At 42.9% G+C, this 57,671-nt stretch carries 26 protein-coding genes (2 of these 26 only partly in view); 16 read left to right on the top strand and 10 right to left on the bottom strand.

Annotated elements, in window-relative coordinates; translation table 11 throughout:
- The 4 genes from HG263_RS10460 to HG263_RS10475 form a co-directional block, all read left to right on the top strand.
- On the top strand, positions 1 to 1,009 hold the 3' portion of the coding sequence (locus HG263_RS10460; protein WP_171626019.1) for an efflux RND transporter periplasmic adaptor subunit. It extends 179 nt beyond the left edge of the window; 1,009 of the gene's 1,188 nt are visible here — the last part of the coding sequence; its start codon lies off the left edge, out of view; it ends in the stop codon at positions 1,007 to 1,009.
- A 3-nt stretch (positions 1,010 to 1,012) separates the two neighbouring features.
- Complete coding sequence (locus HG263_RS10465) at positions 1,013 to 4,177, top strand: efflux RND transporter permease subunit (RefSeq protein WP_171626020.1); 3,165 nt, start codon at positions 1,013 to 1,015, stop codon at positions 4,175 to 4,177.
- A gap of 242 nt (positions 4,178 to 4,419) precedes the next feature.
- Complete coding sequence (locus HG263_RS10470) at positions 4,420 to 5,424, top strand: zinc-binding dehydrogenase (protein ID WP_171626021.1); 1,005 nt, start codon at positions 4,420 to 4,422, stop codon at positions 5,422 to 5,424.
- A 302-nt stretch (positions 5,425 to 5,726) separates the two neighbouring features.
- Positions 5,727 to 6,311 carry an MlaC/ttg2D family ABC transporter substrate-binding protein gene (locus HG263_RS10475; protein WP_171626022.1) on the top strand — a complete coding sequence of 195 codons (585 nt, stop codon included), beginning with the start codon at positions 5,727 to 5,729 and terminating at the stop codon, positions 6,309 to 6,311.
- Between the two features lie 61 nt (positions 6,312 to 6,372).
- Here HG263_RS10475 and HG263_RS10480 read toward each other — a convergent pair whose 3' ends face one another.
- Positions 6,373 to 7,173, bottom strand: a complete 801-nt coding sequence (locus HG263_RS10480) for a DUF2989 domain-containing protein (protein ID WP_171626023.1) — start codon at positions 7,171 to 7,173, stop codon at positions 6,373 to 6,375.
- Positions 7,174 to 7,317: 144 nt separating this feature from the next.
- On the opposite strand from HG263_RS10480, the gene HG263_RS10485 reads away from it, so the two are divergent.
- The 6 genes from HG263_RS10485 (at position 7,318) to HG263_RS10510 (ending at position 15,209) form a co-directional block, all read left to right on the top strand.
- Positions 7,318 to 8,763: a glyceraldehyde-3-phosphate dehydrogenase gene (locus tag HG263_RS10485; protein WP_171626024.1), complete on the top strand. Its 1,446-nt coding sequence runs from the start codon at positions 7,318 to 7,320 to the stop codon at positions 8,761 to 8,763.
- A 159-nt stretch (positions 8,764 to 8,922) separates the two neighbouring features.
- On the top strand, positions 8,923 to 10,050 hold the full coding sequence (locus HG263_RS10490; protein WP_171626025.1) for a M14 family metallopeptidase: 1,128 nt from the start codon (positions 8,923 to 8,925) through the stop codon (positions 10,048 to 10,050).
- 66 nt (positions 10,051 to 10,116) lie between these two features.
- A complete protein-coding gene (locus HG263_RS10495; RefSeq protein ID WP_171626026.1) occupies positions 10,117 to 11,847 on the top strand; it encodes an amino acid carrier protein in 1,731 nt (576 codons plus the stop codon).
- A 77-nt stretch (positions 11,848 to 11,924) separates the two neighbouring features.
- Positions 11,925 to 12,251, top strand: a complete 327-nt coding sequence (locus tag HG263_RS10500; protein ID WP_171626027.1) for a hypothetical protein — start codon at positions 11,925 to 11,927, stop codon at positions 12,249 to 12,251.
- Positions 12,252 to 12,253: 2 nt separating this feature from the next.
- The gene (locus tag HG263_RS10505) at positions 12,254 to 12,535 is read left to right on the top strand and encodes a YeaC family protein (protein ID WP_171626028.1); all 282 of its coding nucleotides are present in this window, start codon (positions 12,254 to 12,256) and stop codon (positions 12,533 to 12,535) included.
- A complete protein-coding gene (locus tag HG263_RS10510; RefSeq protein WP_171626029.1) occupies positions 12,525 to 15,209 on the top strand; it encodes a DUF349 domain-containing protein in 2,685 nt (894 codons plus the stop codon). Before HG263_RS10505 ends, HG263_RS10510 begins: the two co-directional genes overlap by 11 nt.
- A gap of 81 nt (positions 15,210 to 15,290) precedes the next feature.
- On the opposite strand, the gene HG263_RS10515 is transcribed toward HG263_RS10510, so the two are convergent.
- Positions 15,291 to 17,654, bottom strand: a complete 2,364-nt coding sequence (locus HG263_RS10515) for a TonB-dependent receptor (RefSeq protein WP_171626030.1) — start codon at positions 17,652 to 17,654, stop codon at positions 15,291 to 15,293.
- Positions 17,655 to 17,931: 277 nt separating this feature from the next.
- The gene (locus HG263_RS10520; RefSeq protein WP_171626031.1) at positions 17,932 to 18,360 is read right to left on the bottom strand and encodes an organic hydroperoxide resistance protein; all 429 of its coding nucleotides are present in this window, start codon (positions 18,358 to 18,360) and stop codon (positions 17,932 to 17,934) included.
- Positions 18,361 to 18,463: 103 nt separating this feature from the next.
- Here HG263_RS10520 and HG263_RS10525 point away from each other — a divergent pair, with 103 nt between their 5' ends.
- The 4 genes from HG263_RS10525 (at position 18,464) to HG263_RS10540 (ending at position 22,516) form a co-directional block, all read left to right on the top strand.
- Complete coding sequence (locus HG263_RS10525) at positions 18,464 to 18,886, top strand: MarR family winged helix-turn-helix transcriptional regulator (RefSeq protein ID WP_171626032.1); 423 nt, start codon at positions 18,464 to 18,466, stop codon at positions 18,884 to 18,886.
- Positions 18,887 to 19,007: 121 nt separating this feature from the next.
- Positions 19,008 to 19,898: a hypothetical protein gene (locus HG263_RS10530; protein WP_171626033.1), complete on the top strand. Its 891-nt coding sequence runs from the start codon at positions 19,008 to 19,010 to the stop codon at positions 19,896 to 19,898.
- Positions 19,899 to 20,110: 212 nt separating this feature from the next.
- Positions 20,111 to 21,172 (top strand): hypothetical protein, encoded by a 1,062-nt coding sequence (locus HG263_RS10535; RefSeq protein WP_171626034.1) that lies wholly within the window; start codon positions 20,111 to 20,113, stop codon positions 21,170 to 21,172.
- A 282-nt stretch (positions 21,173 to 21,454) separates the two neighbouring features.
- Entirely contained in the window at positions 21,455 to 22,516 is a 1,062-nt protein-coding gene (locus tag HG263_RS10540) for a hypothetical protein (protein WP_171626107.1), read from the top strand.
- A gap of 69 nt (positions 22,517 to 22,585) precedes the next feature.
- On the opposite strand, the gene HG263_RS10545 is transcribed toward HG263_RS10540, so the two are convergent.
- The 7 genes from HG263_RS10545 to HG263_RS10575 are packed head-to-tail and all read right to left on the bottom strand — an operon-like array spanning position 22,586 to position 53,814.
- Positions 22,586 to 24,226 carry a cyclic peptide export ABC transporter gene (locus HG263_RS10545; RefSeq protein WP_171626035.1) on the bottom strand — a complete coding sequence of 547 codons (1,641 nt, stop codon included), beginning with the start codon at positions 24,224 to 24,226 and terminating at the stop codon, positions 22,586 to 22,588.
- Entirely contained in the window at positions 24,226 to 28,128 is a 3,903-nt protein-coding gene (locus HG263_RS10550) for a non-ribosomal peptide synthetase (RefSeq protein ID WP_171626036.1), read from the bottom strand. Before HG263_RS10550 ends, HG263_RS10545 begins: the two co-directional genes overlap by 1 nt.
- The gene (locus HG263_RS10555) at positions 28,128 to 37,427 is read right to left on the bottom strand and encodes a non-ribosomal peptide synthetase (RefSeq protein WP_171626037.1); all 9,300 of its coding nucleotides are present in this window, start codon (positions 37,425 to 37,427) and stop codon (positions 28,128 to 28,130) included. The genes HG263_RS10550 and HG263_RS10555 overlap by 1 nt, the downstream gene beginning before the upstream one ends.
- Positions 37,428 to 37,431: 4 nt before the next feature.
- Positions 37,432 to 45,810, bottom strand: coding sequence for a non-ribosomal peptide synthetase (locus tag HG263_RS10560; protein ID WP_171626038.1), 8,379 nt, complete (start codon positions 45,808 to 45,810; stop codon positions 37,432 to 37,434).
- A 12-nt stretch (positions 45,811 to 45,822) separates the two neighbouring features.
- Positions 45,823 to 50,742, bottom strand: coding sequence for a non-ribosomal peptide synthetase (locus HG263_RS10565; protein ID WP_171626039.1), 4,920 nt, complete (start codon positions 50,740 to 50,742; stop codon positions 45,823 to 45,825).
- Positions 50,743 to 52,770 (bottom strand): AMP-binding protein, encoded by a 2,028-nt coding sequence (locus HG263_RS10570; RefSeq protein WP_171626040.1) that lies wholly within the window; start codon positions 52,768 to 52,770, stop codon positions 50,743 to 50,745.
- Between the two features lie 57 nt (positions 52,771 to 52,827).
- The gene (locus HG263_RS10575) at positions 52,828 to 53,814 is read right to left on the bottom strand and encodes a TauD/TfdA family dioxygenase (protein WP_171626041.1); all 987 of its coding nucleotides are present in this window, start codon (positions 53,812 to 53,814) and stop codon (positions 52,828 to 52,830) included.
- Between the two features lie 713 nt (positions 53,815 to 54,527).
- Between HG263_RS10575 and HG263_RS10580 the strand changes: the two genes are divergently transcribed.
- Both HG263_RS10580 and HG263_RS10585 read left to right on the top strand, forming a co-directional pair.
- Positions 54,528 to 56,729 (top strand): TonB-dependent siderophore receptor, encoded by a 2,202-nt coding sequence (locus HG263_RS10580; protein WP_343043982.1) that lies wholly within the window; start codon positions 54,528 to 54,530, stop codon positions 56,727 to 56,729.
- A gap of 74 nt (positions 56,730 to 56,803) precedes the next feature.
- Positions 56,804 to 57,671 carry the 5' portion of a PepSY-associated TM helix domain-containing protein gene (locus HG263_RS10585; protein WP_171626042.1) on the top strand. It continues 335 nt past the right edge of the window, so the window shows 868 of its 1,203 coding nt (coding positions 1–868); it begins with the start codon at positions 56,804 to 56,806; the stop codon falls past the right edge of the window.

The following is a 57,671-nucleotide window of genomic DNA, read 5'->3' on the forward strand; positions in this document are numbered from 1 at the left end:
AGAGGCTGTAGAATTTGTACAACTTAGGCCTCGTGTTTCTGGCAATATTGCCAAAGTTAATTTTGAAGAAGGGCAGCAAGTTAATCAAGGTGATGTGCTTTTTACATTGGACCAACGTCCATTTATGGTGCGCGTGGCTGAGTTAGAAGCACTTCTAGCTAATTCACACGCACAGCTGTTACAAGCAAAAAACGACGTTAAAAGAGCAAGTCGCTTACTTGCCAGTAAGTCAATTTCTGAAGAAGAGGTTGAACACCGTCATTCACTTCTTGCTCAACAACAAGCGAATGTTCAGGCCACAAAAGCAAAATTGGAAGCTGCAAAACTTGACTTAGCTTACAGCGAAGTAAAGGCGCCAATCAGTGGCATCGTATCTCGTGCGGAACTTACTAAGGGAAATACGGTGCAAGCAGGTGTCAGTTTGCTAACACACCTTGTGTCTGACGATTATGTATATGCCTATTTTGATATTAATGAGCGCACTTGGCATCAACACTTTAGTCAATTGAAAGGTGATAAACAAACGAATGTAGTGATGCAGATGTTAGGTGAGCAAGGTTTTAATCATGCAGGTGTGGTGGACTTTGTTGATAATCGTATCGACACCGATACGGGAACTTTACGGGTAAGAGCATTGTTTAAAGCGGATGAACAGCTTAAACCAGGATCATTTGCGCGAATTCGCGTTGCCGCCAATGAAATTCAAAAACAAGTACTGGTACCTGAGAAAGCAATAGGTACGGACTTGAAAAATCGCTTCGTGTTAGTCACTGATGAGCATGATGTTTTGCAATATAGGCTGGTAAAACTTGGTGAACGTTATGGCAAGATGCGGGCTATCACCCATGGATTAGAACCTGGCGATAAGATTGCAGTTAACGGTCCTGCGAGAGTAGGTCCAGGTATGCCAGTGGCTCCTCAATTGGTTGAAATTGAACCTGATAATGCAGCACTAGTGATGTCTGAACAAGCCGCAAAAACGTTATTGCTTGCTAAACGGGGAGAGTAATAAATGTCGTTTTCTCACTTTTTTATTCATAGGCCCATCTTTGCGGCTATGTTGTCGTTGGTTATATTTATAGCGGGTGCGTTGAGTTTATTTCAATTACCTGTGAGTGAATATCCAGAAGTGGTGCCTCCCACGGTTGTGGTTTCGGCAAATTACCCTGGTGCAAACCCAAAAGTCATTGCCCAGACAGTAGCAACGCCTTTGGAGCAAGAGATCAATGGTACTGAAAACATGTTGTACATGTTTTCGCAGGCCACCAGTGATGGCCGCATGACGTTAACGGTAACATTTGCTTTGGGCACAGATTTAGATCGTGCCCAAGTACAAGTGCAAAATAGAGTTAATAGTGCGCTACCTCGGTTACCTCAAGAAGTCCAACGACTCGGTGTTGTTGCGGAAAAGGCCTCTCCTGATTTGACCATGGTGGTTCACCTATATTCGCCAGAAAATACGCATGATACCGCCTATTTATCAAATTATGCTGACTTGTATGTGAAAGATGAAATTGCTCGCCTAAGTGGGGTTGGTGATGTGCAACTGTTTGGTGGTGGTAAATATGCGATGCGCGTATGGCTTGACCCTGATGCGCTTGCATCCAACCAACTCACAGCTATGGATGTGGTAAGTGCACTACGTGAACAAAATCAGCAGGTTGCGGCCGGAAGTCTTGGTGCACAACCCGCAGCCAATGAGTCACAGTTTCAAGTATTACTGAATGTTAGAGGGCGTTTAAGCAGTATTGAAGAGTTCGAACAAGTGGTGATTAAGGTTGGTGGGCAAGGTGCTATCACGCGCCTTAAAGATGTTGCTAGAGTCGAGCTTGGGCAAAATCAATATGCATTAAGGGCACTGCTTAATGGTCAACCCGCTTTGGCAATGCCAATCTTTCAGCGTCCTGGTTCGAATGCCATTGAACTGTCAGACCAAGTACGAGCAACGATGGCACGTTTGAGCGAATCGTTCCCGCAAGGTGTTGAGTACGATATTGTTTATGACCCCACGGTATTTGTACGAGGCTCGATTGATGCGGTAATAAAGACATTGTTAGAGGCCATAGTGCTTGTTGTGCTGGTGGTGATTTTGTTCTTACAAACATGGCGCGCTTCAATTATTCCATTGATTGCTGTACCAGTATCTTTGGTTGGTACGTTTGCGGTGATGCAATGGTTAGGTGTGTCCATTAACACCTTATCTTTGTTTGGTTTGGTATTAGCCATTGGTATTGTGGTGGATGATGCGATTGTCGTAGTTGAGAATGTTGAGCGTAACATCGCCAGTGGTTTGACACCGGTTGAAGCGACTAAGCTTGCGATGAATGAAGTAACAGGGCCTATTATAGCCATTGCATTAGTATTGTGTGCGGTGTTCATTCCAACGGCTTTTATTACGGGTCTCTCGGGTCAATTTTATAAACAGTTTGCATTAACTATCACTATTTCTACGATTATTTCTGCCATTAACTCATTGACCTTGTCTCCTGCACTATCGGCTTTGCTACTAAAGCCACATAACAGCGTACCTGATAAATTTAGTCTTATTTTGGATAAATTGTTTGGCCGCTGGTTGTTTAGCCCATTTAATCGTTTCTTTGACAAAAGTGCTCAAGGGTATGAAAAGCTAGTTAAAAAGCTAATTAGATTATCTGCTGTCGTTGCTGTTTTATATTTAGCGCTTGTGGGGTCAACTGTTAAATTATTTGATGCAGTGCCAGGTGGATTTATTCCGGCTCAAGATAAGCAATATTTGGTAGCGATAGCGCAGCTTCCTGATGCCGCAAGTCTAGACAGAACGGAAGCGGTTACCCGAGAGATGGAAAAGATAGCATTACAAGTGCCGGGTGTTGCAAATACCGTATCCTTCCCTGGTTTGTCGGTGAATGGTTTTACCAATAGCCCCAATTCAGCCATTGTTTTTACACCGTTGGAAGACTTTGCGAATCGCGAAGACCCAAGTCTATCGGCGATGGCCATTGCGGGTGAGTTGAATAAGCGTTTTACCGCCATTGATGAAGCATTTGTAGCTGTATTTCCGCCACCGCCAATTCAAGGTCTTGGTACCACTGGAGGCTTTAAACTACAAATAGAAGACAGAGGAAACAAAGGATTTGAAGCATTATTTGCCGCTTTACAAACGGTAACCAATGAAGCGCGTAAAGATCCCGCTTTAACAGGCCTTTTTTCAAGCTTTAGGATACAAGTGCCGCAAATGGATATTGATATTGATAGGGAACAAGCTTTGCTGCAGGGGATTGCGTTGTCAGAAGTGTTCAACGCATTGCAAGTTTATATGGGCTCTTTGTATGTGAACGACTTTAACTTATTTGGCCGTACTTATCAGGTGACTGCTCAAGCTCAGGCACAAAGCCGTTTAGACCCGCAGCAAATTTTAGCTTTAAAAGTACGTAATTTACGTGGTGATATGGTTCCCTTAGGATCTGTATTAACGGCAACACCTACGACAGGGCCTGATAGAGTGATGCATTATAATGGCTATCCAAGTGCAGAACTCAATGGTAGTCCGGCTCCAGGATATAGCTCAGATCAAGCGCAGCAAGCAATAGAAGCGATTTTAGCAGAACATCTCCCCAATGGTATGGCATATGAGTGGACAGATGTGACCTATCAACAAATTCTAGCGGGTAACACCATGGTGTATATTTTCCCTCTGGTTGTGTTGTTGGTGTTTATGGTGCTAGCGGCGCAATATGAGAGCTTACGTTTACCTTTGGCTATTATTTTGATTGTACCGATGACCATATTCTCTGCGTTGCTAGGTGTTTGGTGGATAGGGGGAGACAATAATATGTTTACCCAGATTGCACTGATTGTTTTAGTCGCTTTAGCCTGTAAAAATGCCATTTTGATGGTGGAGTTTGCCAAAGAGCAAACTGATTCAGGGCTGACGCCTTTTGAGGCAATCATTAGAGCTTGTAGGTTACGTTTACGACCAATCTTAATGACGTCGATTGCTTTTACCGCAGGCGTAGTACCTCTTGTGCTGGCGACTGGTGCAGGTGCAGAAATGCGCCATGCGATGGGGGTTGCCGTATTTTTTGGTATGCTTGGAGTAACACTGTTTGGCTTATTGTTTACACCAGTGTTTTATATGTTTGTTAATGGTAAGCAAAAAAAGGTGCACGTCGAGGCACATAAGGTACCTAGTGTATAGGTTTTCAAAGGTGTACTCTGGTGTGTTTGCTAGCTTAAAGTGGTAACGTATCGGGCGAATACCTGTCAGGGCCTAATGTATTTGAAACCAGGGAAGGTTTTATAACCTTCGGCATAAAAAGCTTTGCAACTTTTTAACTTATAGTTGAGCTGCATGGTGATGGATGTTCTAATAATTAAATGAATTACAATAACATTTGATTTAGCTACGGCGTACTAACCTAATTTAGCAAAGAGAAAAGCGTGAAAATTACGATACCAAACACGATGCAAGCGATACAGTTAAGCCAAATAGGGCATGACTTTTGCCTAGCACCAGCTGAGCTGGCAGTACCTAAAATTACTGAACAACAAGTGCTTGTAAAAATAGAGTATGTTGGCTTAGGCGCTCTCGATGAAAAGTTTGCTCAAATAGGTACGCCTTGTTGGCAATACCCACGTGTTTTTGGCTTTGATGCCGTTGGTACGGTTGTGGATGCACCAAAAGGTGTACACCCAAAGGTTGGTACGAAAGTTATGTGGCACAACGATATTAGTACGCCTGGCGTAATGAGTGAATATGCAAGTGTTGCTAATTATGCACTAACTGTTTTGCCTGAAGGTATTGATTTAGCTATAGCTGCGTGTTTGCCCACCCCAGGAATGACGGCATTAATTGCATTGCTCAAGTTGCAACTTAATGAAGGTGATAGTGTGTTTATTGAATCAGGACACACATGTACTGGACAGCTTGCTATTCAGTTTGCAAAGCAGCAGGGCTTAGTTGTGTTTACAAATTGTATTGCAGGACAACAAGAATTACTAAAATCTCTTGGTGCAGATGCGGTATTTGAACAAGGTGTGTGTGATTTAGCGCAGCAGATACAGCGCAACTATGGTTATGATGGTGTTCAAGGGGTCATTGACTGTACAGGTGAGCACACAAATGAGCTGATCTCACTGTTGCAGTTTTGCGGGCGAGTGAGTTGCATAGCTGGGTTATCGCAATTGGACGATGCACTGTTATTTAAAAAGGCACCTAATATTGGCGTTGTTTCTTTACCTGGAGCATGGTTGGCAAAAAGTATTTGTGCCCAGCAGAGAATGTCTTTTTTAGGTAACATGCTGGTAGAGAGCTTAATGAATGATTCGCTTTGTATTCATAACCATGAGTTAATCAGTTTTGATGCTGACTCTATCACAGCAGCCTTGAAGGAGAGAATTCACACTCGTCACGGGGTTTTTCAAAGTATCAAATTAGCTCAGTGAGCTGCCTTTTATCTTAATGGCTATGGATTGCTCTTGACGCCTTTCATAGCTTCCTCTCAGTTTACAAACATTTTCTTGATATTCCTTACAAATGCTAACACTTCTTGGAAATAGTTATAGATATAATTGCGCCTAGGAATGAAGCTCTATAAGGCCATGTTTAAGCTTTAAGAGCAGTAATCATCACAAATAAGGTGTACATATTGGTGCTAAATCACCATCAAACAAGTGCTCTTTTGCACCTTTTTGTGCATTAAAAGTTTGCGTATCATACGCTCATATAAACACTTAGGACGTTTCTTATGAACAAGCTACTTATTGTATTTGCAATGTTTTTTTCGGCTTTTAGCTTTGCAGCTGACACACCGTATCAACTTATAAACAAAGTTGGTAGCGAACTATTTGCAGACATAAAAGCTGTTAATAAAGATGGTAAAGCAGACTCAGTTTTAATGAAGAACATTGTTCGTAGTCGCTTAATGCCTCATATAGATGTGAAGTTTGTGTCATTTAAGCTACTGGGAAAACATATAAAAGGTCTTCAGCGCACAGATGCGATAGAGTTTATCGATGCCGTTGATAGTTATTTAGTGACTACATACGCTAACGCTTTATTGCAGTACAAAGGGCAAGATGTGGTATTTGAGGAACTTCCTGTCAGTGGCGATAGTAACTTTGCTACTGTAAAAGTGGTGATAAAAGAAAATTCTGGTCCTGATATTGATATGCACTTTAAGTTTAGACAAAACAATGATGGCAGCTGGAAGGTGTATGACATGGTTGCCGAAGGTATTTCATTACTCAGTGCTAAGCAAAAAGAAATTACCACGCGCATTTCAGAAGTGGGTTTAGCAAAAGTAACCAGCGAATTGAAAAGTAAGGTTTAACAGTTTTAACTTTCCGACTTTTAAAGTTAAAAGTTTAAGAGCAGCTTACGCTGCTCTTTTTTTAAAACTCTCTTGGCGAGACAAACTTACCTTCTTGGATTTGTGTATATGTTTGCTGTGCTAACTCATCGTATGAATCTAGCGATTTTCCAAGGCTAGTAAGATGATGCTCGATTGGTAAAATATCGACATTTTTATAGCCAGATAATTTAGCGATTTTTGCAAAAGTATAAGCATGCTTGTATTTTTCTTGCTTATAAAAAATGCTTGTCAATGTTTCGTAAACTTCCGGCGCCGGTTGTTGCCCCGCTTTATTTAGCTCTAGCACTCGATATAGCAGATCCACGGTTTTATTGTCATCGATTTTTGCGTAAAACGTTGCTAAAAACAATTGGATCTCTGGATCGTCTTTCACACCTTCTTGCTCTTGCATGTTTAACAATTTATTCATTGCTAATTTATTATTGTTTCTTGACCAGTGGTAGTAGAGCAGACCAGGGTGTGACGTGCTTAAGGTTTCATTAAAAATACGGTTAATTTCTTTGAGGCTGGTTAAATGGCCTTCAACTCGAGAGGTGGTTTTTTCTTTTAATTTAATATGCTCAATTTTGGCGGCGCGTGCGACACACTTATCATAGCTTTCAAACAACTTGAGGAGCTGGTATTTGTTTTCGTCCGTCGGCTGTTTGTATTCAATATAGCGAGCAATGATTAAATCTGCTCGCTCTTCTCTACAGTGGCTGTCGGTATTTAAGTCGTTGCAAAAACCAGGGGTTTCGTCACAGACTTTACTCAATGTTAAAGGATTGTCGCACCCAGCTAACAGCAATACAGATAAGACAAAAGCTTGTCTTAATGCCATAAGATTTCCTCTTATCTTGGTCGGTTCTCACTATTCTAGCTCAATGAATTGATGAGTAACAGTGGAGAATCAAAGCAGTTTAAATTAGAATAGCGGTGCCCATAGGGGCTATCCGTTCAAAAAATTGTTTATTAGGCAGAAAAAATGACCTTATCTCACGAGCAAGAATATCAAAACAGCTGGCAAGAGCGCCAAGATTACGCAGAAAACATGCAGCCAATTATTGGCCGTTTATACCGTAACTCAGGAATTGAAATTGCAGTTTATGGTCGTCCATTAGTAAATACGAGCACGATTGATGTGATTAAAGCACACAAAACCGTTGCTCGCTTCGAAGAGCGTAAATTACGTTTGCGTGAAAGCTTCCCTTTTTTAGAAGCGATCAGCAAAATGGACCTAGCGCCAGCACGTATTGACCTTGGTAAGCTAGCCTATGGCTATATCTATAAAAACGCGGGCGAAGGTCGCTCTATTGAAGAATATTTAAACGCAGAGTTAAGCGAACTCCTTAACAAGAGTGGTGAGCAAAAACCGCGTGATGTAGTACTGTATGGTTTTGGCCGTATCGGTCGTTTATTAGCGCGCTTACTCATTGAACGTGGCGGCTCTCACGCTGATTTACGATTACGTGCCATTGTTGTACGTGGTGGTCGCGATGGTGACCTAGAAAAACGTGCAAGTTTGCTTCGTCGTGATTCAATTCACGGTCCTTTCAATGGTTCAATTACCGTTGATCACGAAAAGAGCGCTATCAAAGCAAATGGTAACTACATTCAGGTAATTTACTCTAATTCGCCTGATGAAGTTGATTACACAAAGTACGGTATTGAAAACGCATTGATTGTTGATAACACCGGTATCTGGAAAGATGAAGATGGTTTAGGTCTTCATCTTAAATCAACAGGTGCTGCAAAAGTGCTATTAACAGCGCCAGCGAAAGGCGATATTAAAAACGTTGTATATGGTGTAAACAACCAAGATATTAACAGCGAAGACAAAATTGTATCAGCGGCAAGCTGTACAACAAACGCTATCACACCTGTGCTAAAAGCAATTAACGATAAATTTGGTATTAAGAATGGTCACGTAGAGACTGTTCACTCTTACACTAATGACCAAAACTTAATTGATAACTACCACAAAGCTGAACGTCGTGGTCGTAGTGCTGCATTAAACATGGTTATTACCTCAACAGGTGCTGCAAAAGCGGTAGCGAAGGCACTACCAGAGCTTGCAGGTAAACTGACAGGTAATGCGATACGCGTTCCTACGCCGAACGTGTCAATGGCAATCATTAATCTGAACCTAGAAACAGCCACTGATCGTGAAGAACTGAATGAGTTTTTGCGTGACACGTCTCTTTACTCTGATTTACGTGACCAAATCGATTACACAGCATCAACAGAAATCGTATCAACTGACTTAGTTGGTAGCCGTTATGCGGGTGTTGTTGATTCTCAAGCAACAATAGTAGATGGCGACCGTGTAGTACTATACGTATGGTACGATAATGAGTTCGGTTACAGCTGCCAAGTTGTGCGTGTAATGCGTGATATGGCAGAGGTATCGTTCCCGAGCCTGCCTCGTTGATAATGATTTAGTCTCAAAAAGCCAGCATTTGCTGGCTTTTTTAGTTTTTGAACGTTTCAGGCTGTGATACTCTTTACCCCATTACGTTACAGCTAGCTAACAAGATTAACAGCTAAGTACTCCCAAGCGTTATGCAGGGATGAAACATTAAGGTACATAATGAAGATCTCCAGTAATTTTGACAGTGGTAATATCAATGTGGTTTCTCTCAATGAGCCTCTTGATATCCAGCTAGAAATTAATAAAGACAACGAGTCTGACTTTTTTCAGTGGTTTCACTTTCGCCTTGAAAGTACGCCCTTTTTATTGCACAAACTACACATCAATGGGTTAGATAAATCTGCATACCCAGAGGGGTGGGATGACTACCATGCCGTTGCCTCATATGACCGCCAAACTTGGTTTAGAGTACCGAGCAGGTTTGAAAATGGTAGTTTAATCATTGATTTTGAACCTGAGTATGCACATACCTACTTTGCTTACTTTACGCCATATAGCTATGAGCGCCATTTAGACTTGCTATATTGGGCGCAAAGTCACGATATATGCGAAATCGAAACACTCGGTGAAACCTTAGATGGGCGTGATATTAGTGTGTTAACGATTGGTGAGCCAAGTGATGATAAAAAACGCATTTGGATCACTGCACGTCAGCACCCGGGTGAAACCATGGCTGAATGGTTTGTGGAAGGCTTATTGCACAAATTACTTGATGATGAAGACCCTCATGCGGCGGCATTGTTGTCTAAAGCGGTGTTCCATATTGTGCCAAATATGAACCCAGATGGTAGTGTGAGAGGTCATTTACGTACTAATGCAGCGGGTGTTAACTTAAATCGTGAATGGCAAACACCGAGTCTTGAAAAGTCACCTGAGGTTTATCATGTATTGCATAAAATGCGTGAAACGGGCGTTGATATGTACTTAGATATTCACGGTGATGAAGCGCTGCCTTACAACTTTGTTGCAGGTTCTGAAGGTAACCCAAGCTATGATGAGCGTATAAAAGGGTTAGAAGATGACTTTAAGGCTGCTTTATTAACAATTACGCCTGAGTTTCAAGATGAGTTTGGCTATGATAAAGACGCACCGGGAGAAGCTAACCTGACTGTTGCCTCTAACGCAGTTGGCGAAGCGTTTAAAGCACTGGCGTATACCGTAGAAATGCCTTTTAAAGATAATGCGAATTTGCCTGATCCATATTATGGTTGGTCAGACAGACGCTCTTATCAGTTTGGACAAGACACACTTGCTGCAATTGCGTGTGTGGTTGATAAATTAAGATAATAAACTAAACAAAAAGCAACCTAATACAAGGTTGCTTTTTACGTATAACAACAATGAGGATGAGTCGTGGATGCATTCGGACAGTTTCTAGATTTTCTAGACAGCATTTTAGGGGGTTCCGCTTGGTTCCCGTATGTACTACTCGGGGTTGGGTTATTTTTCACAATTTACCTTAAGTTCCCTCAAGTAAGATACTTTAAGCATGCCTGTAAAGTCGTGAGCGGTAAGTTTGACAAAAAAGGTTATGAAGGGGATACCACTCATTTCCAAGCGCTAGCAACTGCGTTATCAGGAACCGTGGGTACAGGTAATATCGGTGGGGTAGCATTAGCTATTTCAATTGGTGGTCCTGCAGCTTTGTTTTGGATGTGGATGACAGCGTTTTTTGGTATGACGACTAAGTTTGTCGAAGTTACTCTATCGCACAAATACCGCGTTAAAACCGACGATGGCACGATGGCGGGTGGACCTATGTACTATATGGACCGTCGCTTAAATATGAAGTGGTTAGCAATTTTATTTGCCATCGCCACCGTTATTAGTTCTTTTGGTACAGGTAGTTTGCCGCAAATAAATAACATTGCGCAAGGTATGGAGGCGACATTTGGCTTCGAACCTTGGCACACAGGTGGCGTACTATCTGTGCTGTTGGCATTGGTCATTTTAGGTGGCATTAAACGTATTGCAGCCATCACATCGCGTATCGTGCCTCTCATGGCGGCTGTTTATATCATCGGTGCATTAGGCGTTATCTTATATAACTTCTCAAATATTGGGCCGTCGTTTGCAGCCGTGTTTACCAATGCAATGTCGGGCTCTGCAGCCGCAGGCGGCTTCCTTGGAGCATCGTTTGCCTATGCATTTAACCGAGGTGTAAACCGCGGTTTGTTTTCTAACGAGGCGGGTCAGGGTTCAGCACCTATTGCACACGCGTCGGCAAAAGCAGATGAGCCAGTGTCTGAGGGTATGGTTTCAATCCTTGAGCCGTTTATCGATACCATCATCATTTGTACGCTAACAGGTTTAGTTATTTTATCTTCAGGCGTATGGACTGAAAAGTTTGATACGCAGTTTGAGCGCTCATCAATGACCATCATTCAAGGTCAATACAGCGAAGAGAATGAGCAACAAAGACAAGCCTTATATCAATACCTTAATGGCGGGAAAGAGCATTCGGTTGAGGTATACAATGGCAACATTGAGGTAGAAAAAGGCAAAGCACTGGTAAATGACTTTACGATTATTCACTCACGCTCAATTGGTGAAGATATTCGTTTTGGTATTACAGAACGCCACGTTTACACTGGTACTGTTGAAGTTAAAGACGGTAAATTAGTGGACGACAGCATCAGCATCCGAGGTAAATCTTTGGTGCATTCAGCTGAGTTAACAACGAAGGCCTTTACACGTGGCTTCTTTGGCGACAGTGGTCAGTATATTGTTTCAATTGGTTTGCTGATGTTTGCATTTTCAACGGCAATCGCGTGGTCATACTATGGTGACCGAGCCATGATTTACCTACTGGGTAGTCGCTCTGTAATGCCTTATCGCGTTTTCTATGTTGCAGGTTTCTTCTGGGCCTCTTTCGCTGACACCACCTTGGTATGGAAACTCGCAGCAGTTGCAATCGTCGTTATGACGTTACCAAACTTGTTCGGTATTTTCTTATTACGCAAAGAAATGAAAGAATCAGTAGATGACTATTGGGAAAAGTTTAATCGTGAACACGGCACTCAGTCGCATAGTACCAAAAAAGATGACGATAAAAGCAGCATGCGAGTAAACGAATCGAATTGAACAAAGACATTCGATTAGAAAACAAGTAAAATAGCGCCCTCATTGGGCGCTTTTTTGTAGCATTTGGAGAGTTATTAATGGCAATTGTACAATGTCCCGGTTGTAGCAAATCTATTTCAAACAAAAGTACGGTATGCCCGCATTGCCAGCTGCAGTTAAAAGAAATGACTGCAGAGCAAATTGAACGCCTTGCAAATAAGCAGCGTATCAGTAAACAGCAAAAGTTTATGAACCACTCATTTTTAGCGTTGATCTTATTTTTAGGTGGTTTTTTGTATATGTATTGGCGTCAACCTGAAGCAGATTCTGTACAAATGATGGCAGCTCAAGGTGCTATCGCTGTCGGTTGTGTGTGGTACTTGGTTAACCGTGTAATTTTGATTTACTTGAAAAAGAAAAAGTAGCGATGAATATAGATAATTTGGTAAATAGCATTACCCCCGACGTGTTCGAGCGTTTGCAATATGGGGCGTCGACTGGCAAATGGCCTGATGGTACACCGCTTAGCGAAGCTCAAAAAGCGCAGACTGTGCAATTAGTTATGCTATATCAATCTAAAGTCGCCAAAAGTGACGAACAATTTACGATAAATGAGCGTGGCGAAATGGTTCAAAAATCAAAGCGTGAGTTACAACAAGAATTTAAATCTCAAAACGAAATAGCTAGGTTCAGCGAAAATGATCTTTAAACACCTTTTTACCCCGAAATGGAAGCACCCAAAGGCTGCAGTGCGCCTAGCCGCAGTAGATAAACTAGATACTACCGGAAAGGATGCACAGGTGCTGCACGCATTAGCACTTCAAGACAGCTCGCCAGAAATTCGTAAAAAAGCACTACACAAAGTGAACGACATTGTGTTGTGGTGGCAAGCATATAAGCAAGATCAAAGCTTAAAAGAATTAGCTGAGCAGCACATAAGCAGTGCGGTATTGAATAAGAATAAAGACTTATCAGACGATATTCGCAGCGAATATATCGACAAATACGCATCTACAAAATTGTTGGAAAAGCTTGCTTTTAGCGAAAAAGAAATTCAAACAAGAGTTAAGCTGTTAAAACGCCTAGCGAATGCAAAATTAATAGAGCGGGCATTCAAAGAAGGGGCTGAGTCACTGCAAGTCGCTTTATTACCGCTGCTTGAGCAATACCAACTAGACAAAGCTGTACTTAAAAGCGCCCAAGGCACTGCACTTACAGAAATACAAAATAGACTTGAACAACAGCGTTTAGCCAAAGAAATGCCAAAGCAAGTGCAGCAGCAAACTAAGATGGTGCTGGCAAAGCTAAATGCACTGAGAGAGAAATCGGATTATCAACTTGTTGATGAACAAGCCAAAGCATTACTGCTGCAGTGGCAAGAAATTGAATTAAAGTGGCTTGATGAAGACGAAATAGCGATAGTTGATGATAAGTTTGCCCTTATCAATCAGAAGTTAACGACGCACTTATCAAAACTAAAAAGTGACTTTGATGCGCAACAAGCCAAAGCGCGGGCGTTACAAGCCAAAGAGCAGGCTATTTCACAATTGAGCGATGCTTTTCACGCGCTTGAACAACAGCTTACAGATGCTATTGAGTCACTGGATGAGACTAAGAATCAACAGCTTGAGTTAAAAGTCAGTGAGCTAAAAAATCAACTAGCATGCAGCGAGTTTAGTCAAACTGCTGAGTTAACGTTACTTAACAAGCAGATTATTCAGCTTGAACAGCAATTGCGTCAGATCCCTGATTTAGCAAGTGCAAATAAACAAATGCAAGAGTCGCTTGCAGCGCTTGAGCAAGTTGTGCCGGCCACCGAAGTGGCTCAGTTAGACGATACGCTAGCGCAACAAAAACAAGCCTATGACCAATGTAAAGCAGTATTGCGTCAACTACCCACAAGTTTACATAAACCCGCGTCTGAGCGTATACATGCGCTAAGTAAACAGTTTAAACAAGCGATGGCCCCGCTTATTGATGAGCAGCAAAGCCAACTTAAACAAGCAAGACGCAAAGGAAAAGATGTTCAAAGATTGCTTGACCAAGGTCGTTTTAATGTTGCTTTTGGTGTGTTTAATGGCTTTTTAGAACATTATGAAAAACTCACGACAAATAATCAGCAGCAATTAGAAAAGCTATATACGAGTTTAAATGAAGCGTTAACAGAAGTGCGAGACTGGCAAAAATATGCGGCTACTCCTAAACGTGCGGAGCTATTAGCTCGACTAGATGAAAAGCTTGCTGAGACAGATGTTGATCCTAAGCAACGCGCTAAAGAGGTGAAACTGCTTCGAGTTCGTTGGAACGAACTAGGTCGTATCGATACTGAAGAAGAAAAAGCACAGGCAGAGCAGTTTGATAAAAAAATTGAACAGTTATTTGCGCCATGTCGAGAATTCTTTGCAGAGCAAGAGCAACAAAGAGAGCAGGCAAAACAAGCAAGGGTGCAAATTATCGAGCAAATGCAAGCCGTTGCAGAACAAGATGTACAAGCTGATGACTTTGATTGGCGTCAACTTGAAACGCAGTTTAATCGATTGTCAAAACAGTGGCGAGCTTCGGGCAGTGTTGATGGCGCTGTATACAAAACGTTGAGCGCAGATTATAAGAGGCATTACAACGCAGTGAATGAGCGTTTAAAGTCATATCACAAAGCCAATGCTACGCTAAAACAGCAGTTAGTCAGTCAAGCACAACAACAACTTGAGTCGGATGATTTGGCGCAAGCGTGTGAGCAGTTAAAAGAGTTGCAAAAACAATGGCAAACAATTGGGTTTGCTGGCTCAAAGCAAGAGCATACGTTGTGGCAAAACTTCAGAGCTCATAATGATGCTGTATTTGCAAAACGTAGTGAAGAATTTGAATTACAAAAGCAGCAGAAGTCAGAACAAGAAACAGAGCAACAGGCACGCTTAGATGCGTTTGCCTCTGTGTTGCACAATGACTTATCTGAGTCGCAACTTGAACAGTTGGCCAATGAGGTGTCACAGTTGCAATTGCTGCCAAGTATGAAAAAACTACAAGCGGCTTTACTTGATAAAATAGCGCAATTACAGCAAAACCTTGTTATTAAAAAAGACCAGAAAAAATACGATGATCTGATTGCTGCACTTGAACAAGAAACTGCGTTACCAAGCTTGTGGTTACAGGGTTCTAAAACAACTAAGTTAAGTGCACATCAGCTACTGTTACGTCTTGAAATTATTGCTGATATTGATACGCCAGATGTCGATAAATCACAACGTATGGTTGAGCAAGTAGCGTTATTAGATGCTAAATTACAAGGTGAACAAGTGAGTTTTGATCAGTGTTTAACTGAGTACTTGAGTGCCTGCAGCAGTCAAATAGATAGCACTCGATTGCTGAGAGTTTTAAAAAGATAAATTACTTCATGTCTTAACACATAAAAAAATCCGATGCACTGCATCGGATTTTTTATTGGCTTAGATTTATTTCTTCGGATATTAGAAGAAAATATAATCTAAACGTACCGCCAGAGTTCTACCGGGTAAGAACTCTATATACTTTTGTGCAGTTGCACTGTCGCTGCGGCTTCTATCATTTTGGTATTTAATTGCATCGTTATTAAAGACGTTATTTAAGTGCACGCTTAATTTAACGTTGTCATTCACTTCATAACGAGCCGATAGGTTAAACACTTCGTAGCCTGGTACTCGGTCACCGTCTTTAGTATCAAAGTGGGTTTGATATTTACCGTATGCGCTCATATCTGCACGAATAAATGCTGGACGGCCGTTAAACTCAAATTCATGATCAAGTGCAACATAGGCATTGTATTTTGGCACTAAGGTCATTTCATCGCCTTTGCTGCCACCAATTGCATCGTTATCTTCAGTTAGTTCAGACTTAGTGTAAGACGCATTGAAGATAAGCGATAGATTATCGGTTAGGTTGGCTTTTGATTCAAACTCTAGACCACGTGATTGCGCAGCACCCGCGTTAGCAGTGTAGCTAAAGCCACAAGTATTCATATAGATACTGGTTTTAATATCAGTCCAATCAATATGATAAATCGCTGAGCTAAAACTAAAACGACCATCAAATAACGACGCTTTTAAACCCAACTCATAGTTATCGATAGAGTCGGACGTGTATCGGTCTTTGCGGTTGCCCGCTTTAGGGTCATTCATACATGCTTGTGCCAGTGGGCCGTTATTACCACCTGGGCGATATCCCTCTGAGTAAAGGGCATACACTGAGTAATTTTTTTCAGGTCGCCATGATGCACTCAGTTTATAGCGATTGCCGTCCTCTTGACCTTGAGTGAGTGATACGCGCTCAGACCATACACCTTCTGTTTCGGTATGGCTGTAATCTTCTAAATCAAACCGGCGCACGCCTGCGTTTAATTCAAACTCACCTAAGTCTTGTGTTTGGAAGGTGTAGCTTACGTCTGCAAAGAGTGCTTGTTCTTCTTCCCATGCGCTGTAACGGCGAAGGTTCCAAATTTTGGCAGGGTCGCCAAATTTATCAATACCCATTTGGCGCGCATCTACGCCCCACCAATACTCCGCCGCTGCGGATACTTGGTCGCCTAGCTCTAGGTATTGCCATTGGTAGTCTGGGGTATTAGGTTCTGTGGTCTTGTCATAGAAAAAACCAACGGTCCAACTTAGTGGGCTGTTTAAATCTAAGTTTTGTAATCTTAATTCATGAGTTGTGCGCTCAAACTCATCATGAGAAATGATCCAAGTTTTAAACATATCTGCGGCATCAAGGCGTGACCAATCATCCAGGTAATGCGTTTCATATTCACGGTAAGAGCCAGTGTAAGACAGTGATGCAATATCAGCGATATTATCGACATTAACTGCTACAGAGAATAAATCGAATTGTTCTTCTTCCCAAAAATCAAAGGTATTGTACACTGAGTATCTATCAACCGCGCCTGTTACAAACTCACTGCCTTGCACACAACGTACACGGCCCCAACTAGGATCGCAGTCATTCCATTGGTGTGACACTTCATAGCCATACTTTGCATTAGCATCTTCTTTATAGTTGAGGCTGAAATAACCGCCAGGCTTTGAGGTGTCGCCCAGTGTCGTACCTTGTGGGTTTCGCTCATCTCTTACATAACTAAAATTTATTGTTGTGCCATCTTGAGGTTGCCACAGCAACTGAGTACGAATGAAGTTGGTTTTTTTCTCGCTTTGTTGGCCCGTTGCTTTGTTGACCATAGGGCGTACGTCATTGGTGATATTACCATTAATACGCATAGCCAGCGTGTTAGAGATAAGTGGAATATTCACGCCTAATGACATGCTGCTATCAAAGCCATCCACGTCTTTTTCAGCGGCGCCTTGCATTGTGCCAAATAACTCAAACTCATCTAGACGAGGTTTATTGGTTATCACACGCACAGTACCACCGATTGCATTTGAGCCGTAAAGTGTGCCTTGCGGGCCACGTAAAATTTCAACGCGTTCAATGTCGGCTAAATTAGTAAATTCGTAGGGAACATCATCGGTAAAAATAGCGGTTGTATCTGGGGTCGTGTCGCTGCCACCACTTAAACCGCGCAAAATTAGCTGGTTTCTAGGAGCCGCAGCCCCCGCTAGTGTGCGATAAATATCGCTGGCATCTAAATAATTACGATTACTCATTTCAGCGGCAGATACCGCCGACACGCTCATGGGGATCTCTAGGATCGATTCAACTTTTTTACGAGATGTGACAGTGATCACTTCTAAGCTATCTTGCTTAATGGTGCTCGTCTCAGCAATCGCTGTTGATGGTAAAAGGTACAGAGAACTGAAAACTGCAGCACTAATCATGCTTTTTTTCAGCAAGTTATTGTTATTCATATTATTTCCTTTTAGGAATAAGTTTATTATTGCGCGGAGTAGGTTACGACTGTAACTCGATAGCAATACTAACAGTTTGGTATCGCTTTGTTAACAATAAAGGCATGAAATGAATAGCATAAACAGAGTATTTGCATTTAAGGTACTGATAATTAATGCGAGATTTGGAATTGAAACGAGAAATAAAAAGAATGCATTATTTCTCGTTTTTAACCTTATACACCCAGAAGGTTAGGTTTGGGTGTATTAAATGTTAAATTATTCTTTGCGAGAAGTTTTATTTTACTGACAGTTCTACCGCGATATTGCCACGTGTTGCATTAGAGTAGGGGCATACTTGATGTGCTTGATCGACAAGTTGCTGCGCCGTTTCTTTACTCATATTAGGGATAGATACAGCAAGTTTTACCGCAATACCAAACCCACCTTCAATCGGACCAATATCGACTTGCGAATCAATATGGGTATCAGCAGGTAATGACTGTTTGTTTTGACTTGCAACAAACTTTAAAGCACCAATAAAACATGCTGCATAGCCTGCAGCAAAAAGCTGCTCGGGGTTGGTACCTTTACCATCATCACCACCTAACCCTTTAGGTGTTGAAAGTGTTACATCTAAACGGCCATCATTTGATTTAGCTGTGCCTTCACGACCGCCGGTTGCAGTTGCATGTGCTGAGTAAGCGATAGATTGTAATTGGTTCATGATTTTCTCTATATAATTTAGTTTGCATGCAAAGTATATTGTGATGGAAATAGGTTTGCAAATAGTTTGTGTGCAAAATAAAATACTCCCAGAGGTATGTACCATGAATGAAGCGCATTTAAAGCTAGAGAACCAACTTTGTCACAGGCTATATATGGCCTCAAATGGCATAGTGAGAAGCTATCGACCCTTGTTAGAGGCAATCGATTTAACTTATCCACAGTACGTGGTGATGATGGCAATGTGGGAACACAAAAAACTCACCATTGCACAATTACTTGAAAAAACAGCCATAGATGGCGGGGCGATGACGCTTATTTTAAAAAAAATGGTCGCAAAATCGTTATTGGATATTGTTAAAGATAATGATGACAAACGCAAAAAGTGGGTGAAGTTAACAAGCGAAGGAGACGCTTTGCGCACCAAAGCGACGAACATTCCAAGTCAAATCCGTTGTAGTTATGAGCGCGTGACGGCAGAAGAATTTAAGATGCTCACCAAGCTGTTAGATAAATTGTTAATTTAATGGTTTGAAAGTTTGCGAGTTGTTACTATTTTAGCTGTTCACGGATTAGAACTAGTTCAGTGGTATTTGCCTTTTGTGAACAGGATTGTAATTACTTAACTATATTAAAAAGGATCATTTAATGAAAGTCGTAATATCGGTGTTATTCCTTCTTTACTCTGTCTCTTTTCACTCTTTTGCTCGGGATGTAATCCCATGCAATGGATGCGCAGAGAGCGAGATGCAAAGCAAACTTAAGCGCTATGCGCAAACCAAAAATGATGGCCGTCATTTAATCAGCGTGATGGATTTTACTGGTGCAAATTATCAAGCTTATCAAGTCGATGTAAGCCGCTCAGGAGGGCCTAGAGACCCGGGACCTCGCATGTTATCCGCAACAGTAACAGTAACAAAAGTTACTGATGCAATTGAGCGAAGTGCTGAATCATCAGCAAGAACGGTGCGAAGTGCAATGACTGGCTTAAGAGAAAGTTTGAACGGCAGCATTCGATTGCCAAATGATAGTCCATATGCAAGTGCCTCAACTGCTTTGAAAGATTCTGCTGGGTTCAATAGCTACATATATCATGTCATTAATAATGACCTATCATCTTTTGAGTCCGCTTTATTGCAGTTGAATACTGCTTTAGAACAACTTGCAGGCAATTTACAAATTAGTGTAAATAGCCCAGTAATGTCGGCCGCCTCTTCTCTTGGTGCGAATGTGTATACTTCAATAACTTTTGCTGATGGTAGCTCACTGGAAGTTCAGATTCAGACAGCTAGGCATTTACAGAAGGGCTTAATTATAAAAACTACAGCAACAAAAAACGCGCAGACTGCTGATGGAGAGCGGATCCCAACTAGCAAATATAATATTAAAGGCTTTAGGTTTAATAGAAATACCGTGAATATGGGAGCGATTATAGAATACTTAAGATCTTTAAATGTGCCAGTAACAGGAGGGGGCTCATGTCGTGTGAGTGGTTATTGTTACTTAGAAGGCTGCATTGTTACTGGGCAGTGCAGTTGAGTTGTGCATGAAGTATTTAAAGTAGCCTAATTTAATTAGGCTACTTCTTTATATTGAGCTAAAGGTTAAAAGTTCAAGTAAGACCATTTTCGATTGAATGCTGCTCTTTATTTATACATACTAGGTCACTCAGGTGGTAAGAGGTCTAATATGAATCACATCGCTTAGCGATTGTTTTTCATTAAGTTCTTAGACAATGGAGTGAAAAAAGAATGAATAAAAAAAACATAATGATGTTGTGTACTGCAGCGAGCATATTCGTTGCGTGGCTAGTGATTGACAACGAGCAAATAGAGGCTGGTAAGCAGGCGCAGCAGCGCTCAGAGCCGCTGAATATACCAGATATTTCACAAGCACATGCTGTTACAACAGCCACGAAGAAAGAATTAAAAACAGCACAAGCTTCTATACAAATTGCAACTCAGCTAAGTGAAGCGGCCCAGCATGTCGCAACTCAATACGAAGATACTTTGAAATACCCACCATACTCTCAACCACTGTCTGTTAATGATGAAGACAGGCTAAAGCCTAATTACTTTTATCCTGTTAGCAGTGTAATAGAAGGGCATGAACAACCGTTGAGTATCAAACTTACAAAATATCGCCATGTCTATCCCGAAGATATTGCGGTCGCTGTGAGCGGACCTGAGTTAAAACAAGTAGACCTTAAGCTGCTAGATGTAGACACGCAACAACAATTGGCGTCAATACGTTTGCTGCAGGGCCCCTTTGAAGCACGTTTTAAGGGCAGTAAGTCGCTGCCAAGAAATGTGCAAATTGTTGCTATGGCAAAGCTCGATAATAAGGACGTGCCGCTGGTTGCACAGTTTCAATATATGCAGCCAAGTGCAAAGGTTGTCTCTGTGGAACAGGTGTATGCTAGAGGTGACAATATGGTTATCGATGTGCGTTTACAGGTAACGAACCCCGGTACATATCGCTTGCGAGCAAACCTTTTTACAGACTCAAATCTGCCTCTGGCACATTTAGTCAGTAAACAAAAGCTCTCTAAGGGGCTTCAAACGCTCACGCTGCGGGCACATTGGTCGGTATTACGTCCTCAAGTGACGCAAATGCGCCTAGCGGGATTTACCTTAGAGCGCATGTCACCAAGCCCAGCAGAGCCAAGTATGTATGGTACAAGCGAGATCCAATCGTATGATATCATTGATTTTTCATACGACAGTCTGCAGCAGCTTCCTTATCAAGCATCTGCAAAAGAAAAACAAAGCCTAGAGTTTTTGCGTCAGTTGGCGAAAAGTGGTGAACTGTAACCGCTTTATAGCGTCTATATTTACCGATTTTTGTAGGGTAATTGTTATCATCTATTTGGTTTTTATGATTTTTTAATTAATTTTAATTTTTGTTTATTTGCTTGATTTATAAAATTAAAATATATATTTACAGGAAGGTTAGTATATAAAACGGCTAAAAATGTAAAGATAATGTTGAATTTTGCGTGTTTATTAAACATACTGATATTGCTCAGTGATACGAGGTCTGATGTCTGAGTACTTAAATCAATAACAATAATTGACTCAGGAGTTTAAATGAACATGAAACGCAGCAGAAGGGGTGTAGGTCAATCTTTGGCAGCCCTAGTGCTTTGTGCACTAAGCAGCTTTGCAGCCTACAGTGGTGATTATAAGACCATTCTTATTCATGGCTTTCAGCCAAGTCAGCTAATCAATCCTAACGGCACCAATGTTGTAAGTGATGGTGAGTCCTATTGGTCATCCTACTGGGGTAACAAAGCTGATGAGCGCATTGACTGGCCATCTTATGAACGTATCGAAGGTAAAATTGCGTCGCAATGGCTTTGGCCTAAGTTAAAGCAGTTTTCACAGTCAAACTTGTGTGAGCCAGGTTGTGTGCTGCTGACACACTCAACAGGAGACTTAGTCGCCCGTTATCTCATAGATAATCAAGCTAACTGGCTAGAAAATGCAGGATTACAGCCATTGAATATAGTAGCTACATTTGACCTTGCAGGCGCAGGTGGTGGCAGTGAATTGGCTGACACAGCGGTGAGTGCGCTTACTAGTGGCAACGTGTGGAGTGAAATTGTCGAAGAGGTACTCAAAGAGTGGTTAGGCAGAACCACAGTAGAGGCCGTAGGTGTATTAAATGATTTAAAAGTAAATAATGCTAGAAAATTAGCGCCTTTGCCTGAGAGTCGTGCACCACGTTTACGTTTTGTTGCTAATTCAGATGATTACTATGGAATTACAGGATTGTTTTTAAAGGGAAATCACGACGGAGTTGTGTCGTCTCACTCTGCATGTGGTGCAAGTAAAGCTGCAAAATTTGGTAGTTGCTCATCGCAAATTGCAATGGATGGACTACTAGAGTCCCAAAGTGATGCAGTGAGTGGTTTTATGCCTTATCACTATCCATTGATCATGGCTGAAGACTATACACACAGTAATATTCGTAAAGGAGAAAACCACGGTAAAGTGACTGTCGCGCAAAATAATATTAATGTGGCAGGGCGCAATATTGGTTATCAAACCTACGACAAAACAACCGGTTTTTGGATATTTAAAGAAAAGTACCGTTACGTTCAAAACTCAAATAGTGTCAGTGTATCAGCGCTAATAAATAGCGTGATACCTTAACGATTACTCGACCCAGTAAAAGCGGCGACACGCATTAGTCTGCCGCTTTTTTTGTATCTAATTAGAGCGCTAGCCTGCAGAAAATAACTTGTGTTGATGGACATCAAAGTGCGTTAGTTGTCCATAATCAAGCTTGTATATTCTATCTGCTACATCAAAGTAATGATCATCGTGGCTAATCGCTATTACCGTTTTTCCATCACGCTGTAATTGAGGCAGTATTTCACGGTAGAACACTTCTCTAAAGACCGGGTCTTGATCGGCGGCCCATTCATCCAATAACAAAACTTGGCGATTTTCCATATAAAGTAGCACTAAAGCCAAGCGTTTTCTTTGTCCTTGAGATAATGCTGTTGTTGAAAGCTGACCTTGCTGCACAGACACTTTACTATTTATTGCTAAGCGCTCAAGGTAGTGGGTAATTTTTTCATCATCTTGACTGCTACCATGGGTATCAACAACATCACTAAATAGGTAAAAGTTCGGGAAAATTGCCGAGAAGCAATCTCTTAACTGTGATCTATTGCTGTCATTGACTTGTGTACCGTTGAGTAACAGTTGGCCTGAACTTTCTTTATAAAGTCCTGTTAAAAGTTTAGCAAGCGTTGACTTTCCACTGCCATTACCACCAATTAAGAAAATGAGCTCTCCTTTTTGCACCTCAAAGTCGATAGGCCCAAGCGTAAAGCCTGCTTCACCATTATGTGAGGGGTATTGATATTGCACTTGTTTGAGTTGCAAAGTGTGAAAGTCAATGGGAGTTGAGTGTTCGGTATTTACTGGCGAGTCATCTTCATTGAGAGCCAAACGATTGATGGCTTGCAACGCGACATTACCTTTAATAACAGTTGGAATACTGTCTAGGATCATAGACAAAGGGGTGCGTAAGAACATAATTGCAAGAATATAAGCCACAACCACATCTTGACCGACCGACTCAAGTTTAAGACCAGCAAAAAAGACGACACCAATAATGAAGAAGATAAGCAATGTGGTCCAATTAAGGTTAATTGCCCAAATCACTTCAGCTTTTGCAGCTTGCGCACGAGACGCCTCTGCGGTTGGCAAAAACTGCTCTTCAAATAATACATGGCGACGTTTTTGGTTAAGTGCTAATTCGTTTCTGCCCTCAACGACGGCTTCATAATGTTGAAATAGCGTATCGTCTAAACGTCTTACTTTGGTTAACATGTGTTGTAGTGAGTTTGTTAGTTTGGCGTCAGTCCACACGCCAACAACGACCACGATACATACAAATAAAAACAACAAAGGTGAAAGCCAAAGTAAGTAGAGTAAACCTGCAAGCACTAAAAAGCTGTTGTACATAGCAACAGGCAGTTGTCGAGTGGCGTTAGAAACCATAGTGACATCACGCGTTAGTACGTTATAAATATCGGTACTTCCAAGTTGTTCTTGGCGTTCAATAGATGTATTTAAAATGCGATTGACTAAGTTTTTGCGAAGCTTAAAAACCATGTTATAGCCAATATTTACCAACAGAACTTGAGACCAAACGCTACTGACAAGTAATACAGCCAACAGGGAGATGTATAAACCGACAGCACTTGATAGGTTTGATAGACCTTGCTCGATGACATAATTAATCCCTGCGATGATTGCAATACCCGCAGCAGCGCTGAGCATACTGGCTAACATTGCCAAAAAGATATTTGACTTCGCGTCTTTGAGAAGTTGTTTAGTGATACTCATTATGCTTCCACCACATTGTGTGTTTTATCAATATTGCTTAATAATTCTTCAGCTAAAATTGGGGTATTTAGAATGCCATAATGATCGGCATCAATATAACGACTCCAAAGAGGCTGGGTGCTGTATTGCTGCCATATCTCAGGACTGGATTGATAGCCGTAGCCATGCCAAAGCCAAATAGGTAGGTCTAGCTTTGGCATTTTGGCTTGATATAACACATGTTTACTGTGCCAACGCAGCATAAAGCGTTGATATAAAGCATGCGTATCGACGCCATCGAACACTTGCTGTTGCAGAAAAGGGTTCTCAAGCAGCTGTATCATCGCGCTTTGATAGTCACCACTGAGACCGTGTGTGCACTGTGAAATTTGCTCCGCACTGAGACAAATATTTTCAGCGGCTAAATAATCATGAAAATCACTGATTAACTGTTGGCTGTTATCGGCCAAGTTAAGTTGCTGTGTGGGATCAAAGTCAATCACACTGATAGCACATATCGTAAAACCGAGTGACTGCATTCTTTTTGCCATAAGCATCATTTGCTTACCACCAAGACTCCAGCCTACTAAGGCAATAGGGTGTGATTTCAGCGCGAGTAATTGCTCGATGTAATCATCGATGATGGTACTGTGATCATCATGGTGCCCCGCGTTGATTAGCTCGATGTTTGGAGTTAATCCAAAGAGCGCGGTTTCATTTCCCAAATTTTGAATGAACTGTTTGTGGTAATTAAAATGGCCAGCTAAAGAGTGCATTAAAACCATGATGGGGGAGGTTGAGTTATCGAGCACGCTCGCTTTATCATTTAGCGCAATTAGCCGTTCGGTTTGATTGGAGAGTGTGTACTGCTCGTTAATATAAGCGGCGATAGCTAGGATAGATTTGTGCCTAAACAATAAATCAGTTGGCAAGTCGACGTGCATCTCTTTACGGATCTTAGCAACTACCTTAATCGCAGCCAAAGAGTGACCACCAATATCAAAGAAATCAGCAGTTACGCAGATATTTTGTTGTTGCAATACGCTTTGCCATATCGCCAATATTGCTTGTTCGGTTGCATTTTTGGCCGCGACAATAACCTGATTTTGCTGCGCCTGAGCGAGGACTCGCAACTGAGCTTGGTCTATCTTACCATTGGCATTGAGTGGAAACTCATTGATGGCGTGGATATGGGTTGGCACCATATAATTTGGTAGTTGCTGTGCTAACAAATCTCTGACTTGAGATTCATTCAGTTGGTGGCCTTGCTGCATGATCACAAAGGCCAGTAATTGCTTGTTTTCACCTTCACCGAAGGCGTGCAGGGTCGCTTGTGCAATCCCCTTTTGTTGTAATAACACGGCTTGAATTTCTGATAAGTCTAGGCGGAAACCACGAATTTTAATTTGTTGGTCACTGCGACCTAAAATACGAATTGCACCCAGTGCATCTGCAAACGCTAAATCACCGGTTTTATACAGCTTTTTATCACTTTGAGGTTGCGAAATATAAACTTGCGCAGTTTTATGAGGGTCATTCAAGTATCCTCGCGTAACGTTTTTTCCTGTTACGTATAAATGCGCACTTTGACCACTGATAGCGGGGCGCAGCTGCTCATCCAGTAGGTGTATTTCATTATCTCCAATGGTGGTACAAAGGTGACTTTGCGCTCGCTCTAAGCATACTTTGCCAATTAGTACGCCAACGGTGGTTTCGGTTGGTCCATAGTGATTGTAAATACGGCACTTCACAGCAAGTGATTGCAATCGCTCGATCAGACTTGGTTGAATTGGTTCTCCACCGAGTACCAGTACTTGAGAGGGTAAAATATCTTCCCCACAGGCAAGTAATGCTTCTAAATGAGAAGGAACGATTTTTAAACAATCGAGAGACTGCTGAGTGTGATTGACATTTTTATAATACTCAGCAAGCGCTTGGCCATCACTGGCTTCATTTTTTCCGAGTAAATGCACACAGCTAGCACTTAGCCAAGCTGGAAATAACATGGTATTCCCCAAGTCAGCGACTAAGGTTGAAATTAGGCCATATTGGCTTTGCTTTGGCAAAGCGAGCTGCTGTGTAATGGCTTGGCTATAGTGACTGATCTGTTGGTGTTCAACCATAACGCCTTTAGGGGTACCAGTAGAGCCCGAAGTATATAAAACATAGCAAAGGTGGTGAGGCATGATCTCCACCGACTGCAGCGGGTGTTTCTGTTGTTTTAAGCTATGCAGTGACATAGAGTGAGCGGCGCTCAACTCGGTCAATTCTGCGACTACGATAACAGGGTTTGCATCGTCAATAATCTGCTGCAATCTCGCTATTGGCTGCTCTGGGTCGAGTGGTAAATAGGCTGCACCTGATTTCATCACCGCCAGCAGGCTTACCAATAACTCATAGTTTCTTGGTAAGCATAGCGCAACGATATTGTCGGTAGATGCACCATGAGCTTGTAAGGTTGCTGCATATTGATCGCTCAAACAATCAAGTTCTTGGTAGGTCAGCGTATAAGCGCCATCTTGAATTGCTATTTGCTGTGGATGTTGTTGTGCTTGTTCCCGAAATAAGGTGACGAGAGTTTTGTTGTCATTGATGTGCAATTCACCTTGCTGATCAACCAGTGCAAGCTTGTTTTTTTGACAAATAAACTGCCCTGAATACTCATCGTTTAATAATGCATTAAGTTGACTAAATTTCATTTCAGGTTGTTCAAGTGCGGCAGCTAAAAGTTGCTCAAAGTGCTTTAAAGCCCGAGTTATGGCTGCGTGGCTGTAGTGCTCAGGACGATAGAAAAGCGAGAACTGTCCTTCACCTTGTTCTACACAGAGATATTCCAACAACAACGGATTGCTGGCGATAGGCAGGCGAGTTTGCATTTCAGTTAGGGTGTTTTGCTTATGCCAAAAGAACCCTGCGTGAGAACGGGTGTTTGCCAAATCTGGATCAGTGACGATGTACTCTTGATGGTCTTTTATTTCCGCAAATAATTGCTGAAAACCTTGTGTTGAACCTGCAAGATCGGCATTGTTAAGCGCGTAAAATGGCACGACCAAAGGCTGAGTGAACAGACCAAACGCTTGACTAAATTCCTCATAATCAAGACGACTATCGTGATAATAATCCAGTTTTAACTCATTTTGGTTGGCCAGTTTGCCAAGTATACTTACCCACACATTCAGCACGATACTTGCGCAGTCACATTGTAGCTGTTTAGCGAGCTGATTAAGTTGCGCTTGTAAGTGTGTCGAGATAGCCATAGACACGACGTTTGTTTGCGTGCTTTGTGCATTGTGCAGGGGGGCTTTTTCAATCAGCTCTGCTTCGGGCAATTGCGAAAGCGCAAGTGCTTGCCAGTAGCTTTTGCCAAGCTGAGCATCTTCATCAGCCACCAACTCAGTTAACCATTCAATGTACTGAGGATATTGGATGGTTTCGTCTAACTGCACATCGCCGTTGAGCGTTTGATATAAGTGATACGCACTATAATGGTCAAACAGTAATGCACAGGCCACAAGTTGCACTGTCATACCCGATTGATGGGGCCAACACCACACCAAAAGATGTGGTTGTGATTGTTCATATTCTAGCTGGGCTTGCTGCTCCATTTGGACTTTTTTTAGCGCCAGTGCTTCACCTTCAAGGCCTATCAGCTCGTCTTGTTCTTTGACTAAAAACTGCAATCTTGGTGCTTGTACTTGCTGTCTTAGAATATCGAAGCCTTCTGGTTTTGCAACATAACTTGTCAATGCTTGGTGTGCATGCATCAAGCTATTAAGCTTGTCTTTTAGCTGCTGCGTTGTCATGTTGTGTGCAAACTCAAACCAGTAGCTACGCAGTGTATTGTTGTCATACTTCGCGATCAACTGTTGCTGGCGAGCAAGCGGTAAACCTAAATCTTCAGATGTATTTTGCCATGTATTCATTATGCTTGCTCCTCATTGACAGATAGTTGACTGTTATTGACAACATTATTATGTTGAACTGGCTCTGGTATTTGTGTGTTTGCTGCACCTACCTGGTATATATCGCCCATTGCTACGGCAATCTTTCTTTCACCTTCGAAGGGATCTCTGGCGTGAGCTGCTAACATGTTATCGAGCATAACAACATCTGCTTTTTGCCAATCAAATCTAACAGCACAGGCTTCATATAATTCACTAATCACATCAATGACTTCTTGCTCTAATGGGGTTTGGTCGCCATAGCACACATTGCGGGGAAGATTCTCTATGCCGCCAGTTTCTAGGAAGTGTTGTTTGACATCTTCTTCTAAGAAGCTGTAATGGTGTAGCTGAATTTGATTGAAAAAGCTCTTTTCATGGGTGATGGGGTGGGTGATCACCGCAGGGCATATTTGACTAATGCGCAAGTTATCATCGCCATACCAGTGAAAGTCAATGCCATTTTGTTTACATATAGACTCTACTTGTTGTCTGCTGTGTGTTTTAAAGAAATGCTGCCAACTGACATCAAGAGAAGAAAAATTGCGTATATAACACAGTTGCTTTGTTTCAAGCTTTTCTTTGATATGTGCTGGCAGTCGCAAGTACATTTCACGGCAATCCACAATAGGCGTAGCACCGCCGACAGCGGCATTTTGACTGCAGTAAAACCACTGTCTTCTTGGCCATTGGCTTTGGTGTGAGCTTTCATTGTGATACATGATCATTTGCTCATTTGGATAAGGTGTAGATTTATATATTTTGTTGCCGATGTCGTTCTTCGGTAAGTCTCCATACATGGCGTATAACTGTGGGTAAATTGCTAAGCAAAACTGCTCAAACTCTAATGCCGTAGGTAAGTTGAAGCCTCTAAATACAATGCCGCCATGCACCTGCAACCAATTCATGATTTGCGTTTGGTTTTGTCTTGCCCAACTGAGGGGGTCAAGGGCACTGCTTTGACATTGCACCAGTAGCGGGAATGGACGGTCTTGGTTAAGTGGTGCAGCCTTCACTAATTCCTTATCGGGTACGGTGTTTTTTAGCTTATTTAACTTATTAAACTTATTCAGTTTATTAAGCTTTGCAGGTCGGCTGGTGGTAGGCATGTCGCTTACTTCCTTCTGTACATGGTTGTGCGTAAGTAAATTGTTCAGCGGCGCATTCGGGGTTTTACATATCGTGCGCAGCAGTTGTATGTATTGTTGGCTAAATAGCTCAATGGTTGATTTATCAAAAAGTTGCGAATTAAACACCCAGCTCAATAACAGTGATTGAGCGTGTTTATCTTCATTGGCGAACAATGCGCAATCAAATTTAGCGTGCTGTTGTTCGATGCGAAGAGGCTCAATGTGCAAGTTGCTGATGTTGCGTTGGGTATCAGGCGTGTTTTGCATTACAAATAGCGCTTGAATGAGCGGGTGCATGCCATTAATACGAGTCGGTTTAATGGTCTCAACAATTTGCTCAAACGGCACTGATTGATGTTCAAACCCGTCTAAGCAATGTTGTTTTACTTGTTGCAAAAAGTCGTTAAATCTAAGCGTTGCTTTAGGCTTTAACCTAAGTGGTAATAGGTTTACAAAAAAGCCTAACATATCATGGGTTTGTACATGCTCTCGATTTGCTACGTCGGTCCCAATGATCATATCTTGACACTTGGTTTGTTGAAAAATCAGGCTGCTATAGGCACTGATAAGCAACATAAAGAGCGAGCTTTGCTGTTGATGAGCAAGGTTTTTCAGCTCAGTTAATAGTGGCCTGTCTATGGTAATTTCCACGCAACCCCCCCTCGCTTGTGCAGCCGCATCGCGAGGGCGGTCAAACGGCAGTACTAATACATCTTTTGCACCAGCGAGTGTTTGTCGCCAATAGTCAATGGATGCTTGCTGTTGTTGCATTATCAACGGGGTATTTTGCCAATAGGCATAGTCAAGATAGCTAGGCTTGCTGATTACCTCAGCGCGCAGAGCTTCTAAACTGGTATTATTGAGCTGCTGGTAAGCGTCCATTAAGTCATCAAGTAAGAGGGTCATTGACCAAGCATCCGATGCAATGTGATGGTGTATTAGCTGACAGACAAAATGCTCATTACCCATTTGATAAATCAACACACGAAGTGGCGACTCGACCTCTAGGTTAAAGCTTTGGTTTGCTGCATCGGCTAGCTGTTGCTCGAGTTGCTGCGGTTTATTGCTTAAGTCACATATTGTTACCGTCACATCAAGTGTGGGGTTAAATTTTTGCACGGGTTGCTCATCATGTTGATGGTAAGTTACTTGCAAAATTGGATGCTTTTGTGTGACCAACAAAATGGCTTGTTTTAACTGAAATATTGATAGTGCGCCTTTGATGCGCACAGCGCTGTGCATGTTAAACCCTGCACTGGTGGGGTTAAGTTGTTGCATAAACCACACACGTTTTTGCGCACTAGATAGCGGTAATAATGTTGGTGTGGGGTCAAGGTCACAGAGCAAAGTGATCTTTTGATACTTGGACTCGCTGAGTAGTTTTGCTTGTTCGGCTAAGGTTGGTTGCTCAAATAAACTTTTAAGTGGAATATTCAAGTCCATCTTGTTTAATTGCGCTCTGAGTTGCGCTGCTAACAACGAATGACCACCGAGCAAGAAAAAGTCATCGTCACTTTGCAGATGATCAACCTTTAAGAGGCTTTTCCAGATACCTGCGAGCTTTTCTTCTTGCATCGTAAGTGCTCTGCTAGTGTCATGACTAGAGGTGTGTTCATGCTTAATCGCAGGCAGTGCGCTGCGGTCAACTTTGCCATTGCTATTGACGGGCAGTTCATCCAGCATTTGTAAATGCTGTGGCACCATATAATCGGGCAGTATTTTGCTTAGGTATTGCTTGAGTGAGGCAATATTAGGTGCGGTCGCAATGGACGCGGTCGCAGAGGACGCGGTCGCAGAGGACGCGGCGGCATCGGGCTGCACAACGTAATAGGCCACCAGCAATTGCTCTTTAATGACGACGACAGCTTGGCTAATAGCCGTATGTTGCGTTAAGGCATGTTCGATTTCACCAGACTCAATACGATAGCCACGATGTTTAAGCTGGAAGTCCGTACGACCAATAAAACGCAATACTGGTGAAGAGTGCGCGAGCGTCCACTGAACTTTATCACCCGTTTTATATAGGCGGCCAAAGTCAGGGTGTTCGATAAATGCAGCTTGCGTTAACTCGGTATCGTGTCGGTATCCTCTGGCGACAACTGGACCACCAATATACAGCTCTCCAGGTATGCCAAATGGGGTTAGGTTCTTTTGCGGGTCAAGCACATAAAAGTGGTTGTAGGCAATAGGGTTGCCAATAGGCACCTGCTTGTCAGTTAGCTGTTGTATTGGGTAGGCTGATGACCATATGGTGGTTTCAGTTGGGCCATACACGTTTGTGACACTCATACAGTGTTGTTTTAATAATACAGCTAGCTGACTCGACAGGGACTCGCCACCACATACCGCATTCACACGTGCCAATGGTTGCTGTGATATGAGACGTTGCTCATCGTGAGTCATCATACTCCAAGTGGCTGGAGTCGCTTGCACTAAGTCGATATTGTATTTTTCGATAAGAGAGAATAGCTGTTGCGGATCTTTTTGTTGATCTTCGTTTGCAATCACAACACTTGTCCCTGTTGCTAAAGGCAAACAGAGTTCTAACCCTGCTATATCAAAGGTAATAGTTGTTAAAGCGAGGGTGCGCTTAAAGCGTGGTAACGTGTGTTCAATTGCTTTTAAAAAGCAGGCAAAATTGCCTCGCTCAATTTCAACACCTTTGGGTTTACCAGTCGAACCTGACGTATACAAGGTATAAGCCAGCTGAGTTGACGCAGTGGCTAAGTGCAAATTATGACAAGGAAGCTCACTTAGCTGAGAATTTAACAGATCAAGGTTGAGAATCGGCATATCGGTGCCCAACATATCGATGTCCGACATATCGATGTCCGATTCTAATTGGCGGCTTATTGTCGTTTGCGTTAACAATATCTGTGGTTGTGCATGCTCGATAATATATGACAAACGCGCAGCAGGCTGAGTACTATCTAGTGGTAAGTATGCGCCACCTGCTTTTTGAATAGCCAACATTGTTACTAGCATTTGGTAGCCACGTGGTAAGCAAAAAGCAACGAGCTGCTCTGCACCAATCCCTTTGTTTTTTAGAAAGTGGGCAAGCTGGTTAGCGTCGTGATTTAATTGCTTATAGTTATAGTGCTGGCCACATGCAATCACCGCCGTTTTTAAACCTTGCTGCGCAACGTGCTGCTCGAAACGTGTAATAAAGTCGGCTTGCTCTGTTAACGGCTCGCGATTGAGGTTGGCAACCAATTGCTCTGTTGTTGCAGCACTTAACGCTTTGTCCGCAGAGCTTACGGTCAATGCTGATAGCGGTGTTTGCTGTGCAGTTGGTAACCAACTTAGGATGCTAAGGTAATCTTCAAAAAGCTGCTCAATGGTATTTGAAGTAAATAGATCTCGGTTATATTCTATTTGCACAACTAAATTATCACGGCGCAGCAGGTTAAAACTTAGTTCAAACTTGGTATTAACCTCGTTGTGCTCAAGCGCTTCAAAGTGCAGCCCTGGTAGTGACAAATCGCGCTGTTTTAATTGGTCATTTTGGTAATTGAATAACACTTGAAAAACGGCAGGTCTCGCTAAGTTTCTAGCTGGTTGCAGCGCATTAAACAATGTTTCTAACGGCATGCTTTGGTGTGCTAAGTCACTCTGCAGTGCCTCAATATGTTGAGTCAGCCAATCACTTGTTGCAAGGTCAGGCTGAATGCGTGCTCGATGGATCAGCGTATTAATAAATACACCCACTATATGCTGGCTGTGTGTATCTTCTCTGCCGCTAACCGGGATCCCCACTGCAAAATCATTTTGTTGTGTATAGCGCCACATAAGTAACTGGAAACCCGCGAGCAATAAACTAAATGGCGTGGTATTTAGCGTATTGGCATAGCCATCAAGTTGTTCAATAATTGCCGCATTGACAGGCCACTCTTGAGTTGCACCGGCATAACTTTGTTGGCTAGGCAGAGGTTTATCGTAACTTAGTGCAAGTTGCTGTGGCATATTTTTTAAACGCGTTAGCCAGTAATCAAATAACGAGTCATCAATGTTTTGAGCTTGTTGGCGAATACAGTAATCAAAGTAACTGATCTGTTCTTGGCTGTGTGGTGTTGACTTACTACCTGTTTGATACAGCTTTAATAAGTCCTGGATCAGTATTCCCATCGACCAACCATCGGTTGCGATATGATGAATATTAAACACCAAAATATGGCAATCTGTAGCATGAGTGATTGGCAGTAGGTTTATGCTCAATACTTTACCTGTACTTAGGTCAAACGGCTGACGAACAAGCTGTAATGCGTAATCTTGTGCTGTTGTTTCATCCATCGCAGCATGTACGGTGAGCGGCTGATACGTGTCGACTAAGCGCTGCAACACACTGTCATTGGTTGTGCCTGTTATGTACTGGGTGCGCAACATCCAGTGCTTCTCGACGAGCTGTTGGCAAGCATCGGCTAATTTTTCGAGGTCAATATTACCTGTGACTTTGAAAGCAGCAGGGAGGTTGTAGGCGGTATTTTGCGGTTCAAGTTGTTGCAAGAACCAGATGCGTTTTTGTGCAGCCGATAAGGGGTGAGCTTGCGTAAGGTCCATACTTGGTTTTACTTTATCTGGCATTTTGCTAAGCGACTCACTGATTGCTAAATCGCTATTTGATGGGCACATGGAAAGCGCTAATAACTGCGCCGTTGGGTTTTGCTGCAGTTGTTTAGGTGTCACCGACAGGTCTTGCTGCTTGGCCAGTGCGATGAACTGCAAACTCAATATTGAGTCGCCCCCGCGAGTATAAAAGCTGTCTTGAGCGCTGAGCGAGTCATCACGCAAGATATGTTTAAACAAAGCGAGGATCGTTTCTTGATAGGCCGTTGCTTGTTCACTTAATTGTATGTCGTCATTGTGAGACGTAACAATCTCTTTGCTTAATGGTGTTGTCGCTGCAGCGGCGATGTTGGCCAGTAGACGATGCGTAATGATGTCTTTTGGCATTAACTTAACCCCTTGATTGGCAGCTAAGCCTATCATTTGCAAGCTCATTATTGAGTCGCCGCCGAGAGCAAAGAAATCATCGCTTGGTTGAATTTGATCTACGTTTAATAATGTCTGCCAAATATTGGCAAGAACTTGCTCTACTTCTGACAATGCACGGTTAGACTGCAAAGTTGTTGGCGAATTTACGCTCGGTAGCGGCAGCGCTTTACGGTCAATTTTGCCGTTGTTATTTAATGGCAATGACTCAAGAACAAGCCAATGATCTGGGTGCATATAATCAGGTAAAGCGCCGCTAATGGTGTGTTTCAATGTATCAATGACATGTTGCTCACAAGGCGCCAATGGCTCGAGTGTTAGCCACGATATCAGCTGTTCCTTGCCAGACTCAGGCACTTTTTGCAGTAAAACGATGGCGTTACTTACGTGTGGCTGTTGGCATAACCATTGGCTAATTTCGTTTAATTCGATTCTGTATCCGCGACGTTTCACTTGATCATCGCTACGACCCATAAATTCAAGTAAGCCAAAGTGATTAATACGCGCAAGGTCGCCTGTTTTGTAATAACGGGGGCCGTCTTCTGGCTGCACAAATTGCAGCGCTGTTTGCGCCGGGTTTTGCCAATACCCTTGTGCTAATTGACTGCCGCTGACACACAATTCACCTATCGCACCACGTGGCAACAGTTGCCCATGAGAATTTCTAACGGTGATTGAATTGCCAGGTAAAGGGCTGCCAAGCGCAGCCACAGGACTCAAGGTTGATTGTAATGTGTTGTCTAACAAGGTAGCACTAATACCTACCGTGCTCTCACTCGGACCATAATGATTGACTACGTTTAACTTAGGGGACAATGCCTTGATACGAGCGAGCACGCCTTGGTTTAATCCTTCACCGCCTAAAAATAGTGTGTGCTTGGGTAAGATGTGCGCTGGGTTTTTCACGCTCAGCAACGCGTTTAAATGTGAAGGGGTGATTTTCAAGCAATCCGCAGGATGGCGTGCTAAAAAGTCAGCGAGGGCATTGGGGTCTGCAATTGTGTTGGCGCAAGGTAATACCAAGCACTGACCTTGGTAAAGCGCGCCCAATACCGATGTTAACCCCAGATCGGCGGCAACGGTTGCTAAAGTGAGCCAGCGGCTACCAGCTGGTTGCGGGTATTGCTGCGCGATTGCTGCAGCATAATGGCTTATCGCTTGGTGAGATACCACCACGCCTTTAGGCTTGCCCGTTGAGCCTGATGTATAAAGAATATAAGCAGGGTCTTGTGGTGTCAGCTGATATGCATCATTGACGCATTGTCCGTTGTACTGCTCACAGATTAATTGCTCACGTGTCAGCTGAGAAACTTGGGCTATAGATTGGATATCATAGCGCTTATCACTGAGAATGAGTTTAACTTCTGCATCATGGCAAATTTGTGCAAGTCGGGCATCTGGCTGCTTTGGGTCGAGCATCACGCAAACCGCACCTAATCGCCAACTCGCAAGCATCAAGGTTACCTGCAGTGCGGTGCGAGGCATGATAATCGCCACATGCTGATGTGCTTTAATACCACGTTGTTGCAACCATATCGCCGTGGATTCAATATCGTGCTCTAATTGCGAATAATGAATGCGTTGCTGAGCATCAAGTAGCGCAACATTGGTTGCTTCGTTATTTTGTCTGGCAAATTGACGTATGCGCTCTGTTAACAGCTTAGGGGTTTCATGCAAAGCGGGGCCGTCTATTTTACTTTTGTTCAGCAGCGAAGATACGTCAGCAAAGGTGGTATTAGGGTTGCTCAAACAACAGTTGAGTATTGCTTCAAAGTCAGTCAATAATTGTTTTATGGTTGAGGATAAAAAGCGCTCAGTGCTGAACTCTAAGTCTAAACAAATTGTCTGGTCATTTTGCTCAAGCACTCTTAAAGTGAGGTCAAAACGCGCGCTATTTTGCGCCATGCTGAGCACAGTGCCGTGACTCTGTGCTAATTTAACCGTGGCTTGATTTGCTAAGCCAACATGGATAAACATAACGTTAAACAGTTGTTGAGTGGGCACGTCGTGATCACCACCAAGCAAACTTGCTAAGTGCTCAAAAGGAAAGTCTTGGTTGTCAAAGGCCGCTGTAGAGGTATTTAGGCAATGCGTTAGTGCCTCTTTAAAGCTGGCAGTTGGGTTGAGTGAGTGACGAAGCACCAGCGTATTCAGTAACGGCCCAACTAAATGGCTAAGTTCAGGGCGGGTTCGATTAGCAATAGAGCTACCAAAGCAAAAATCGTGTTGATCACTATAGTGGCCTAATAACCAAGCGAAGACAGTTTGCAGATATACATACAATGTGGTGTTGTGCTGTGTAATAGCGCGTCTAACAATGGCACTTGTATCTGTATCTAGTGTTAGTTGCTCAATTTGCCCGGCAAAAGTGCGTTGTTGATTGACAACCGAAAAGTCAAACGGCAGGGTAAGGGCTGGAGGCAAGTCACGAAGCTGCTGTTGCCAGTAGTCTTGCTGAGCTTGATAGTCTTCACTTTTTAGCCATTGGTTTTGCCAAGCGGCATAGTCGTGATACTGGATACTTAATGGTGCCAAAGTATCGTTTTGGCGATTTACAATGGCATCGTAAAGTTGCACTAACTCTTGATTAAAAATGTCAAACGACCAAGCATCAAAGGCCACATGGTGAATTGTTACAAATAACCAATATGCGGCTTTGCCTTGATATAACGACACTTGAAATGGCGCTTCGTTACTTAGGTCAAATTGATAGTTTTGCTGCTGGGCAAAACATGAGCTTAGCCAAGCGTCTTGGTCGCGGTTTTGTTTTTCGGTTAATTGCACTGGCGTTAAATCTAACCGGACGTTTTTTTGCTGATAGCTATACCAGTTTCCTTGCTCATTTTGTTTAAAACATGTCGTCATTACTTGATGACGGTTAACTAATTGCGTTAGCGCTTGTGCGAGCGCCTGTGGGTTAAGCTTTAAGTCAAATTTGACCACGCTGCAGAGGTTGTAAAGTGCGCGTTCCGCCATTTTTTCAGCCACTAAAAACCGCTGTTGAGCAACCGAAAGTGGGTAGCTTAACAGCTGGGTCTCGACTATGGGCAGCTTCCAACTATTAATACCTTGCTGTGCAAGTTTTTGACGAAACTGCTGCTGCTGTTTCGGTTCTAGTTTATTTAGTCGCTGTGCGATCGATAAAAATTGAGATTGCTGCATGGGGTTACTCTTGATCCTCAAATTCGTTTAGTAGTTGCTCCATAAAGTCCAGTTCATTGCTTTGTTGTCCTTGAATATCTTCAATTTGATTTGCAATAGCTTGGATGGTTGGGGAGCTAAATAAGCTGTGTAAAGACAGCGATAAATTGAATCGTGCCTCTATCGCACTGATAAGCTTCATCGCTAAAATTGAATGTCCGCCGAGCTCAAAAAAGTTGCTATCAATACCGATGTGTTTAACTGGCAAATTCAGTAATTGTGACCAAATTTCAGCGAGCTGCTGCTCCACATCGGTTGTCGCCTCCTGCACACTTTTTTGGAGATTAATAAAGTGAGGCTCTGGTAGTTGTGCTTTGTTTATTTTGCCATTGTTACTGAGTGGCCATTGCTCAACCACAACGTAATGTTCTGGCACCATATAGCTTGGAAGTTGGCTACGTAAATAGTCTTTCAGCTGGGCAAAAAGAACTGCACTATCGGTATTAACGTCACTTTGACGCTGTAGCATGAGGTAAGCGACTAGGTTGGGTTCATTGCGCTGATTCACTTTGACTGCAACTTGTGCTGTGTTAACGACAGGATGTCGGTTTAAAACGAATTCAATTTCCCCCAGTTCGATACGTAAGCCACGTATTTTGACTTGGTCGTCTAATCGACCTAGGTAGTCAAAGTTACCGTCCTCTAAGATGCGAACAAGGTCGCCCGTGCGGTATAGGCGCGCCCCTTGCTGGGTCGCAAATGGGTGTTCAATAAATTGTTCAGCGGTGAGCTGCGCACGATTGAGGTATTCCTTAGCGAGACACACGCCGCCAATGTACAACTCTCCTTCAGCGCCCATAGGCGCTAATTTGTGATGTTTATCAAGTATAAGGAGTTGGGTGTTTTGTATTGGTTTACCAATAGGGACTAATTTGCGCTCTGACTGAGGTTGACATTGCCAGTGACTGACAACAACCGATGCTTCGGTGGGTCCGTACAAATTATGTAGTTCGGCTTTTTGGCCCGGTTGTGAAAAGAAGTTTTGTTGTAATTCATAGCTTAATGCTTCGCCGATACAAAACACTTGCTTCACACTGTGGCAGCGACGCCAATCGCCATCGCTAAGCATTAAACTCAACATAGAGGGAACAAAATGCAAGTGGCTAATTTGCTGCTGTGCAATTATCTGGGTGAGATAACGCGCATCTTTATGACCTTCAGGTTTGGCAATAACTAAAGTGGCACCACAGATAAGAGGCCAAATAAATTCCCACACGGACACGTCAAAATTATAAGGGGTTTTTTGCAAAACTCGGTCGGATGGTTGCAATGGGTATTGCTTTTTAAGCCATTGTACAAGGTTGACCACTCCCTGATGGTCACATATCACGCCTTTTGGTTTACCGGTTGAGCCTGACGTATAAAAAGCATAAGCATTTGAGTTTGCAGATTGTTGCTGTTCACGAACAAGTGCAGTGGTGCTGTATGTCTCGATGATTTTACCAAACGATGCTTCATCGACAGCGACGCTTGGGCAATAACTGCGGCTAAATTGCTCTTCTAGCTTTTGCTGTGTTAGCAAAAACTTTGCACTGCTGTCGGTTAAAATGGTGTCTATGCGTGACGTCGGTAAGGCTACATCAAGTGGTAAATACGCAGCGCCAGCTTTTAAAATTGCCCATATTGCTATTACCATGTCAAAAGAGCGCTCCATGGCAATGGCAACATAATCATTTTGCACAACACCTTGCTCGATTAGGTATCGTGCTAACTGATTGGTTTTTTCGTCAAAAAGTTGATAGCTCATTGACTTATCTTCAAAAATCAACGCATCGTGCGCACGGTCTGACATTGTAGCAAGCTGTTGTTCGAGCAACTCATAAATACAGGCATCATCAGCGAAATCAGCGGTTTTTACATGATGTGTCAGCAATGCGGTTTGCTCGCTCTGTGGTACCACTGAATAATGCATAATTGGTCGAGAGTGCTGTGCAATGAGTGCGTGTGTTAGTTGCGCTAAAGCACTGAGCATATATTGCTCTATCCGCTGTGCACTTAACGGCTCTAGTACTTGAATGTTAAGTAAGAAATCATCGCCGTAATCGTCCACTGCTATGGCAAATGGGTAATTTGTCCGCTCTTTGGGGTCAATAAACTCTAAGCCAATTAGGCTGTTTTGCTCATCACGCACTTTTTTACGTGTATGTCGGTAGTTAAGTAGGCTTGTGAACAGTGCTGTATCAGCGCTAAGTTCACTGTGCTGTTGGATTTCGGACAACGCAGATTGCTCGTAGGGAAGGAGAGCCATTAAATTTTGCTGAGTTTGCCTAACCAATTGAAGTGGTGTTAAATCCGTTAATGTTAAGCGCAAAGGCAGGGTATTAATGAACATACCGAGCATGCTTTCAGTGCCCTTAGTACCTTGTAAACGCCCCGACATCACAGTGCCAAATAACACATCTTCTTTATTGCTACACGCGGCAATCACCATCGCAAAAGCGCTATGAAATAAAGTGGCAGGGTTGAGTTTTAGTTTCTTTGCCGCAATACGAACTTGCTGGCTGAGCGATACATCGAGTAAAGAGTCCAGTTCATTTACTTGGGTGCTGTGGCTTTGTTTGAGCGTCAAGGCAAATGGGGTGCTAGGCTCAGTAAACCCTTTTAACTGTTTACTAAAAAAGGTTTTTGTATCGTCACGGCCTGTTGCTTGGCGCTGTAGTAATTGCGAGATAAACCCTCTGTACTGAACGGGTTTTGGCAAGGCGTGTTGCTGGCCATTAAAGAGCATTTCTAACTCTTGTTGAACGATGGCCATACTGACATGATCAGAGATAATATGGTGATCTAGCAGTCTAATAACAAACTCATCATTGTGCTTATCATGTGCCACAGTCACTGTGAGTAATGGGGCCTTTTGCAAATTTAAACTGGGAGCTTGCTGAGCATCAGTATTTTTCATTTGCATCAAGTAGTCTTGTGTTGGGTCAAGCGCTAACCATTCAACGGGCAGCTGTGCTTGGTGGCAGACAACTTGCACAGGTTGCGACAAGTGGTCCCACAAAATAGCGGTTCTGAGAGTATCGTGACGCTCAATAATATGATTAATTCCAGTGATAAACTGCTCAAACCGTGCTTTGCCTTTGATTTTTAAATAAGCTGGCATGACATAAGGGTCATGTTCTTTGTCAAACCTATGATGGAACAAGATCCCTTCTTGCAATGGCGCAAGTGGATAGATGTCTTTGATATTTGCTACACCACCGGGTATGTGTGAAACAATATGGTCAATGTCTTGTTGAGAAAGCGCTATAAGCGGCAGCATATCAGGCGTTATCTGAGTCAGCCCTTTTGCCAATGACTTGCCTGCAAACGCGTTCTCATCAGTAGTGTGAGCAGTCGTCAGTTCGAGTTTGACCGCTAACTTTTTTAACACGGGGGATTTAAATACTTCACTGGCGTTAAGTTGATAACCTTCTTTTTGTAATGCGGTGATCACCTGCATGACCAACAGTGAGTGTCCACCTAATTCAAAAAAGTGGCTATCTCGGGTGATAGGCGTCACACCCAAAATGGGTTGCCATATCTGTGCTAGTAATCGCTCTTGAACACTTTGAAATGCCACATCTGGTTCGCTAACAAGGGACTTATTTGACTCAACATCTACGGGGTTTGGCTGATGCTTTTGTGGTTCCACAAACACCATCTCGGGTGGGCGTTGCCAAATTGGCTGCTGCAGCTGGTGGCACTGTTGTAGGTAGTGCTCTAGAATCGGCGTGCTGCTGTTGCTCATCAGTTGCTGACACAGTGCAGCGATGGCGGTATTGAGCTCTTGTTCAATTTGCTGCGCATACAAACCTTTATTCAGTTCAAGCGTCAGTGCAAATAGCGCTGAATTTGAAAAATCATCCACAGACAAAGTAAATGGGTAATTGCTTGGCTCGTCTACATGAACTAGTCGCACACCGTTTAATGCAGGTTGCTGACCTGCATGCTCGTCATTGTTATGCGAATGGCGGTAGTTCAATATGGCGCTAAATAGCGGCTGCTCACCAGATAACTGACTTGCTCGCTGTGCCAATGCTAACGCGCTTTGTTCGTGGGGAATAAGCGCTTCGAGTTGTTCCCGTGTACGTGTTATTAATTGTTCTGCGGTTAAGCGTGTAAGGTTGAGCCTAACGGGTAAGGTATTGATAAACATACCTAACATAGCATTAGTCTGTTCTGCGCTTTGCATGCGACCCGATAAAACCGTACCAAAAACAATGTCACTGTGTGCACTTGCTCTGGCAACAACAAGTGCCCATGCACTATGGAAGAAGCTGGCAGGGGAGACATTGAACTGACTCGCCAATTGTCTGATCTTGGCGCTGGTAGGCTGATCTAACTTATAACTGTGCTGATTGATGTCACTTGCATTACCTTGGGTATTGTTGAGTTGATATGGCAAAGTCGCAAAATCAACATCCCCTAACAATCGTTTGAAGAAGCGCTGCGCAGCACTGTGATCATGTTCAATAGCACGTGCAACAAACGTTTTATATTGCACTGCAGTATCTAAAGAAGCTGCTTGTCCCGATAGATAGGCACTTATCTCGTTAAGAATGATTTCAACACTAATATGATCAGACACAATATGATGCTCGATAAACATCACCGCAAGTTTACCTGTGGTGGTGTTTTTGCTGACTCGAAGCTTAATTAACGGACATGCCTCTAAGTCAATTTCAATATCATTATCACGTGTGTTAGTTGGCTCTTTTGTTAACAATGTCTGATAAACAGTTTCTAAGTTATCGTGGTTGTTTGCATCAAAATCTACCCATTCGATACTCAGCTGTGCCTTTCGGTGTACCAGTTGCACCGGTTTATCTAATTGACGCCACATGATGCTGGAGCGCAGTACTTCATGTCGTTCGATCATAAAGTTTAAACCTGCAACTAACTGATTGAAGGTTTCTATGTTTTCAACTTCCAGTAGCGCCTTGACAATATATGGGTCATTTTGAGGCGACAGCATATGATGGAATAAAATACCTTCTTGCAGTGGTGCGAGTGGGTAAATGTCTTGGACCCCAGCAGCACCTGCAGGTACTTTTTCTACAATGGCGTCAATTTGCTGCTGTGACAAATCAAGTAATGGCAGCATATCGGGGGTGATCTTTTGGCAATGCTCAGGAATTAGATCGCCAACAGGCTTGTCACTAGCGTGCGCAGTTTGCTCGCTGTAGGTAATGACGTTGGCAAGTAAGCGAGGCGTCGGCGTTTTAAAAAGTTGCGCTGCGTGGGTGGTTACACCTTGTTGCTTTAATGCCGACAGCACTTGAATCACCAGCAATGAGTGTCCACCCAAGGCAAAAAAGTTGTCATCTAAGCCAATGTTCTGCACACCCAATACCGTTTTCCAACAGTTGATGATCAACTGCTCGGTTGGATTGGCTGGGGTTTGATCATCTGCCATGATAGTTTGCGATACTTCAGCTGGGTTCGGTAAGGCTTTTTTATCTATTTTACCGTTACTTGTTAGCGGCAGAGCATCAAGCTCAATAATAACTGCGGGGATCATGTATTCGGCCAATTGACTCGCCAGTTGTGAGCGTAGCTGTTTGGTGTTTTGTTTTTGCGACGCGGTGATATATGCCGCAAGAGCTTTATCACCTTGCGGTTTTTGCCAAGGTACAACAATACATTGAGTGATGTTATGTTGTTGTTGGATCACCGTCTCAATCTCGGCCACTTCGACACGATAGCCGCGGATTTTTACCTGATCATCTTTACGACCATGAAACTCTATTTGCAGGTTTTGATTTAAGCGTACTAAATCGCCAGTACGGTACAGACGCTCATTTTGCACAAATGGGGAGGTAACAAATGCTTGCTCTGTTTGCTTTGGTTTATTGAGATACCCTCTAGCAAGAGAAGGTCCGCCAACATACAACTCACCAATCACTCCTTGTGGCACTGGGCGGCGTTGAGCATCAAGAATATAAACATGGGTATTGATGTTTGGTTGACCAATTGGGATTTCACCACGGTCTAAATACTGCTCAGTTAAGTAAAAGCCAGTCGCGGTTACGGTGGTTTCAGTTGGGCCGTAAGTATTAATAAGAGTTGGCCCCGAGAACGCTTTAAACCAATGATTTACTTTTGCCACCTGTAACGCTTCACCTCCGACTATGACCAAGCGCAGTGTTTGTGCAATTGCCTTATGTGGGTAGCTGACAAGTTGGTGCCAAAATGCGGTAGGTAAGCTCACAATTGAAATGTTGTGTTGCTCACAGAAGTTGAAAAACTGCACGGGATCACTGACGCAAGCTTGATCTCTTATCACCAGCTGCGCGCCAAAGCACAGTGAGCCAAATATTTCTTCAATTGAGATATCAAAGTTAATCGTAGAAAACTGTAACACTGTATCTTGCGGTGTAATTTGATATCTGTGTTCAATATTGAGCAAGAAGTTAGCAAGTTGCAGATGCTCAATCATGACACCTTTAGGTTTACCTGTAGTACCAGACGTATACATAACATAAGCAAGATTTTGCAATGTGATATCAGGTAAAGGGTAAAGCTGGCTGTTTGTGCCTAATTGCTGAATAAATTCAGAGTCATCTATGGCTAGTAGTTTGCTATTTACATTGGCAAAAGCAGCATTTGAGGTGAGCGCTTGCTGTGTCAAGATAACCTCAAGCGCTGAGTCGTCTATCATGTACTCAATTCTGTCTTTTGGATAAGAGGGATCGAGCGGAACATAACCAGTGCCGGCTTTTAGAATGGCCATAATGGCAACAATCATGTCGGAACTTGGCATAAAACTTACGCCAATTAACGTGTCCGATGTTATTTGTACGTTGGCTAATAAATACTGAGCAAGTTGAGTACTTTGCAGGTCAAGTTCACGATAGCTGAGTATTTTATCTGCACACTTGAGTGCGACGGCATTGGGTTGTGTTTTTACCTGAGCTGCAAATAATGACAAAGCGTCAACTTGAGCAGGGGAGCTATGTTCAAATGGTGCTGTTAACTTTGGTAACAGAGCAGGTTCAATGTCTTGTAGTTGTGCATTTTGCGGTTCTGGCAACTCAACCAAGTTCACCAGTAGTTGCTTGAAATGGTCAAGCATGGCTTGTACGGCCTGCGGCTCAAAATCGGCACAGCGATAAGTTAACTCCAAATGCAAAGACGCGTGGGGGAGAACAGTCACTGTGAGCGGGTAATTTAGATCTGACCTATTGTGTATCTCATCAATGTCAAATTCGAGATTATTAAAGTCTAGCGCTTTATCCATGGGCGCGTTTTCATAGACAAAAATACTATTAAACAAAGGTTGGTCGCCTAATTCACTGTATTTTTGAATATCAGTTAAAGCGCTCTGCTCATAGTCACGTAGTGCTAGGTTAGTGTGTTGTAATTGTTGCAGCCATTGTTTGAGGTTTTGTTGCTCATCAATATTCACTCTAAGGGGTAAGGTGTTGATGAACAAGCCCACTATGCTTTCAATGTCTGGTAAGTTGATTGAACGTCCGGCAACGGTTACGCCAAAAACTACATCGCTACTTTGTGCGTAACGGGCCAAAGTTTGTGCCCATGCACCTTGCAGTAAGGTGTTGAGTGTCACTTGATAGTCGCTGGCAATTGCTCGCAGTTGTTCAGAGGTGTGCTTATCTAATTGGCAAATTATGTCTTTGCTCAAAGTAGCGTGCGCGTCGCTGGCAAAGCGATTTGCTTGCATAATACCTAAGTCTGTTGGCGCACTAAAACCAGCTAATTGCTGGTGCCAAAATGCTTGCTCGGCTGGCACATCTTTGTTTTTACTCAACCAAGCGATGTAGTCTTGGTACTTAGGTGCGCTTTGCAAGTTTAATGGCGCGTTGTCGCAAAAGTGACGGTAAAGCTGCAAAAACTCCACCATAATCAGCGAAAAGCACCATGCATCCATCAAAATATGATGGTAACTGCGAATAAACTGATAACGGTTATCATCAAGTTGCGCCAAAGTGACCGTCATCATGGGTGCTTGATTAAAGTTCAACCCTTGCTTGCGTTGCTGTGCGAGTAACTGTTCGGTCTGTGCTGCTTGGCGTTCAGCGCTTAAGTGGCGCCAATCGAGAAACTCAAAAGGTAAGCGCACATTTTTGAATACCACTTGTAACGGTTGCTCTTGAGTCTCATGCACAAATGCGCTTCGCAAAACTTGGTGGCGGTCCACCACCGCTTGCCACGCTTTTTCAAATGCAGCAACGTTTAAATTATCCATGGTCATGATATAGCGGTATTGCTGTAAATAGATGCCGCTATTAGGGTGCATCAGAGTATGAAATAGCATCCCCTGCTGTACAGGGGTTAGCGGGTAAATTGTCTCTATGTTCTCGGCTAATGCCTTGAGTGACTTAGTTGTAATAGTCGTCATGATATCGCTCATTTAATGCTGTGTTGGTTGCGTGCTGCGGTTGCTTGGGATCGCAAGTTCGTTGAGTAAACGAATAAATGCCTGATCGTCTATGTTGGCAAGCGTAAAGTCAGCGCCAGTTACTCGCCCATTGTTGCTATCGAGGCAGTGCGCAATAATCGCCGCTAAATTGTCGTGAAACGCGTGGGTAACGCTGTTCATATTGCTAAATGCGCTATGGAATTTGGGGTAACTCCAATGAATATGAAGCTGTTGGTTTTGCACTAAAATATTGATATCAAGTAAATGGGCTCGACGGTTTTTGGGGTCTCTTGTTGCAGGTACGAGCCCAGTTTCGAGGCTAAAGAGCGCCTTGATATCGCTGTTACGACTGCCTAAAAAGTTAAACGATACAAGATTTGAATAGCCTGTTACGAGCGCGCTGTTTTGAGCTTGCATGTAGCGTAATAAACCATAACCAATACCTTTATTTGGAATAAAACGTAACTGCTCTTTAGTGGCAATAATGTCTCTTTCGAGGCAGTTGGTTACACTAAACTTTTGTGCAAATCGAGTGGTAAACCACGCAACGGTTCTAGACACATCTTGCTCTTCATGTTGGGCTAACAAGTTAGCTTCTCGGCCATGACCCTCGAGCTCTATGGTTAGTTCTGGTAATTGCCAATGAGAGGTAAGCGTCCGTGTTAGCGCGCATAGCAAGAGTTCTTGGGTGTTGGTATTGTAGGCAAAATTTGCGTTGTTCAGCAGTTGCGCTGTCATCGTGCTATCTAACGACGTAACCATTGTTTGGGCGTCTTGATATAGATTGTCTACTGGCTCATCAAATATCGGTGAGGGTGTTAGTTGAGATTGCCAGTAAGCTTGCTGTGCTTGAATAGCTGAGTCGTTTGCAAGCTCGCTAAGGTAGCGTTGCCACTGTGCGAATTCGCAATGAACGTCAGGCAATGCGCTCGGCTTTCCTTGACTGGCAGCACTATAGCTGGTCTGTAAATCATCGATGATCACCTGCCAAGATACGGCATCCACAACCAGGTGGTGCGCGGTACATAGCAAAACATTATCAGCTTTAAAGTGTACAAAGCGTACTAAAGGCGCGTCGGACAAATTAAATTGGCTTTGATAAGTTTTAAACGTATCTTCACAAGCTGCTTGCTCGGTCTGCTGAACAACGTTACTGAGCCAAGTCTGTTGATACGGGTTGTACTGTTGCTGCCATGTGCCATCTTGGTTGTTAAAAGACATACGCAGTGCTGCGTGTGTTTTCAGCACTTGTGCACATGCCTGTTGCAACGCTGCAAAGTCTAGGTCGCTATGAATATTTAGCACCACTGACTGGTTCCAATAGTGCGGGTTTGTAAGCGGTTGTTCAAAAAACCAATGCTGTATTGGTGTTAAAGGAAATGGCTGCTCGCTGAGCGGCGTCTTTTCGTTAGTTTGCACTGTGGCAGGCTGATTAACAAGCGGTAAATGAGCGATGAGTTGGGCGATAGTTTTATGTGTAAATATATCTTTAGGCAGTAATTGAATGCCTTCTTTTCTGGCTTTGGCAACCAGCTGTAGGCTCAAAATTGAATCTCCACCGACTGCAAAAAAGTCATCATGAGCTTGAATATTTTGGTTATTTAATAGCTCCCGTACAATCGCTAGCAGTATTTGCTGTGCTTTAGGTATGTTGGCTTGTACAAGATGCTCGGCTAATTTGCGTATCGTTTTATATTCAAACAGCTGTTGTGGTTTGATGTTAATGTCTTTTTTGCGCGCTTGAGCGATGACTTGTAAGCCCAATATTGAGTCACCGCCAACACTGAAAAAATCGTCCTCGACGCTAATATGAGGGCTATTTAGCAAAGACTGCCATATTTCGAGCAACTGCGTTTCAATCAATAAGTGCTCAGCGGACAATGCCGTTGCTGGTTGATGCGCTGTAAGCGCCGTTTTTGTGCTGCGTTGCGCTGCGTCTTGGGCCAGTGATTTGCGGTCAATTTTACCATTTGCAAGTCGCGGTAGTTGCTCGACGCTATGCCACTGGGTTGGCACCATGTAACTGGGTAGTCGTTGAGATAGTGTTGTTTTTAATTCATTGAGTTGTTGTTCATCAGCGGCCACGTACGCCAGCAGCTGAGTTTGACTGTCATCATTTTGGTCGGCAATAACGACTGCTTGAGCGCAATATTGTTTAAGCACGGCTTCTACTTCGCCTAATTCTACCCGATAACCGCGTATTTTAATTTGCTCATCGTTACGACCAAGAAAGTAAACGAGACCGTTTTTTATTACAACGTTATCACCGCTGCGGTACCATCGAAGGCCTTGTTGCTCATAAAACTTTTCAGCAGTCAGTTGGCGCTGATTTAAATAACCACTGGCCAGTGCTGGACCACCAATATGTAATTCTCCTGGCAGCCCTTGTGCTTGAATTTGACCACACGCATCGATGACTTTAATGTCATAGTTTGGCAGCGGCACACCGATAGGTTGAATGGTGTTTGCACTGGGATCACAGACTTTATGTACAAGTGCGCCAATGGTTGCTTCAGTCGGACCGTAGTGATTGTATATCGCAACTTGAGGTGCATAACGCTTAACTGCCTCGATAACTTGGCTCGTAAGTGCCTCTCCGCCAAATATCAGTGTATGTAACGGTAGCAACGCCACATCGGCTTCAGCTTGGAGTAAACCGTAAAAGTGTGAAGGCACAATTTTTAAACAATCTACAGGATGGCGTTTTAGCTCAGCTAAAAGCGCTTGGCTATCAAGCGCTAGTTGTTCATTTAATACGCGATACTCGCGGCCTGTTAGTAATGCGCCAAATAAAGCGGTATAACCTAAATCGGCGCTGTGTTTGGATAAGCTGGTCATGCTGGCTGTTTGGCTTAACGGTATTGTTTGAGCTAGCGCATCCACATAATGAACTAAATTACCGTGTGTTAGCTGAACCGCCTTAGGCTGTCCTGTTGAGCCTGAGGTGTAGATCAAATAGGCTTCATCTTGAACACTGATCTGCTCTAGAGTCAGGGGCTTATTCTGGCTTGTCGCAATACTTGTTAATTGCTCGCCACTTAAAAAGTTAACCTGTGTGCCGAGCTCAGCGTACAGCTCATTGCCAACGAGGAGTTTAAGGTTGGCATCTTGCACAATATAATCAATGCGCGCTTTGGGCCAATCAATGTCTAGCACCAAAAATGATCCACCTAATTGCCAACTAGCCAACATAGCGATAACTTGCGTACAACTTCTTTGGAGGGTAATACCCAGTCTGTCGCCTTGGCCAAAACCGTGATTTGTCAGTTGTATACAGGCACGCTTAACCAATTCATTCAGCTGTGCGTAGCTATATTCTTTTTCTTGCTCGCGCAGGGCAGTATGTTGAGGATGCATCTCAACTTGAGTAGCAAAAGCTTGCCAAGCGCTGTGACTACAGGCGTTACTTTTTGCTGCGCTTAATTTTGCCTCAAGCGACGGCGGACAACTTAATAGCTCACGGTAGGGAGTGGTTGCATCACGTAGCAATTGTTCAACCCAAAAGGTGAACATAGCTTGGAAGGTTTCAACTGTTTGCTGTTTATACAGGCTGTTGTTGAAACGCCATTTGCATGTGAATGTTTCACTATGATCGACAACCACAAGATTAAGCTCATGGGCTGCACCGCGCTGTTCAGCCATTAGTTGTTGCTTGATTTGCTCGTTAACCCAGAGATCGTCAGGCGCGCTGTTGAGGGTGAACATGTGTTGAAACACGGGACTGCGCTGCGAGTCTCGATCGATGGTTAATTGGTCAACTAGTTTTGCAAATGGATATTCCTGATGCTTTAGTGCGTCTGTACTTTGCTGTTTAACGCGGGCAAGAAATTGTGAAAAGCGCTCTGAAGGGTCTATTTGGCAGTTTAGTGCTAATGGGTTAACTGTATAGCCAACAATTTCCGCGTCTTCTGGCGCTAAGCGACCGGCACTAGGCGTGCCGATAACAAACTGTGTTTGCCCCGACAAGCGTGCCATAAACCACTCAAAAGCAGCTAGCCACCAAATATAAGGCGTAATGTTGTGATTGCGGCAAAATGTTTTGAGCTGGCTAGTAAACGCCTGTGACATGTTGTTGTGCAGCTCTTTACCAGCAGAGTCCATGTTTGCTTGGTGGGCAAAATCTGTTGGTAAATTTAACGCTGTGATAGATGTGAGTGAGTCTAACCAAAACTGCTTATCTGCTTGATTGAGGGCATTGGCTTGGCGTTCACTCCACTTCTGATAAGAATGATTAGGATAGACCCTTTGAGCTGTCTTTTTACCGCCGAGTAAGCGAATAAAATCTCTACGGATAATATCAAACGAAATAAAATCAGCGGCAATATGATGGATTGTTATGCTAAGAAAGCATTGTGTTTTACTGTTTGTTGCTAAGACATGATTGTGTGCCAAGGCAATATGGCAAGTTTTGTGCTGATCTGGCGCAAGTAATGTATCAGCCTGTTGTTCAAGCCAGCAATGTAGCTGTGTTTTGCTGATGTTCTTAAACTCGTAAAATTGTGCTTGTGCGGGCTTAAAATCAGTGAGCCATTGCACAGGTTCACCCTCACGCTCGCCATAATTCAACGCTAAAACTGGGTGGATATCACATAATTTTGCAAATGCAGTGTTGACCTGCTCTGTTGTATAAAGTTCTTTTAACTCAATAGTATATGCCATATTGTAGGCAACACTGTGCGGGCGCATACGATATAAAAACCACAATGCACGTTCGTTGGCGCTCAACGCACGGGCATCATAATAATCAGGCTGCGCTTTCAATAGCGATAGTAATTGTGGTTTGTTTGCTTTTAAGCGCTCGATAAGTTGTGGTGTCATGACACCTTCTTCAGCTTTAAAGCTTAAGTTGCCATTGACTTCAGATAGCTTTATGCCTTTTTTCCAACATTCTTGCAGTAATGTCTTCGCCATTTAAAGCACTCCTTCTGTTGGCGCTTCATTGGCTGAGGCTTGATTTTTTTGTGCATATTGCGCAGCCAAATAAATCGATAGTTGTTCGATACTTGGGTAGCTCAATACAATGTCTACTCTGACGCTCAAGCCTAATTGCCTAGATAACTCATGTACCAAAGACATCGCATCAATGGAGTCAAGCCCAATTTCCATGAGGTGTTGTGAAGGGGAAAGACTCGTTATTGCTTGACCCAATCGGTTACTTATCCACTGCATCATCCAGCTGGTGATATGGGGGGGGGCAAATGCTTGTAATGGTGCAACAGTGGTGTTGCTAATAGGCGCTTGTTGCCATGTGGCGACGGCTTCCAGCTCATTGTTTATGTAGGCTTGCTTACACGCTAATCGTTGAATTTTTCCTGAGCTGGTTTTACTCAGTGCTGCTGGCTTGATCAGCACAATTGCCGTAACCCTTAATTCGTGCTCTTGGGCTATGAGGGCTCTGATCTGTTTAAATAAGGGCTCATAATCGTCAAGCTTCATCGACTCTCTGGTAAGCTCCTGTACCAATACTAACTCTTTAGTATTATTGTCGTGCGCAACTTCGAAGATGGCACCTCCATGTACGGTGAGCTGCTTATTCAGAGACGTTAATGAATGCTCAATGTCTTGAGGGTAATAATTACAGCCATGTAAAATCAGCATTTCTTTTTTGCGGCCAGTAACATAAAGTTGTTGTTGCTCAACAAAACCCAGATCACCCGTTGCCATAAAGCCTGGCTCGCCAGCAATGTTTAAGTTAAATGTTTGTTCATTGAGATCTGGTTTTTGCCAATACCCTCGAGTAACACTTTCACCTTTATACATAATTTCGCCAATTTGCCCGTCTGGAAGTGGCTCGCGGGTGTTTGGGTCGACGATGCACAGAGGGAGCTGCTCTATTAGTTGCCCTGAACTTGCAATGGACTTTGTGTTAAGTGAGTCGATTTTGATTTTGTCTACGCTAAACGCTTGGCTATCAACACTCAGCAGTTTATATGGCTTATTAATGGGTGTGGCGCTCACCAATAAGCATGCTTCTGCCATGCCATAACTGGGCTTAATAGCAGTTTTAGCAAGGCCTACATCATGAAAATAATCATAAAAGCTATCAAGCGTGTGTGCATTAATTGGCTCAGCACCATTGACGAACACGCGCAATGAGGAAAGCTCAAGCGTAGATTTTTGTACAGCCGTCACTTTTTCAACCGCTAAGTCGAATATGAAGTTAGGGGCGGCGGTCACCGTCGCTTTTAGATCAGTAATGGCTTGCAAAAGAACATACGGGTTTTGTGCTACTTTGGCTGAGGCTAAGAAATAAATGGTTGCACCCGCTCTAATGGGTGACAAAGTTGCGCCAACGCAGCCCATATCGTGATACAAAGGCAGCCAATTAATCATGATGTCTGACTGGCTCATATCATATGTATCAATTATTAGCCCAGTATTTGAAAGCAAGTTGTGGTGAGACAGCATCACGCCTTTTGGTTGTCCGGTTGACCCCGAACTGTATTGTAAATAAGCAATATCATGACTATCGATGTTGGCAGCTTGCCAACGTGTTGCATCATTGATATTTAACTGATCAGCAAACACGGTATTGATTTTTAAATCGTGCGCTTTACACCATTCTTCAGTTGCTTCGCTGTCTTGACTTAAGCACACAAGCGTATTTGGTTGGCAGTCTTGGACTATGCTATTGAGCCTGCGCCAATCACGTGCTTTACGACGAGCAGGATAAATAGGCACAGCAATTACCCCGGCGTAGATACAGGCAAAAAATGCCACCACATAGTCAATACCATTTGGCATAAGGATCATCACTCTATCGCCAAATTTGTTGTGCTGTGACAATGTGTAAGCCAATGCTTTAACACGTTGTGCTAGTTGCGAATAGGTTAGGGCTTGGCTGTCGCTACCTTGATATATAGATAATGCAATTTGATTGGAATTTGTTTGCGCTTGATGTTCGAGTACTTGTTGCCAGTTACTAAATTGACCTTTCATGTTATTTACTCTTTTTTAGTCTGGTTGTAATTAGGTTTTTAAGGTACGAAAGCTGATTTAGGGTTGTTCGCTATAGCCTTGCGCCATAGCGACAATGACTTTTCTAGCGCCGCTAAACGTACTGCGGCCATGTGCAGCAAGCATGTTATCGAGCATCATGATGTCGCCTTGCTGCCATGCAAAGCTCACTTGGCACTGCTCGAGTACCTCTCGAATATGTTGAAGGTCTTGGTCTTTGATAGGGCTGCCGTCGCCGTAATACACGTTTCTTGGTAGGTTTTCTTCGCCTACAATCGAGATAAGCGTGTCTCTAATATGCTCATCTAGGTTGGAAATATGAAATAGGTGGGCTTGGTTAAACCAAACTTGCTCATGAGTGACCGGATGTGTTGATACTGCTTGGCACACTTGCTTGGTTTGCAGCTCGCCATCTTCTTTCCAAATACACTCAATATGGTGTTGAGTGCAAAATGCCTCAACTTGTGCTTTGTCTGATGTGCCAAAAGCTTGCTGCCACGACAAGTCTAAGCCGTTACCGTAATTGCGAATATATAACAATCCATGCTCTACAAAGCGCTCGCGTATAGCGGGGTCAATTTTTTTGTATACAAGTCGGCTATCTGCGATAGGTGTTTCGCCATTTTGCTCAGGGGCTACCTCGCAATGAAACCAAATTTTGAGTGGCCAACTTAAGGTGTATGCTTGTTCATTATGTAAAGGGATCACTTGATGGGCAGGATACTCCGTAGAGGTATAAACACCACTGGACACTTCATTACGTGGTGTTGAAGCATAATCATAATTTAATAGGTCATGCCCAAATGCACGCGCGAAGGCATTGAACTCTTCAGCTCCTTTAATAGCAAACCCCCTGAACAATAGCCCTCCTTGAACATGTAATTGCTGTTCAACAAGCTGCTTTATGTCGTCGATACACGCTCGCCAATCAGGACTATTTATCGGTTGAACTAGTACAGGTAAACCTGTTGGATGAAAATGATGATCTATAGAAATTGACTTGAAAGTCAAAGGGTTAATTGGCATGACGTATTCCCTCAAAAGAAACTATGACAAAGCGCTGTAGGCTATTAAAGCAACACCAGCGAGATAGAAGTTACGCATGATAAAGCGAAAGAAAAAACAGATCAACAATCTAAATGATAATAATTACCATTTATTTTAAGGTTGATTGGGTTCTCTAGTTTGTCGCTTGTTAAAGACTGTAGGGCGTTGATTTAAACAATATGCTTTTGTTACGGGTAGTTTATGCAAGCGCCCATGAGTTTAGGGTCTGTTTATATTCAAGTTTGTTTTTACAGCCCTTTGGGCTCAACAGAGTGCGCCTTGTTCATTGTTGCGAAACTTTTGCTTGGATTGCTAGGCGGCAAGTCGAGTGTCGCGACCAAAGCACACTCAAAGGAGCAAAAATTAAACAACAAAGATCAACAGGCCCTAATTTTAAGAAAGTGAATAATAAGCACAAGAACAATCCCTATGTTTTATGACAGACCGATTATTGATAAATCACGGCACAGTTATGAATAAATTAATAGCAGCAAAGTTCATCTAAAATTGTTTGCAAATGAAAATTGTTTTCATTAACATGCGTAAAACTAAATAATAAATACGAATATATATCATTACCAAAAGCGTTCCCTTGTTGGTTTTCTCTTAAGCATAAGCCAAGCAAGGACTGATTGGTAATTCAGTATTAGTACATATTTTTATTGTCACTTTGGCCGCATTAGGAGTGCTTTGTGAAACAATCTTATACAACTGCTTTGTTTAAAAAATCGTTTATTGTTATGGCTGTCGCTTCGGCGTTGTCACCGGCCTTATCTGTTGCCCAAACGTCTCAAGAGAATGATATTGAAGTCATTACGGTGAAGGGGCGTGCTGCACAGTTTTACTTTGTTGAGCAAGCAACGATGGCCACGAAAACACCCACGGATTATATGGATCTACCGCAATCTGTACAGGTGTTAAGTAAGCAATTAATTCAAGACCAAGCCGCGCGCCAAACAACAGATTTATATCGTTCTATTTCAGGTGTAACCCAGTTTAGTTATTCAGGCGTAACAGCCCGTGGCTTCAGACAAGATCAAGTACGTTACGACGGCGTACAAGGTGATCCGTATTCTGGCTTTTCGATTCCACAGTTATTTAATGTTGAGCGTGTTGAAGTGCTAAAGGGTCCAACGGGTATGCTTTATGGTGCAGGCCAACCGGGTGGACTACTTAACTATGTAACAAAGAAGCCAAAGTTTGAGCAAACAACAGAATTTACATTGTTCACTGGCAGTGATGACTTACTAGGTGGACATGTAGAAACGACAGGTATCTTGGTTGATGACAAAGTTGCATATCGTTTGGGTGCTTTTCATCAAAACAAAGATAGCTTTCGTAATAATGCCGTAGAAGCTAACTCTTTGTTATCAGCTGGGTTAACTTGGTATGCAACCGATGCAACAGAGCTTATCTTCCAATATGATCACATTGACCAGCAGCTAGACGGACACCGCCTGCGCGGCGTGCCAGTCAGTGATGATGGGCACTTTTTAACAGACATCAGTTATAGCGCCAACGAAAAATCAGATTTTCAAGACTTAAAAGCCGACGTTTTCCAGTTTACCGCCAATATAGACATTGCTGATAATTTGACTAATACCACTGTAATACGTGCCTTTAACAATAAGCGTAATCAGCAATATCATGAAAATTTAGGCTTGGTAGGTGATTTATCTGATTCGCAAAAGGCCCAATACTTGCCAGTATTAGACATGTTGGGAATGCCTACACAGGATACAGCCATGACGCGCCAGTTCCGTGACCAAGCGCGTGCAAGTGATGAGTGGAGCATAACCACTGATTTTGTGTATGAAGGCACTTTTGCACAGATAGAGCATACAGTCTTGTTTGGTTCTGACTACACCTCAATTGATGAGACTTTTAGTAGTAAAATTAGCGACTTGAATAGAACCTTAACCGCTGAGTATGCAGATCCTAGAGAGATGTTAAACCCAGAGATCCACGTATCAACGTTGGACATGGTTAATCCGCAGTATACTGCTGATTCGAGTAAATACCGACTATTTGACCGACCTACACAGGAAACACAGAGCACTCGATTGGGTGTTTATGTACAAGATCAAGTACGTATTAATCCACAGTGGTTAGCAATTGCAGGTTTACGTTACGACCGCTTTGAAGATCAAGGCCAAGAGCAAGATAGCAACATTAGCCCTCGTGTAGGCGCTATTTATCAGCCAAACGAAGAGATGTCGATTTTTGTAAACCGCTCAGAAGGCTTTACGCCACAAAATACACCAGAAGACTCCACAGTGACTTTGACTCCTGAGCTGAGCTTGCAGCATGAACTTGGTATCAAAAACGTGTGGCTGGATGGTTGTTTAACAACCACGTTTGCTGCTTATCATATTATTAAAAACGATGTGACAGTGAGTAACCCTAATTACGTTGAGGGTAGTGGCTTACCAGAACAGTTACAAATTGGTGAAGTAACCAGTAAAGGGATTGAAATTGACGTGATAGGTGATATCACAGAAAACTGGACAGGTACAATTAACTACGCTTACAACGATGCCACAGTGACAGGTGGTAACCCTGATGATATTAGAAACACTGTAGGTAGTGAGTTTGTTAATGCACCGGATCACACTTTAGGTATGTGGACACGCTATGCGTTACCTAACATAAATTCATCTGTTTCTATTGGCTTTGATTATGTGGATGAGCGCGTAAGTTTAAGTGGTCAAACGGTGCGTTCATATGTCACTTGGGATGCAAGCTGGCAGACTCAAATTGATAACTTTGAAATTCAGCTTAATTTAAAAAATATCTTTGACAAAGAATACGCAACGAGCGGCTTTAATAAGCGCAACGGGCACTTCCCTGGTGAACCAAGAAGTGTTGTGCTGCAGGTCAGCTACGCGCTTTAACGCATAAGTATTTGTTTTTGTAGGCCTCACTAACGTGGGGCCTTTCGTGTTTTAATTACTTAGCATTGTAAATTATGGATAAAAAAACCTGGTACAAATGGCATAGTTTTGCGGGGATTAAGCTCTCGATTTTAATTTGCTTTATCTTGATCACCGGTACGTTAGCCGTTATTTCCCATGAAATAGATTGGCTAGCTAACCCGAGCAAACGTGTTTTACCCGCTGTTGACTCATCTCAAGTGAATTGGTCTGCGGTTTATAAACAAGCCAGACAAAGGCAGGGCACATATACAATTCAAAGCATTCACTCACCCATAAATAATTGGTTTGCAGTCGAAGTGATCACCCAAAATGAGCAGGGGATAAGGCACAGAGAATATTACCATCCTATTACTGGGCAGTATCAAGGGGATGGGCGTTGGTATAATTGGCAGCGGTTTTTTAGGATGGCTCATCGGCACCTCATGATGCCAACCATCTATGGAACATCGATTGTTTGTGTTATGGGTTTACTGATGTTCGTCTCACTCGTTTCTGGCTTTTTTATGTTCCCTAAGTGGTGGAAGAACTTTTTTAGAAAGCCGCGCACGCAAAACCGCAAAGTTTTTTGGAATGACTGTCACCGACTGTTTGGTTTGTGGTCTAGTTGGTTGTTACTCGTTGTATGCATAACGGGCATTTGGTATTTGGCAGAACTTTGGGGGTTAGACGCTGATTTCCCAGCGCAACAGGATCAAATATTAACAGCTCAGCAAGCGCCTGTTATGCCCAGTCAGGTTGTTTTTGACAAGGCTTTAGAGCGAGTCAAGGATTACCACGATATGCAAATTAAGGCGATTATTATGCCGTCAAAAAGGTGGAATACGCTTATTTTTCAAGGACAAAATGATACATTACTTGTGAGAGACCGTGCTAATAATGTGATTTTTAACCCCTTAAATG

The sequence above is a fragment of the Pseudoalteromonas caenipelagi genome, assembly GCF_013140855.1.
GTDB lineage: Bacteria > Pseudomonadota > Gammaproteobacteria > Enterobacterales > Alteromonadaceae > Pseudoalteromonas > Pseudoalteromonas caenipelagi.

Excerpts from the sequence above, each read along its gene's own strand:
- HG263_RS10465 (WP_171626020.1), top strand. The coding sequence starts at position 1,013 with ATGTCGTTTTCTCACTTTTTTATTCATAGGCCCATCTTTGCGGCTATG.
- HG263_RS10475 (WP_171626022.1), top strand. The coding sequence starts at position 5,727 with ATGAACAAGCTACTTATTGTATTTGCAATGTTTTTTTCGGCTTTTAGC.
- HG263_RS10480 (WP_171626023.1), bottom strand. The coding sequence starts at position 7,173 with ATGGCATTAAGACAAGCTTTTGTCTTATCTGTATTGCTGTTAGCTGGG.
- HG263_RS10485 (WP_171626024.1), top strand. The coding sequence starts at position 7,318 with ATGACCTTATCTCACGAGCAAGAATATCAAAACAGCTGGCAAGAGCGC.
- HG263_RS10490 (WP_171626025.1), top strand. The coding sequence starts at position 8,923 with ATGAAGATCTCCAGTAATTTTGACAGTGGTAATATCAATGTGGTTTCT.
- HG263_RS10500 (WP_171626027.1), top strand. The coding sequence starts at position 11,925 with ATGGCAATTGTACAATGTCCCGGTTGTAGCAAATCTATTTCAAACAAA.
- HG263_RS10505 (WP_171626028.1), top strand. The coding sequence starts at position 12,254 with ATGAATATAGATAATTTGGTAAATAGCATTACCCCCGACGTGTTCGAG.
- HG263_RS10510 (WP_171626029.1), top strand. The coding sequence starts at position 12,525 with ATGATCTTTAAACACCTTTTTACCCCGAAATGGAAGCACCCAAAGGCT.
- HG263_RS10515 (WP_171626030.1), bottom strand. The coding sequence starts at position 17,654 with ATGAATAACAATAACTTGCTGAAAAAAAGCATGATTAGTGCTGCAGTT.
- HG263_RS10520 (WP_171626031.1), bottom strand. The coding sequence starts at position 18,360 with ATGAACCAATTACAATCTATCGCTTACTCAGCACATGCAACTGCAACC.
- HG263_RS10525 (WP_171626032.1), top strand. The coding sequence starts at position 18,464 with ATGAATGAAGCGCATTTAAAGCTAGAGAACCAACTTTGTCACAGGCTA.
- HG263_RS10530 (WP_171626033.1), top strand. The coding sequence starts at position 19,008 with ATGAAAGTCGTAATATCGGTGTTATTCCTTCTTTACTCTGTCTCTTTT.
- HG263_RS10535 (WP_171626034.1), top strand. The coding sequence starts at position 20,111 with ATGAATAAAAAAAACATAATGATGTTGTGTACTGCAGCGAGCATATTC.
- HG263_RS10540 (WP_171626107.1), top strand. The coding sequence starts at position 21,455 with ATGAAACGCAGCAGAAGGGGTGTAGGTCAATCTTTGGCAGCCCTAGTG.
- HG263_RS10545 (WP_171626035.1), bottom strand. The coding sequence starts at position 24,226 with ATGAGTATCACTAAACAACTTCTCAAAGACGCGAAGTCAAATATCTTT.
- HG263_RS10550 (WP_171626036.1), bottom strand. The coding sequence starts at position 28,128 with ATGAATACATGGCAAAATACATCTGAAGATTTAGGTTTACCGCTTGCT.
- HG263_RS10555 (WP_171626037.1), bottom strand. The coding sequence starts at position 37,427 with ATGCAGCAATCTCAATTTTTATCGATCGCACAGCGACTAAATAAACTA.
- HG263_RS10560 (WP_171626038.1), bottom strand. The coding sequence starts at position 45,810 with ATGACGACTATTACAACTAAGTCACTCAAGGCATTAGCCGAGAACATA.
- HG263_RS10565 (WP_171626039.1), bottom strand. The coding sequence starts at position 50,742 with ATGGCGAAGACATTACTGCAAGAATGTTGGAAAAAAGGCATAAAGCTA.
- HG263_RS10570 (WP_171626040.1), bottom strand. The coding sequence starts at position 52,770 with ATGAAAGGTCAATTTAGTAACTGGCAACAAGTACTCGAACATCAAGCG.
- HG263_RS10575 (WP_171626041.1), bottom strand. The coding sequence starts at position 53,814 with ATGCCAATTAACCCTTTGACTTTCAAGTCAATTTCTATAGATCATCAT.